Source organism: Acinetobacter tianfuensis (assembly GCF_003611465.1).
Taxonomy (GTDB): domain Bacteria; phylum Pseudomonadota; class Gammaproteobacteria; order Pseudomonadales; family Moraxellaceae; genus Acinetobacter; species Acinetobacter tianfuensis.
The window spans coordinates 1-57,671 of sequence record NZ_RAXV01000022.1 but is presented as its reverse complement, the minus strand read 5'-3'; the positions used below and the strand labels follow the sequence as shown (position 1 = coordinate 57,671).

40 protein-coding genes, 1 pseudogene and 1 CRISPR repeat array (1 of these 42 running past the window's edge) are annotated in these 57,671 nt (G+C 41.6%); of the genes and pseudogenes, 30 read left to right on the top strand and 11 right to left on the bottom strand.

Features of this window, described 5'->3' with window-relative positions:
* The 4 genes in view from D7V32_RS10760 to D7V32_RS10745 are tightly spaced (each overlapping or abutting the next) and all read left to right on the top strand, a layout consistent with a single transcriptional unit that may run on beyond the window.
* On the top strand, positions 1-1,160 hold the 3' portion of the coding sequence (locus tag D7V32_RS10760) for an MFS transporter (protein WP_120402874.1). The gene continues 187 nt to the left of window position 1, outside the view; the window shows 1,160 of its 1,347 coding nt (coding positions 188-1,347); the start codon falls outside the window, past its left edge; its stop codon occupies positions 1,158-1,160.
* Positions 1,157-1,810 carry a DsbA family oxidoreductase gene (locus D7V32_RS10755; protein ID WP_120402873.1) on the top strand — a complete coding sequence of 218 codons (654 nt, stop codon included), beginning with the start codon at positions 1,157-1,159 and terminating at the stop codon, positions 1,808-1,810. The genes D7V32_RS10760 and D7V32_RS10755 overlap by 4 nt, the downstream gene beginning before the upstream one ends.
* A complete protein-coding gene (locus tag D7V32_RS10750) occupies positions 1,807-2,127 on the top strand; it encodes a Rieske (2Fe-2S) protein (protein WP_120402872.1) in 321 nt (106 codons plus the stop codon). Before D7V32_RS10755 ends, D7V32_RS10750 begins: the two co-directional genes overlap by 4 nt.
* Positions 2,127-3,155, top strand: a complete 1,029-nt coding sequence (locus D7V32_RS10745; protein WP_120402885.1) for a YeiH family protein — start codon at positions 2,127-2,129, stop codon at positions 3,153-3,155. Before D7V32_RS10750 ends, D7V32_RS10745 begins: the two co-directional genes overlap by 1 nt.
* Positions 3,156-3,499: 344 nt before the next feature.
* Here D7V32_RS10745 and D7V32_RS10740 read toward each other — a convergent pair whose 3' ends face one another.
* Positions 3,500-4,510: an AraC family transcriptional regulator gene (locus D7V32_RS10740; protein WP_120402871.1), complete on the bottom strand. Its 1,011-nt coding sequence runs from the start codon at positions 4,508-4,510 to the stop codon at positions 3,500-3,502.
* Positions 4,511-4,804: 294 nt separating this feature from the next.
* Positions 4,805-5,905, bottom strand: coding sequence for an OmpW/AlkL family protein (locus tag D7V32_RS10735; RefSeq protein ID WP_120402870.1), 1,101 nt, complete (start codon positions 5,903-5,905; stop codon positions 4,805-4,807).
* A gap of 347 nt (positions 5,906-6,252) precedes the next feature.
* Here D7V32_RS10735 and D7V32_RS10730 point away from each other — a divergent pair, with 347 nt between their 5' ends.
* From D7V32_RS10730 to prpC, 5 genes are all read left to right on the top strand, one after another.
* Positions 6,253-6,849, top strand: coding sequence for an RBBP9/YdeN family alpha/beta hydrolase (locus tag D7V32_RS10730; RefSeq protein ID WP_120402869.1), 597 nt, complete (start codon positions 6,253-6,255; stop codon positions 6,847-6,849).
* 143 nt (positions 6,850-6,992) lie between these two features.
* Positions 6,993-8,825: a DUF1302 domain-containing protein gene (locus tag D7V32_RS10725; protein WP_120402868.1), complete on the top strand. Its 1,833-nt coding sequence runs from the start codon at positions 6,993-6,995 to the stop codon at positions 8,823-8,825.
* 231 nt (positions 8,826-9,056) lie between these two features.
* Positions 9,057-10,694 (top strand): long-chain-fatty-acid--CoA ligase, encoded by a 1,638-nt coding sequence (locus tag D7V32_RS10720; protein WP_120402867.1) that lies wholly within the window; start codon positions 9,057-9,059, stop codon positions 10,692-10,694.
* 39 nt (positions 10,695-10,733) lie between these two features.
* On the top strand, positions 10,734-11,609 hold the full coding sequence (prpB, locus tag D7V32_RS10715) for a methylisocitrate lyase (protein WP_120402866.1): 876 nt from the start codon (positions 10,734-10,736) through the stop codon (positions 11,607-11,609).
* Positions 11,610-11,634: 25 nt separating this feature from the next.
* Positions 11,635-12,771, top strand: a complete 1,137-nt coding sequence (prpC, locus tag D7V32_RS10710; protein ID WP_120402865.1) for a bifunctional 2-methylcitrate synthase/citrate synthase — start codon at positions 11,635-11,637, stop codon at positions 12,769-12,771.
* Positions 12,772-12,903: 132 nt separating this feature from the next.
* A CRISPR array of direct repeats spans positions 12,904-16,891; the repeat unit is 28 nt; unit sequence CTTCTAAACCATCTATGAGATGGCAAAC.
* Positions 16,892-16,987: 96 nt separating this feature from the next.
* Here the strand turns inward: prpC and cas1f are convergent.
* Genes cas1f through D7V32_RS10685 form a run of 5 tightly spaced genes read right to left on the bottom strand, consistent with a single transcriptional unit; the run spans position 16,988 to position 21,818 of the window.
* Entirely contained in the window at positions 16,988-17,941 is a 954-nt protein-coding gene (gene cas1f, locus D7V32_RS10705; protein ID WP_120402864.1) for a type I-F CRISPR-associated endonuclease Cas1f, read from the bottom strand.
* Between the two features lie 11 nt (positions 17,942-17,952).
* Positions 17,953-18,630 (bottom strand): type I-F CRISPR-associated endoribonuclease Cas6/Csy4, encoded by a 678-nt coding sequence (locus D7V32_RS10700; protein WP_120402863.1) that lies wholly within the window; start codon positions 18,628-18,630, stop codon positions 17,953-17,955.
* A gap of 2 nt (positions 18,631-18,632) precedes the next feature.
* Positions 18,633-19,721 carry a type I-F CRISPR-associated protein Csy3 gene (gene csy3, locus D7V32_RS10695; RefSeq protein ID WP_120402884.1) on the bottom strand — a complete coding sequence of 363 codons (1,089 nt, stop codon included), beginning with the start codon at positions 19,719-19,721 and terminating at the stop codon, positions 18,633-18,635.
* Positions 19,722-19,755: 34 nt separating this feature from the next.
* Positions 19,756-20,658: a type I-F CRISPR-associated protein Csy2 gene (gene csy2, locus D7V32_RS10690; RefSeq protein WP_120402862.1), complete on the bottom strand. Its 903-nt coding sequence runs from the start codon at positions 20,656-20,658 to the stop codon at positions 19,756-19,758.
* Positions 20,655-21,818, bottom strand: coding sequence for a type I-F CRISPR-associated protein Csy1 (locus D7V32_RS10685; RefSeq protein ID WP_120402861.1), 1,164 nt, complete (start codon positions 21,816-21,818; stop codon positions 20,655-20,657). The genes csy2 and D7V32_RS10685 overlap by 4 nt, the downstream gene beginning before the upstream one ends.
* Positions 21,819-22,041: 223 nt before the next feature.
* Between D7V32_RS10685 and cas3f the strand changes: the two genes are divergently transcribed.
* The 6 genes from cas3f to D7V32_RS10655 all read left to right on the top strand — a co-directional run bounded on the left by cas3f (position 22,042) and on the right by D7V32_RS10655 (position 31,281).
* On the top strand, positions 22,042-25,227 hold the full coding sequence (gene cas3f, locus D7V32_RS10680; protein WP_120402860.1) for a type I-F CRISPR-associated helicase Cas3f: 3,186 nt from the start codon (positions 22,042-22,044) through the stop codon (positions 25,225-25,227).
* Between the two features lie 172 nt (positions 25,228-25,399).
* Positions 25,400-26,146 carry a helix-turn-helix transcriptional regulator gene (locus D7V32_RS10675; protein ID WP_120402859.1) on the top strand — a complete coding sequence of 249 codons (747 nt, stop codon included), beginning with the start codon at positions 25,400-25,402 and terminating at the stop codon, positions 26,144-26,146.
* A gap of 107 nt (positions 26,147-26,253) precedes the next feature.
* Positions 26,254-27,228 (top strand): PDR/VanB family oxidoreductase, encoded by a 975-nt coding sequence (locus D7V32_RS17795; RefSeq protein ID WP_120402858.1) that lies wholly within the window; start codon positions 26,254-26,256, stop codon positions 27,226-27,228.
* A 46-nt stretch (positions 27,229-27,274) separates the two neighbouring features.
* The gene (locus tag D7V32_RS10665) at positions 27,275-28,363 is read left to right on the top strand and encodes an aromatic ring-hydroxylating dioxygenase subunit alpha (RefSeq protein WP_120402857.1); all 1,089 of its coding nucleotides are present in this window, start codon (positions 27,275-27,277) and stop codon (positions 28,361-28,363) included.
* A gap of 212 nt (positions 28,364-28,575) precedes the next feature.
* Entirely contained in the window at positions 28,576-29,796 is a 1,221-nt protein-coding gene (locus D7V32_RS10660) for an OprD family outer membrane porin (protein ID WP_120402856.1), read from the top strand.
* Between the two features lie 114 nt (positions 29,797-29,910).
* Positions 29,911-31,281, top strand: a complete 1,371-nt coding sequence (locus D7V32_RS10655) for an MFS transporter (RefSeq protein ID WP_120402855.1) — start codon at positions 29,911-29,913, stop codon at positions 31,279-31,281.
* A gap of 488 nt (positions 31,282-31,769) precedes the next feature.
* On the opposite strand, the gene D7V32_RS10650 is transcribed toward D7V32_RS10655, so the two are convergent.
* The gene (locus D7V32_RS10650; RefSeq protein WP_120402854.1) at positions 31,770-32,198 is read right to left on the bottom strand and encodes an OsmC family protein; all 429 of its coding nucleotides are present in this window, start codon (positions 32,196-32,198) and stop codon (positions 31,770-31,772) included.
* 147 nt (positions 32,199-32,345) lie between these two features.
* Between D7V32_RS10650 and crp the strand changes: the two genes are divergently transcribed.
* The 6 genes from crp (at position 32,346) to D7V32_RS10620 (ending at position 41,085) form a co-directional block, all read left to right on the top strand.
* Positions 32,346-33,056, top strand: coding sequence for a cAMP-activated global transcriptional regulator CRP (gene crp / locus D7V32_RS10645; protein WP_120402853.1), 711 nt, complete (start codon positions 32,346-32,348; stop codon positions 33,054-33,056).
* 214 nt (positions 33,057-33,270) lie between these two features.
* The gene (locus D7V32_RS10640; RefSeq protein ID WP_120402883.1) at positions 33,271-34,320 is read left to right on the top strand and encodes an NADP(H)-dependent aldo-keto reductase; all 1,050 of its coding nucleotides are present in this window, start codon (positions 33,271-33,273) and stop codon (positions 34,318-34,320) included.
* Positions 34,321-34,723: 403 nt separating this feature from the next.
* The gene (gene clpB / locus D7V32_RS10635; protein ID WP_120402852.1) at positions 34,724-37,303 is read left to right on the top strand and encodes an ATP-dependent chaperone ClpB; all 2,580 of its coding nucleotides are present in this window, start codon (positions 34,724-34,726) and stop codon (positions 37,301-37,303) included.
* 224 nt (positions 37,304-37,527) lie between these two features.
* A complete protein-coding gene (locus D7V32_RS10630; RefSeq protein WP_120402851.1) occupies positions 37,528-38,358 on the top strand; it encodes a hypothetical protein in 831 nt (276 codons plus the stop codon).
* A 2-nt stretch (positions 38,359-38,360) separates the two neighbouring features.
* Positions 38,361-39,905, top strand: a complete 1,545-nt coding sequence (locus D7V32_RS10625; protein ID WP_120402850.1) for a GH3 family domain-containing protein — start codon at positions 38,361-38,363, stop codon at positions 39,903-39,905.
* Positions 39,906-39,915: 10 nt separating this feature from the next.
* A complete protein-coding gene (locus tag D7V32_RS10620) occupies positions 39,916-41,085 on the top strand; it encodes a GNAT family N-acetyltransferase (RefSeq protein ID WP_120402849.1) in 1,170 nt (389 codons plus the stop codon).
* Between the two features lie 108 nt (positions 41,086-41,193).
* On the opposite strand, the gene rlmKL is transcribed toward D7V32_RS10620, so the two are convergent.
* Entirely contained in the window at positions 41,194-43,398 is a 2,205-nt protein-coding gene (gene rlmKL, locus D7V32_RS10615; RefSeq protein ID WP_120402848.1) for a bifunctional 23S rRNA (guanine(2069)-N(7))-methyltransferase RlmK/23S rRNA (guanine(2445)-N(2))-methyltransferase RlmL, read from the bottom strand.
* A 247-nt stretch (positions 43,399-43,645) separates the two neighbouring features.
* On the opposite strand from rlmKL, the gene D7V32_RS10610 reads away from it, so the two are divergent.
* The 9 genes and pseudogenes from D7V32_RS10610 (at position 43,646) to D7V32_RS10570 (ending at position 54,424) form a co-directional block, all read left to right on the top strand.
* On the top strand, positions 43,646-43,999 hold the full coding sequence (locus D7V32_RS10610) for a hypothetical protein (protein WP_228200206.1): 354 nt from the start codon (positions 43,646-43,648) through the stop codon (positions 43,997-43,999).
* Positions 44,000-44,381: 382 nt separating this feature from the next.
* Positions 44,382-45,398 (top strand): aspartate carbamoyltransferase catalytic subunit, encoded by a 1,017-nt coding sequence (locus D7V32_RS10605; protein WP_120402847.1) that lies wholly within the window; start codon positions 44,382-44,384, stop codon positions 45,396-45,398.
* 10 nt (positions 45,399-45,408) lie between these two features.
* Positions 45,409-46,644, top strand: a complete 1,236-nt coding sequence (locus D7V32_RS10600) for a dihydroorotase (protein WP_120402846.1) — start codon at positions 45,409-45,411, stop codon at positions 46,642-46,644.
* 193 nt (positions 46,645-46,837) lie between these two features.
* The gene (locus D7V32_RS10595) at positions 46,838-48,307 is read left to right on the top strand and encodes an OmpA family protein (RefSeq protein ID WP_120402845.1); all 1,470 of its coding nucleotides are present in this window, start codon (positions 46,838-46,840) and stop codon (positions 48,305-48,307) included.
* A 112-nt stretch (positions 48,308-48,419) separates the two neighbouring features.
* Positions 48,420-49,463: a DUF1311 domain-containing protein gene (locus D7V32_RS10590; protein ID WP_120402844.1), complete on the top strand. Its 1,044-nt coding sequence runs from the start codon at positions 48,420-48,422 to the stop codon at positions 49,461-49,463.
* 117 nt (positions 49,464-49,580) lie between these two features.
* Positions 49,581-50,369, top strand: a pseudogene (locus tag D7V32_RS10585) (Rossmann-like and DUF2520 domain-containing protein); the annotation flags it as partial.
* A gap of 38 nt (positions 50,370-50,407) precedes the next feature.
* The gene (locus D7V32_RS10580; RefSeq protein ID WP_120402842.1) at positions 50,408-51,103 is read left to right on the top strand and encodes a class I SAM-dependent methyltransferase; all 696 of its coding nucleotides are present in this window, start codon (positions 50,408-50,410) and stop codon (positions 51,101-51,103) included.
* 164 nt (positions 51,104-51,267) lie between these two features.
* A complete protein-coding gene (locus tag D7V32_RS10575; RefSeq protein WP_171407638.1) occupies positions 51,268-52,884 on the top strand; it encodes a GMC family oxidoreductase in 1,617 nt (538 codons plus the stop codon).
* 82 nt (positions 52,885-52,966) lie between these two features.
* Positions 52,967-54,424, top strand: coding sequence for a coniferyl aldehyde dehydrogenase (locus D7V32_RS10570; protein WP_120402840.1), 1,458 nt, complete (start codon positions 52,967-52,969; stop codon positions 54,422-54,424).
* Positions 54,425-54,622: 198 nt separating this feature from the next.
* On the opposite strand, the gene trmB is transcribed toward D7V32_RS10570, so the two are convergent.
* Both trmB and D7V32_RS10560 read right to left on the bottom strand, forming a co-directional pair.
* The gene (gene trmB / locus D7V32_RS10565) at positions 54,623-55,339 is read right to left on the bottom strand and encodes a tRNA (guanosine(46)-N7)-methyltransferase TrmB (RefSeq protein ID WP_120402881.1); all 717 of its coding nucleotides are present in this window, start codon (positions 55,337-55,339) and stop codon (positions 54,623-54,625) included.
* A gap of 286 nt (positions 55,340-55,625) precedes the next feature.
* A complete protein-coding gene (locus D7V32_RS10560) occupies positions 55,626-57,515 on the bottom strand; it encodes a sensor histidine kinase (protein ID WP_120402839.1) in 1,890 nt (629 codons plus the stop codon).
* Positions 57,516-57,671: the final 156 nt, after the last annotated feature.

Sequence of the window (57,671 nt, the reverse complement as noted above, 5' to 3'; positions counted from 1 at the left end):
TTGGCTTACTGAGCGGTATTGTGGCCTTAATGGTGGGCTTGCTGACTTTGCCTTTATCTATATTGGCAGACAAATTTGGTAAGGTAAAAAGCTTAACCTTGATGGCCGTGCTGTGGAGTTTGGCAACTTTAGGCTGTGCGGTTGCAGAAAGCTATGAACATATGCTGTTTGCCCGCTTTTTAGTGGGCGTTGGTGAAGCGGCTTATGGCAGTGTTGGTATTGCTGTGGTCGTGGCGGTATTCCCGCGTGATATGCGGGCAACTTTGGCCAGCTCATTTATGGCAGGCGGTGTCTTTGGCTCATTTTTAGGTATGGCTTTAGGCGGTGTGCTGGCTGAGCATTTTGGCTGGCGCTGGGCATTTGGCGGGATGGCTATTTTTGGTCTGGTATTGGCAAGTATTTATCCTGTTTTAGTCAAAGAGAAGAAAATTGGCACGATTCCAAAAGAAGAGTTAGCCAAGCAGAAAAAAGAAACGCAAAAAAATCAGCTGAGAACGATCTATTCCAGCCGTTCAGTGATTGCGACGTATATTGCCAGCGGTTTACAGCTTTTTGTTGGCGGCTCAGTCATTGTTTGGTTTCCAAGTTATCTCAACCGTTATTATGGCATGTCGACCGACAAGGCTGGTGTGCTGGCAGCGGTGATCGTATTAAGCAGCGCGGTGGGTACAATTTTATGTGGCATATTATGTGACCGTTTAGGCAAAGACCGTCCTGACCGCAAAGTGACGCTGGCTATTGCTTATTGTTTATTGGGCTGTGTATTGCTCAGCATTGCTTTTGCATTGCCTGCCGGTACTGCTCAATTGGTGATGGTTGCTTTAGGGATGTTCATGGCTTTAGGAACGAATGGACCTTCGAGCGCAATGGTTGCCAACTTAACTCACAATGCCGTCCACAGTACTGCTTTTGCGACCTTAACTTTAGCCAATAATTTCCTTGGTTTAGCATTAGGGCCTTTAGTGATTGGTAAGCTATCTGATGTGATTGGCCTGCATAACGCATTTCAGGTGATGCCTGTAATCAGTATTTTATCTGCAGCAGTATTTTTCTATGCAAAGCGGCATTATCTGAAAGATGTGACACGTTTTAATATGCAAGCAGCATTAGAGCAAAACGCAATTCGTCAGCAGTTATCAAAAACAGGTAAACCTGAATGAAATCAATGATTGATATTGAAGTTTATTTTGATTTTATTTGCCCTTGGTGTTTGATTGGAAAACGTCAACTCCAAGTTGCAATTCAACAATTGAAACAGACTCATCCCAATGTAGAAGTGAATATCAAATGGCGGGGTGTGCAGTTACTGCCATCCATGCCAATTGAGGGCATTCCTTTTAAAGCTTTTTATTTACAGCGTTTAGGAACGTCGATGGCTGTGCGGCTGCGTCAAGAACAAGTTCGGCAAGCAGCAAAAGCTGTCGGTGTGGAAATTGATTTTGAACGCATACCGCGTATGCCGAATACGGCTAAAGCACACAGCTTATTGAGTCATGCTGCGGAGTTGGCAGATGCCGCGCAGCATGACTTGCTGCTTGAAGGAATATTTTCGGCCTATTTTCATCATTCTGAAAATATTTCGGACACTGCGACATTAGAAAGAATTGCAACGTATTGCGGTTATAACGAGGCGCAGATTAAAGCCATTTTAAATGCGCCTAATGTTTCTTTTGTTTCTGCAAATACAGGCGGGAAAGGTGTTCCGTATTTTGTTTTTGATCGAACATTTGCCCTTGCCGGTGCACAGCCTGCAGCGATGCTGTATCAAGCCATGCTTGAATCACTTGAGGTGCAGGAGGCTAAAGTATGAATAACCGTTTTGAAGTGCCTTCAGAAAAAATTCCAAGCTTAGGCCAGCGAGTTTTTCTGAAGGCTGGTGAACAGTCAATTATCCTTTTTAATATTGACAATCAACTCTATGCCATAGAGGATAGCTGCCCGCATCAAGGCGCATCTTTATATGGCGGGAAATTAGATGGCTGCACGATCAAATGTCCAGCTCACGGCCTGCGTTTTAATTTAGCCGATGGTTTTATGGTGAATTCAGAACTGCTGAAACTCAATGCTTATTGTTTAGAAGAGATCAATGGTCGTATTTATATTGTGCTGAAGCAAGAGGTGCAATGATGAATCAAACAGAACAGGCTGAAGTTAATTCATCAATAGCGCTGGGTCAACGTATTCGAGAGCTTGCGCCTGGATTTGCGGTTAGCTTTGTAGTTGCAGCTGCAGCAACGTTTCTTTCTGAGCATTATACTGCGCCTGTAATGCTGTTTGCGTTGCTGCTTGGGATGGGCTTAAGTTTTTTAGCCACAGAAGGGAGCTGTAAAGCGGGAATCGAATTTACAGCCCGAACAGTCATGCGTATTGGTATTGCTTTGCTGGGCATGCGCATTACTTTAGATCAAATCACGGCTTTAGGCTGGCAGCCGATCGTTTTAGTGATTACGCTGATTGCAGTGACGATATCCGTCTCTGTGGTCGCTGCTAAGATGATGGGTTTTCAGCGCTTATTTGGAATGCTAACTGGCGGTGCAACCGCAATTTGCGGCGCTTCGGCTGCCTTGGCTTTATCTGCTGCCTTGCCTAAGCATCCGCAGAAAGAAAAAGCCACGCTGTTTACAGTGATTGGCGTCTCTGCTTTATCAACGCTGGCGATGATTGTTTATCCGATGATTGCAAACTGGCTGGAGCTTTCTCCGCAAGAGGCGGGTATTTTTCTTGGAGCAACCATTCATGATGTCGCTCAAGTTGTCGGTGCTGGATATAGCATGTCAACGGAAACAGGAGATACCGCAACAGTCGTGAAGCTGATGCGTGTTGCAATGCTGTTGCCTGTGATTATATGCGCCGCCATGATCACGCGGATGCAAGGTGTAGAAAGTACAGGTAAACGCCCGCCGCTTTTACCTTGGTTTGCAGTTGGGTTTTTATTGCTTGCATGTATTAACAGCACTGGTTGGGTGCCGGTTATGGTGCAAGGCGGCATGAATGAATTGTCACGCTGGTGTTTGGTCATTTCAATCAGTGCGCTGGGGATGAAAACACAGCTGCGTGAGTTGGCGACGGTAGGCATAAAGCCGATTATTTTGATGGTATGTGAAAGTATTTTCTTAGTGCTGCTGGTTTTGACTGTAATGCATTTCTTATTTTAACTGCAGCGGTGCATGATAACGACTTAATGTGATGTTGATAAGTTATAGTCATTCATTCAATAAAAGAAGGTTCATTGTGATGGCGTTATATCAGTGTTGTTCATAACTTAGGATGAACCTTCTATTGGAGCTGCTCTTACGAAGCGTTGTTTCTCATTTGCAGCACTCGTCAAATACTAAAACTTATCAAAGTAATTGCACATATTGCACAGGACGTTTCCGCATATCCAATATTTAGAAAAAGTCTTATTTAGAACTCAGCTTACTTAAATCTATATTTCAAAAAAAAGCCTTTTTGAAGGCTTTTTGTTTTGAATTAGGAAGGCTAGACAGAGCAGGAGGGCTTAAGCATTGCTATGATTATGGCGCCATGCGGTTGGAGAAATGCCAAATTGGCTGATAAACCAGCGGGTAAATGAACTTGGCATGGAGTAGCCTAAAATGTCAGAGACTTGCCCTAGTGAGTAATTGGCATTTTTTAAATATCTAATCACTAAGGTTTTACGTACATCATTAATTAATATACTGAAACTTGTTTGGGCGGCTTCTAGACGGCGCTGCAAAGTTCTGACATTCACGCCATGGGTTATGGCCACTTGATCGATTGTTGCACGGCCCATAGGCAGCAACAGATAAATGCTTTTACGGATATCAAAAATGATGGATGATTCATTTTCATTTTGCAGGATATCAATTGCTAAATAACGCTGCGCATGGTTCGCCATTGCTTTATCTGCATGCGGATTTGCTTTATCCAGTTCAGCAGTAGTGCATACAATGCCATTGAACTCGCTGCCAAACTCGAAAGCACAGCCGAAAATTCGCTGATGCACACTCAGATCAAGCGGTGCTTCATGGGTAAAGTGAACAGCTAAAGGGCGCCATTTTTGTGACAGCAATGCAGCGCAAAAGCGGTGTGTAATGCCGACAGCAAGTTCAATTGCCTGACGGCTGTAATGCGTTGAACCTGCAATGACTTCTACCCGAATAATCACCGTGCCGTCAATTTCTTCGATGTGCATTTCTAATGCGCTGTTAATGACATTGCGGTATCGAACAATCGTTTGCAAAGCCTCACGCAGTGTATGCTGATAACTCAGCAATAAACTCAGTTCGCCAAAATCTGCGAGCTGGCGCTGTTCGGCCATGAGTAAGCCAAAAGTATCGCAATGGCTATTTAAAGCCGACAGTTCCAATAGGTATATTGCTTTATCAACAGAGATCCTTTGCTTACAGTCCTGCAATTGGGCAGGGTATATGCCCGCATCAGACAGCAAATGATAAGGATTAAGATTTAATTGCTGGCTGATATCCATATAATTTTTGAGGACAGCAGTATGAGCTAGTGGGACCATCGTTGTCTCCCTGTTTTTCATCAATCCATCCTGATTGACGTTTTATCCATAACCGATATTTAATACTAAAAATATAATTATTTTGTAGGTAATTTATACCACTTTTCTTTTACTTTGTTCAGCTTTCATCTAAAACAAAGATAAAGAACCAGTTTTTATTATTATAAAAACTGGCTTGAAAACCTTGAATGCCTTAGGTGTCAAGGAAATAACATTTTAAATTATTTATCTTGTTGACAGTTACTTCTTGCAGTCTTGTCTTTAGCAACTCTGCAAGAAATATTGTCTAACAAATTAGAAGCGATAACCAACCCCTACATAAGTCACTAATGGGTCTAGATCAATTTTCGTAGTAGAACGAATGAGTTCTCGACCTGTAGAAGTATCTGTTACGGTGACTGTTGCAGTGTTGTTAAAATTTGGCATATAGCTGAGTGAGCCTGTGGTAAACCAGCTGTCCGTTAGATCATAAGTAAAGCCTGCAGTGAGCACAGGTGCAAAGGCATCGCTGGTTTTTACTTTGACATGCGGTGTAGCTGTAGAACTGCCTTTGCCTCCATGTAATGCTTCTCCTGCACGGTCATTTAAAATGTTGTCAATCATGTAACCTGCTTCGATTAAGTCTGCTTCAACACCACCATTAAGTTTCAGCTTATTGAAATGGCCATATACAACACCGGCACCGACAAATGGACGAAACTTATTTTTATCGGAAGAGCCAAAGTGGTATTTTGCAGTCATTGTAGGAGTCCATGCAGTTACTTCGGCAACTGTGCCATGTGCGCCTAAATCGGTAATTAAAGTGTCTTTGAGTAATTCTAAACCGTCAAAATACGTGGGTGGGGTATGTTGCGGCAGGTGAGATGAATTTGAAGTTGAGAGTGCAGCAGCACGGATCTCTCCAACTCCTTTGACATCAACTTTAGGTGGAATACCGCCAACAACTTCAATAGAAACTTTGTCATTAACAAAATAGCTGAGCGTCACACCTAGGGTATCGGCATCATCAACCTCCATCCCTCCGCCTGCGGTATAATCAGAAATACCCGTGATATCAGCTCTTGAACCTTTTACGAAACCGTCTGGAACTTTGTATTCAGGATCTTTTTGGCTGTTTCTGACAAAGGCATCAAACATCAATTTTCCCATACCCGTTAGGCTATCGCCATTTAAGGCATATTTAGCCATGTCAGCTCCCCAAAGAGATCCGACGCCATAACTGCCGCCTTCTTCAACAGCAGTTGTGACATGGGTAGAGTTGGCTTTGCCTTGCGGCATCACGTGCATCCAGCCTGCACTAACTGCCCAGCGTTTGTGATTGACAGAATCCGCATAAGCTAAATTTGCAGCGAATAAGCATGCAAGAGATCCGGCTATTTTAACAAGTTGACTCATTATTTGTTCCTTAAAAATTCATCATTATTTTTATGGTTTCAGCGGATCCTTTCTGAAACTCAAGGGTATTATTAGAGCAGTATGTGTTTTAAGCAATTAGCAAAAAAATGAAAAAAGAGTGAGTTATTTGTAGATTTATCACCAAAAAAATAAGTTTTATTTTTTAAAACAATTATTTATCAACAGTTGTCTTATTTGTTTAAAATCAATTAATTACTAGAATTGTCATGAAAAGATAAGCATTTGTCATGCTATGTATATCGTTAGGTGTGTCATCAATTTATGTTGAATAACCATAAGCCTTGCCTAAGGATCGGCAAAGCATAAAAGCTTCATTGGGTGTACAAATGGAAAAGTTATTTACACATGCAACGATTTTGATTATTCCAGGTCTGCGTGATCATGTTGAGGAACACTGGCAGACACATTTAGCCGCTAAATTGAAAAAAGTCCGAACAGTTAAACCCGCTGAGAGCAATAAGCTGAACTGCGCTCATCGTGTGGCGCGCATACAGGCTGAATTAAAGAAAATTAAAGGGCCTGTTATTTTAGCTGCGCATAGCGCAGGTGTGCTCATGACGGCGCATTGGGCTGTCAAACATCAGGCTAATATTCAAGGCGCATTATTGGCTGCTCCGCCTGATTTGTCACAAAAGTGGCCTGAAAACTACCCAAGCCCAGAGCTGCTGCGCGAAGAAGGCTGGGACCCTTTACCGCAAGAAAAGCTGCCTTTTCCAAGCATCATTGTTGCCAGTACCAATGATCACCTTGCCAGTTTTGAATCTGCGGCTTATTTAGCTGCTTTATGGGGCAGTGATCTTGTTAATGCAGGTGATGTTGGACATTTAAATCCTGCATCGGGCTTTGGTGAGTGGCCATTGGCAGAAGAACTCATTTTAAAGCTGGATCAAAAATGCGGCACTGCAGAAATTAAAACGGCCTAAATGCGGCTTTGGTAACGGCAAAGTATTTTCCATCCATCTTTGCATTCAAATTTTTAAAAATAAATTTAAAACAAGGCCACGTCAGCCATGACGCCGCCGAGAACAATACAAAGTAAATTTCAGCATATCGATAAGGAAATGATATGAACAGTTATAAAAATATTTTAAATCAAAAAAAATTAGCAGTATGTTTACAGCAGGCAGGCATGCTGGTGTGTACTGTTGCCGCTGTGTCGGCAGCCACCGCGAAAAGTTATGATTTGAATGAACAATGGAAGTTTGAAACCAAAACGAACCTCAGTTTTGGACAGAGCTGGAGTACTCAAGATCCAGACACTGCTTTGCTCTATCGGCCAGATGCATTAAGTATCGGGAAAGAAGGAACGAGCATTGATATTAATGGTGATAATGGACGCGCCAATTTTGAAAAAGGCGATGCAATTTCACAAATTGTCAAAGGATTAACAGAATTTCGTTTGAATGGCCAGCAGCAAGGCGCTGTGCTGAGCGCCAAATATTGGTATGACCATGCTTATGAAACTGGACGCGGCGATTTTATCTCATTTGATGATTCAACTTGGCCGCGTTTGGCAAAATTCAAAGGGATTGATTTGTGGGATGCCTATATCTGGAAAAATTTTAGCTTTGACCATAATAAAAATTTAGAACTTAAATTAGGTAAACATGCGTTGAACTGGGGGAAATCTCAATTTTTCCAAAACGGGATCAACTCTGTCAATGCCGTAGATTATGCAGCAATGAATCGGCCCGGCGGTGACGCAAAAGAGCGTATCATACCTGTAGAAATGTTTTCTTTTTCATCTGCTTTAAATGACAAACTGAAAGTCGAGGGCTTTTATCAATTTAAATTCCGACCTTCTGTTTTGGATGGCTGCGGCACGTTCTTTGAAGTGTCCGATGTCTTTGCTGAAAACTGTGGGCCTTTATTGATTGGCGGGCCAGGTTTTACAACGGATGAGGCGATAAATGGACCATTAGACTTCACAGTATCGCGGCTGCCAAGTGAATATGCCAAAGATAGCGGTCAGTATGGCGTAGCCATCAAGCAAATTATCCTGCAGCTGAATAATGCTGAACTTGGCGCATATTTTTCCAATTATCATAGCCGCATGATGCATTTTGACGGCATTGCTGTCACTGCGCCGGGCGCTCAAAATTATCATACTGCGCGCATTCTTTCTGTATATCCAGAAGACATCAAAATGTATGGGCTGAGTCTGACTGGCAAAGTCGGCAAAACGGCTTATTTCAGTGAGTTAAATTATAAGCCAAATATGCCTTTGCATTTCAACAGTACAGATACAGTCTATGCTCAGGCTTTATTTAATGACACACCTTTAACTGCACCCGGCGAGACGCTTGAATTAGGTCAGCGGATTAATGGTTATGCACGTGTGCCAGTGACTCAATTTACCTTAGGGGCTGCGACGAATATGCCAAATGTATTGGGTGCAAGCGCATTGTCCTTGGTCGGTGAATTAGGCGTGAACCATATTGGTGATACCGATAAATATCATTTTGGACGCAGCGGCGCCTTTGGGCGCAGCGGACTCACGACTGGGGCTTATGATCCAAATGATGTTAATACCTATTGTATTGCGCCTAAAACTGGAGATCTTTCAGATGAAGAAGTTCGTAATTTGAATGAAAAATATTGTAATGATAAAGGTTTCTTTGAGGAATGGTCAGCAGGTTACCGTTTAAGAGCTGCGCTGAGTTATAACGATGCGCTGCCGCAAACAACGGTGAGCCCAAGCTTGCTGTTTAGACATGATGTCAAAGGCTATGGGCCAAACTTTCAAGAAGATCAAATGGCAATCAGTGCAGGTGTTTCTGCAACTTATCAACAGAAATACACTGCTGAATTGTCTTATACCAATTTCTTTGGTTCGAATGAATTCAGTGTCTTAGATGACCGTGATTTTGCATCTCTGGCCTTTAAAATGAATTTTTAATGCATAAGTTTATGGTGTTATTTAAAAAACCGAGATCATTGATTTGATCTCGGTTTTTTATTGCAGGAATTGTACGATTTATCTGCGGCATGTGTCCAAATGATAAGTGTTTGTCGCGAAATGATAAATGCAAGAACACAAAAGTGAGTAATTTAAGGATTAAAGACAGCTAAAAAGCCGTCTCAGAATATTAATAAATTTGTCTAAATAATGTGAATAGGGATGTTTTAGATGATCGGAAATATGATGTTTCAGCCACTGCTGATCAGCAGCCTTATTGAGCATGCCGCACAGTATCATGCAGATACAGCGATTATCTCTAAAAATACAGATGGCTCCATGACAGAAACAACGTGGGGGCAAATTTCAAAAAACTCAAAACGTTTTGCAAATGTACTGCAATCTTTGGGTTTAGCGGTCAGTGACCGTGTTGCCACGATTGCATGGAATAACCATCGCCATTTAGAAACGTGGTACGGCATTTCAGGAAGCGGTTTAGTTTGCCACACCATTAATCCAAGACTTTTTCCAGAGCAGCACAAATATATTGTCAATGATGCGAATGATAAGGTTCTGATTTTTGATAAAACATTTTTAAATCTCGTGCTGTCGATTAAAGACTCCATTCCATATGTAGAAGAATATATTTGCCTAGATGCTTATGATGAAGATATTCAGCGCGCTTTTCCTGAAGTTTTATTTTATGACGATCTGATTGCCCTGCAGAGCGATGTATTTGAATGGCCCGATTTAGATGAAAGCAAGGCCAGTTCGCTATGCTATACCTCTGGAACGACAGGCAACCCTAAAGGGGTTTTATATAGTCACCGTTCAACAGTTTTACATAGTTATGCAGCCAGCCTGCCAGATTCGTTCCATTTTTCGGCGCAAGATCGGATTATGCCCGTTGTGCCAATGTTCCATGTCAATGCATGGGGAACGCCGTACTCAGCTGCAATGGTCGGCTGCAGCATGGTTTTACCGGGGCCAATGCTGGATGGCGCGAGCTTAGTCGAGTTAATAGACCGATATAAAGTTACCAATGCATTGGGTGTGCCGACCATTTGGCAAGGGCTATTAAATGCCGCTTATCAGTCGGGCAGTAAACTTCAAAGTTTAGTGCGGAATATTGTGGGCGGCGCGGCTTGCCCGCCATCGATGCTGCAAGCATTTAAGGATGATTTTCAATGTGAAACGGTTCATGCATGGGGCATGACTGAAACCAGCCCATTAGGTGTGGTGAATCAGCTGAAAGCCAAGCATAGTGAGCTGGATGAGTCACAGCAGTTGCGGCTGCGGTATGCTCAAGGCCGTCCGCCATATGGTGTCAGCTTACGTATTTGCCATGATGAAAAATGTACGGTTGAGTCTGTCCGAGACGGTCAAATACCGGGGCATTTACAAATTAAAGGTCATTGGATTGTAGAATCTTATTTTGACCAATTTGAACATAGTCTGACAGAAGATGGCTGGTTTGATACAGGGGATATTGCCACTTTAGATGAAGACGGTTTTATGCAGATTTGTGACCGCTCTAAAGATTTAATTAAATCTGGCGGTGAGTGGATTTCCTCAGTTGAGCTGGAAAATATTGCAATTGCCCATCCAGAGCTGGAGCTGGTGGCAGTGATTGCTGCATCGCATGCCAAATGGGATGAAAGACCAATTTTGATTGCTAAAAAAGCAGCAGCGAGCAGTGTCTCGGAAGCAGACGTCTTAGCTTTTTATCATAACAAAATCGCCAAATGGCAAATCCCTGACAGAGTCATTTTTGTCGATGCTATTCCAGTTGGCGGCACAGGGAAAATACTGAAAAAAGATTTACGCGAAATGTATGGTTCAGTTTTGCTGGAAGAGCTTCCAGCATAACTTTAATTTTGATCAGTTCAGATATTCATGGAAAGGAATATGACACAACAAACGTCTGCAGGTTTAAGATTTAGACAAGCATTAGAAGTGGAACAGCCATTACAAATTATCGGTACAGTCAATGCTTATGCAGCGATGATGGCGAAACAAGTCGGTTATAAAGCGATTTATCTTTCAGGTGCAGGTGTCGCAAACTATTCATATGGCTTACCTGATTTAGGCATGACCAGCTTAGACAACGTATTAGAAGACGTCCGCCGTATTACCGAACGGGTAGATACCCCGCTGCTTGTAGACATTGATACAGGCTGGGGCGGCGCATTTAACATTGCGCGCAGCGTAAAGCAAATGATTGCTGCAGGCGCTGCAGCTGTACACATTGAAGACCAAGTTGCACAGAAACGCTGCGGCCACCGTCCAAACAAAGAAATTGTGACGCAGCAAGAAATGGTAGACCGTATCAAAGCGGCGGTAGATGCAAAAACCGATTCAAACTTTGTGGTGATGGCGCGTACCGATGCATTACAAAAAGAAGGCTTGCAGGCGGTGATTGACCGTGCATGTGCATGCGTAGAAGCGGGTGCTGATGCAATCTTTGCCGAAGCCATGACTGACATCACCATGTATAAAACGGTTTGCGATGCAGTAGGTGTCCCTGTTTTGGCTAACATTACCGAATTTGGCGATACACCATATTACACGGTCGATGAGTTGGGGGAACAAGGCATTTCAATGGTGCTTTATCCACTCTCTGCTACACGTGCCATGCAGAAAGCAGCGTTGGGAGTGATGCGCTCTATTCGTGAAAATGGTACGCAAGTCAACGTATTGGATCAGATGCAACAACGTAAAGAACTTTACGAGTTCCTTGATTATCATACGTTTGAAAATACTTTGGATAAATTGTTTAAATAAATAGTTCAAAATGGAGCATTGAAAAATGGCTGAAGGAAAAGTACTTACTGGCGCTGGTTTGCGCGGACAAGTGGCAGGTAAAACCGCACTTTCTACAGTTGGTAAAAGCGGTGCAGGCCTTACTTATCGTGGTTATGACGTGCAAGACTTGGCAGAAAACTGCCAGTTCGAAGAAGTGGCTTATTTAATTTTCTTTGGTGAATTACCAACAGCAGAACAGCTGGCTGCCTATAAAGCGAAACTCAAATCCCTTCGCCAGTTGCCACAAGCATTGAAAGAAGTATTGGAACGCATTCCTGCAGATTCACACCCGATGGATGTCATGCGTACCGGTGTGTCGATGCTCGGTAACTTAGAAACTGAAAAATCGTTTGAAGAACAACAAGATGTAGCTGACCGTATTTTGGCAACATTGCCTGCTATCATTTGCTACTGGTACCGTTTCAGCCATGACGGTGTACGTGTAGAAGAAAATACAGATGACGATTCAATTGGTGCGCAATTCCTGCATTTACTGCGTGGCGAAAAACCAAACGAATTGCATGAACAAGTGATGAATGTATCGTTAATTCTGTATGCGGAACATGAATTTAATGCATCGACATTCACAGCACGTGTATGTGCATCAACACTTTCAGATATGCATTCATGCATCACAGGCGCAATTGGTTCACTTCGTGGTCCATTACATGGCGGTGCCAACGAAGCTGCGATGGAAATGATTGAAAACTGGACGTCTCCAGAAGAAGCTGAACGTGAAATGTTGGGCAAACTGGAACGCAAAGAAAAGATCATGGGCTTTGGCCATGCGATCTATAAAGACAATGATCCACGTAATGGCATCATCAAAATCTGGTCTGAAAAACTCGCAAAAGACGTAGGCGATACAGTACTTTACCCAGTTTCTGTACGTTGTGAAGAAGTGATGTGGCGTGAGAAGAAATTATTCTGTAATGCTGACTTCTTCCACGCTTCTGCATATCACTTCATGGACATCGCGACTAAACTGTTCACCCCAATTTTCGTGATGTCACGTGTAACAGGCTGGGCTGCACACGTGATGGAGCAACGTGCAGACAACCGTATTATTCGTCCAAGTGCGGATTATACAGGCCCTGAACTGCGTAAAGTTGTGCCAATTGCTGAGCGTTTAGCTGCGTAAATGTTTGGCTGACGATACTGTCACGATGTTTTTTGGGTTTATAAAGTTTGTTTTGCATTAAAAGTTTGATAGTAAAATAAACGTAATCTGTCAAAAAATATCGTGACATTCTATGCTATGAAGCAGCAAATTTTTCTAAACTATCTATGAGATGGCAAACCAACTGGAACACCTTTGTTTTTACCTTTTTCACTTCTAAACCATCTATGAGATGGCAAACTATCTTCATCTACAGCATTCGGATCGTAAGCTCTTCTAAACCATCTATGAGATGGCAAACATTATTTATGAGATTTGGCGCAGGACTGGATTCTTCTAAACCATCTATGAGATGGCAAACTCCTCCGGTTGGGTTTGTGGTTTACTTGAGAACTTCTAAACCATCTATGAGATGGCAAACGTAATTCACCATCAATTTCATGCTCGATAACTCTTCTAAACCATCTATGAGATGGCAAACATGCTGTATTTCAGGCAGTGGGCTATCAATTGCTTCTAAACCATCTATGAGATGGCAAACAATCAGCAAAATACAAGCTGGATGCGGTCTACCTTCTAAACCATCTATGAGATGGCAAACCCATCCAAGAATTTTGTCGCGGTGGTGGCGGACTTCTAAACCATCTATGAGATGGCAAACATTCTCCTGAAAATAAAAAAAGGTTGTTCTGCCTTCTAAACCATCTATGAGATGGCAAACACTGAAGCAAACCGCGCGGAAATTATGTCGCACTTCTAAACCATCTATGAGATGGCAAACAAAACAGCAAACCAATACTTAGCTAAGTTATGCTTCTAAACCATCTATGAGATGGCAAACGGTTGAAATCAATCTCAATGAGCTTGACGAAACTTCTAAACCATCTATGAGATGGCAAACCCGTTGCTACGCCTTTGTTTTTGCCGTTTTCACTTCTAAACCATCTATGAGATGGCAAACGTCACTGACCCTGTAAATACTTATATTTATTCCTTCTAAACCATCTATGAGATGGCAAACCAAATGACCATTTTTCAGCGAATTGACAAATTCTTCTAAACCATCTATGAGATGGCAAACTACAGGTAAAAAGGGTCATGGTAAAACGCTTTCTTCTAAACCATCTATGAGATGGCAAACACAGTGAAATATTGCATCAGCTAATTGAAGTACTTCTAAACCATCTATGAGATGGCAAACAGCAGATGCTGCCAATGAAAGTCTTAAGTCGTCTTCTAAACCATCTATGAGATGGCAAACGGCTTTATGTGTTGCCAGAGTATCGCGCATCACTTCTAAACCATCTATGAGATGGCAAACACTATGTTGCTGCAGGCTTGGCAAAAATGAATCTTCTAAACCATCTATGAGATGGCAAACACGTGCAGAACGTGCCAAATATGAACCACATTCTTCTAAACCATCTATGAGATGGCAAACACGCTCATTTGAAAGCTTGGCTTCAATCGCTTCTTCTAAACCATCTATGAGATGGCAAACCCACAAGTTCATCAATGATTTTTTCCAAGTGACTTCTAAACCATCTATGAGATGGCAAACGCGGCAAGTTCTCTCTTGCCCCAATTGTTGAACTTCTAAACCATCTATGAGATGGCAAACAGCTGGCTGACTTACCTGACTCACACTACGCTCTTCTAAACCATCTATGAGATGGCAAACTTTTACCAGACAGAATGTACGCTAAGTTGTCACTTCTAAACCATCTATGAGATGGCAAACCCAAAGAATGGCGAACCTCATACTTTACCGATCTTCTAAACCATCTATGAGATGGCAAACTTTACTAAGATGGCTTGGAAATTTCATCATGACTTCTAAACCATCTATGAGATGGCAAACCGTATACATTGTGTCCCTGCAATATCTTTGCACTTCTAAACCATCTATGAGATGGCAAACTTCGGTGCAATTCTTACTCGCGGAAGCATTGACTTCTAAACCATCTATGAGATGGCAAACGGTTGACCCAATTTGCCAACGATCTGGCCGTACTTCTAAACCATCTATGAGATGGCAAACCAGATAATGCTTGGGTAAAATGATCTCAGATTCTTCTAAACCATCTATGAGATGGCAAACACGAAGTGCAGAGATTGATGTACTTGGGTTTTCTTCTAAACCATCTATGAGATGGCAAACACAGATGAAATATCTGATTTCAGTTTGCCACTCTTCTAAACCATCTATGAGATGGCAAACAAAACGTCTCAAATCAATTGGGATCGTTCAATCTTCTAAACCATCTATGAGATGGCAAACGTGGTGGCCGTGCTCCTACAATCCAGCATTTACTTCTAAACCATCTATGAGATGGCAAACTGAACTTGCTGAATATGAAGAATTTCGTAAATCTTCTAAACCATCTATGAGATGGCAAACGAATGTCTTTAAGCTGACTTGAGCTAAATTCACTTCTAAACCATCTATGAGATGGCAAACACACAAAGTATTGAAGAGTTAAATGCTGTTATCTTCTAAACCATCTATGAGATGGCAAACTAAAAAATGTCACAACAAATGAAAGTTAACTTCTTCTAAACCATCTATGAGATGGCAAACTTGCTGCCGCAATGCAGTTTGATTCAACCAAGCTTCTAAACCATCTATGAGATGGCAAACACGCCAACGGCTGCGGGTCGTCAAATTAAAGTCTTCTAAACCATCTATGAGATGGCAAACTGAAAATATCGCTGAATGGGTCGGCATGTTGGCTTCTAAACCATCTATGAGATGGCAAACTTGAGATTGAATGCGCTGTGCAACCTGAAAGTCTTCTAAACCATCTATGAGATGGCAAACAATTTAAAGAAAAGTTTATTGCGCCGTATGCACTTCTAAACCATCTATGAGATGGCAAACATTAGCCAAAGTCTTATTCAGCGATTTAACTACTTCTAAACCATCTATGAGATGGCAAACTTTCCCATTCAGTTGCACCTACTAGAGAGACACTTCTAAACCATCTATGAGATGGCAAACGACCATTAAGATCATCAAAAAATTGAGTGGCTCTTCTAAACCATCTATGAGATGGCAAACCCTTTTCAGGAAGAAATTAAAGATTTAAACATCTTCTAAACCATCTATGAGATGGCAAACGTAATATGATTACGAATATAACAAGTTTTAACCTTCTAAACCATCTATGAGATGGCAAACCATCTTCCGATATGCGTCGATCTCGATGTGCTCTTCTAAACCATCTATGAGATGGCAAACGATATTTTTGCTCGCATTGGTTATGAGTTGAACTTCTAAACCATCTATGAGATGGCAAACATAAAAAAAGAAAAGAAGAGATTATGGACATTCTTCTAAACCATCTATGAGATGGCAAACTATCTGTGTAATCACTTGGGAGGGCTTCATAACTTCTAAACCATCTATGAGATGGCAAACCAGGACGTTCTGCAGTTCCGCCTGTTGTTGTTCTTCTAAACCATCTATGAGATGGCAAACTCTAGCAAAAATAGACTTGCCTGAACCCGGATCTTCTAAACCATCTATGAGATGGCAAACGACTCTGAAAAAGCGCTTTTCCATATTGAAATCTTCTAAACCATCTATGAGATGGCAAACTTATCTGATTGAATTGCAGGAATTTGATAAAGCTTCTAAACCATCTATGAGATGGCAAACTAAAAGAAGAAAACGACATCATGCGCGAAATGCTTCTAAACCATCTATGAGATGGCAAACTGTTCGTCATCAAAGTGCCTTGCTGACTGTACCTTCTAAACCATCTATGAGATGGCAAACTCTTCATGTCCATTTGATCAATATTTTTGGCTCTTCTAAACCATCTATGAGATGGCAAACACTACACACCATCAACACCGTGGAATGATAATCTTCTAAACCATCTATGAGATGGCAAACCGTAATTGATCCGCCGGATGGTACGGCTGAAACTTCTAAACCATCTATGAGATGGCAAACAAAGCCAATTCAGAGATATTTAAAGCCCTTGACTTCTAAACCATCTATGAGATGGCAAACACAGTGATGGGTTTATCTTCATCAACAGCATTCTTCTAAACCATCTATGAGATGGCAAACATGTTTATTGTGTTGCAACAATTTCCCATTCACTTCTAAACCATCTATGAGATGGCAAACTAGAGATTTTAATGAAAAAATCTCTAGATAATAATGATATAAGCTTTTAAAGAATAAAAATAGATTAAAAAATAATTAAGATTTAACCGATTGAAATTATTTGATTTTTTGACATGCTTCAGAAATGAAGTTAAACATGTAATCCAAGACATCATTATCTTGGCAAGTTTCAATCAACTGCATACGAAATTCTTTTTGATTATGCCCAAATTTTGCCGATGCAAAAGCTTGAGGCATGACAAAAGCGTCCTTCACTAAATCAGCAATATCAAAAACTAAACCGCCACGGCGAGTTTTGCCATGTAAAATAGGTAGAGCAAAACTAATCCCCATACCGTTTAACGTGACCGCAGCATAACCATAAGCAATATAATTGCCATGATCTAAATAATTATTGGCAATATCCCGCATAGAATCATGCGAGGCTTTGCCTTCTTCACGATTAAACTCAAAATTAAATCCCGCCGCTAAATTTTTATATAACGATTTTGCCCATCGGCCTTCTGCTGCCAATAATTCAGTTTGATTATTGGCATTTTCAATTTCTTGCTGAAAACGCTGCTTAGCAACGGAATCAAGGGTAATCCCGTGCTGAATCAAGGTAATATTTTTTTTCCAACTCGTTTCTACAATAGAAATACGCTCTAACAGTAAAACTTTGGCCATTAAAAGCCGAACATCATCTTGCAGCCATGCTTTCATCCAAATTTGCATATATTCCGTTGGACGATATTCACTTTGCGGTGCCAGAAACGTTAAATCTAAGGCGGAAAATAGGGGAGAACCTCCTGAACCGCAAAATCCAACCATCACATTAGATTCTGCTAAGCGGCGAGCTGCAGCATCGGTAATCGAACTGCCTTTGCCCAAAAGTAAAAAAGCGGTGTTTTTTTCGGGAATATTATAAAAATGTTCAACAGGCTGTAAGCTGTCCGTCAGATACACAATCCGATCATCCTTCAAAACCACTTTAACCCGTTCTAAATAAAATACACAGGCACGTTTTGAAAGCATTAACGCACGACTGCGTTGCTGACGGAGATCACTCATTTTATATCCTTTTAAATGACTTCAAATACAGGAAGGGAAAATGCCTGTTGCTTACGTGCTAAACCATAACTATCAGGTAAACCGTTTAAATCCTTCACATGAGGGTTGTCAGGATTTGTATAATTTTCAGGTAAACCATAGTGAGGATGATTTAAATCAACATCTAAAATTTCGATATTCACCGTAAAACCTTGCCCTGTACTTTGACTAGACACCTTAAAATATGGCATTTTTTTCGCTTCTTTAAGGCGTCTTGCATTACGGCTTTCAGTCTTTTCGGCGGCATTGCGCTCGGTTTTTAAGGTTGGAATACGAAAACGGAAATAAGATTTATAGCCTGTCACTTTTGCAGTGGGTACCGCAGTCGGATGATTTAAAATTGCATAATCTCGTACTTTCCAATGTCCTTTAATTCTCTCAATTAATTGCTCAAGTGAGTTTTGTTCTGCTGCAAAAATACGCAATACATCATATTGTGGCAAAACAGGGGCATGATACTTCAGCTCTTTTTTACGCATTTTTGCTTTTTGCTTAGCAGATATTTCGAGTGCTAAAGCAAAGGTATTGGGAATCTCCCGAAATACGCCATGCAAAATGCTGTAAATTTGGTTACGAAGATGGGCGAGGGTAAGCTCGCCATCATCTGCGCTATCCATAATATGAATATCCAGATAGTAATTTGCTTGCATGCTTACTCTCCCTCGGAGTAAACGCCGCCACGGATTAAACAAGCGATGAGGAACATGCCTTTTTCGCTGTTTGGATCTAAAGTGCGGATTTCTTTTAAAATATCAAAACCTGAAACCTTTTCTTTACCTACACGGAAAAATTGCTGTGCATCTAAACTGGCACCATTTGGCTCAATAGGAATTGGTTTTTCATCATTTTCAACAAATTCGGGATACCACGTATCAATGGTACGCAGCGCATTGCCAATTTTCTGATCACGAATCGCGGCTTGCCCTAAAAATTGATTATCACTCGCTTGCTTATTCGGTTTTTTAGGATTGAGTTGATACAATGAACGAGAGAAACCTTTCGGTTTATCTTCTAAATAGTTTTGTGATGGAAATACTTCAACTGCACCCATACCAAAATCTAAAATCGCTTCAATATGTAAACCTGAACTCACATCGCCTTGCATACCTTTGACAATAATATCAGCAATTTTTTGTTCGTCCGCCGACACATCTGCAAACGATTTTAAACCGTAATCAAGTGCATTAAATTGGGCAATTTCTTCGTAGCCTTTTACCGTTTGGCTATTGTCATGCACCTTAGTTTTACTCACTTTAATGACAATATTTTCTGCAATCACACGGTTACGCCACAACCAGCGTCCATTGACAATATTACGCACATAACGGCGAGCAACTTCCTGAATACCTTCACTTTCTTTGGCTTTTTCGACAAAATTTTTAAAACCTTGGCGGAAATCCTTTTCATCTTGTTTGTCTGCACCTGCTTTGGTAGCGGCAGCAAATAAAATATGCTGTAAATCAATAAAACGTAAATCCCATTTCACCAATAATTGGGTATTTGGAAATAGTTTCGCCGATTCAGTCATTTGAATATTGGATACTTCGCGTGCAGTAGAATTACCTGCAGCAGCGCCTTTGGCTTTATTGCCTGCCACGTTTTGTGTACCGCGAATACCGTGATACATCACCTGCAAAACCTCTTCAGTACCATCTGCGTGTAAATGATAAAAAGCTGCATCACTAATTAAGGTGCCGCGTTGTAATGAAAGACTGCCCGGCAGTTTTTTAAAGTTTTCAATTTTAGACATGAAGATTATTCCTATAAAGTATCAATTAATTGTCTGAGTTTTGATTTTGCTGCAATAAAAAAACATCATCTTGAAGCCAGCCATGTGACCATTGCAGTTCTGCTAAATAGTCATCAGGGTAGTCAGAATCTTCTTTTTCAATTTCAGATAAAACATGGTTTAAAGATAAATAGTCGATTAAGCCTGTTAAGGGTTCGGCATAAGCATGCGCTGTTTCTTCTTGATCATCTGCATGGCGAATGCCTGAGCGTTCAGCAGTAGGTTGCTCTAATAGGGCATAACCTAAAGTGGTGGCAGATAACCATTCCAAGCGTTCTGTAGGTAATAAAGCCAAACGGGGAACATCGCTCTGTTTATCTTGGGCTTTATAGGCAAGCAGCTGTGTGAATGCCTGCAAACGATTGACTTGATAAGCTTTTTGATAATTTTCGAGTAAATCATGACGATCACGAATAAGGAAACCCGAACTAATTTGCCGCAATGCCTTTTTTAAATTTTTAAGTACTTGGATTTGCCCAAACTCTAAAATAGAACCGCCTGCAAATTTACTGCGTTTGAGTACATCAATTAATGTATCTATATCAGGTGATGATTCATCGACTTGTAACACCAAACTAAAGAGTAAATGGCAGCTTGCTGTTGGCTGTAAGGACAGCGCATATTTATTTTTAGATGAATAGTCAGTTTTCCCAATAAAAGTTGCCCCGCGACGCTGTGCAGGGGTAAAACGTCCGTAAGCTTCACCGCCTAAACCTTGCATATCGTGATGAATATAATGAAAACCTTCATCTTCACATTCAAGTTGGCGCGCTAAATGATGACTAAACATTGCAGCAGCCATTAAAGGCGCACCGCCCATCAGCAAACCATTACTGACAAAATTCGCCGCTTGTACTTTAATATAGGGAATGACAATAAAACGGCTCATTTGAGTAACTCCTGAATACGACGTGATAAGAAAGTTTTAGCATCTGCTTCCGACAGTGAAATTTCACTTTTCTCGCCGTTTTTATCCCAATAAGGATGCTGGGTAATTTTCTTAGCCAAATGATCAGCAAATACAATTTGCCAATCTTCATATTGTTGTAATTCGGGATTAATTAAACCTTGTGTCAGAACTGAAACACTCGGATGACTCCACAAAGAATCACGTTCTAAATCTTCACGTGAGGGCAATTGTTTTTCGATAGTCTTTAAAATTTCAAGAATATCTTGACCTTGAGCTAAAACATTTTCAACAATCATCTTTAATGTATCGATTTCTTCGGCACGGGTATCCATATTGCTCAATGGCGCATGGATGCCAATGTCATTGAAACCAAGATCATGACTGAGTTGCTTTTGTTCAATGAGTTTTTGGGCATATTGTGTCAGTTCAATATAAAGCGCACGGTTGATATAAGCACTTGAAATCTCATACTCAAAACCTTTATAGAAATATTGAAAAGCTAATTTTTCTTGAGGATTGATCGTAGGTGCAGAAACGACAATTGGGCGCTGCATTGCACGCACTAAACTGCCGACATTTTGCGGATTTGATCCGCCAATCCCCAAAACGGCTGTTTTAATATTTCGTAGCTGAGATTGTTGTCCTTCGGTTTTACGCTGTTCTTTTAAGCGGTCTACTTCGGCATTTAACAGCAAATTTACGCCAGCGGCTGATAATGGGCTCAGTGAAATATAACAGTCATCTTTTTGAGGAATCAGCAATTGACGCATCCGAATATCAATATGGTCTAAACCTGTAGAAAATGATTTTTGTAATGCAGTTTTAAAGTGAGGTTTAAGCTGATTTACATGATTTTTAAATTCATCATCCATTTCGGATAAATCTTCATCAAGCTGAGCAGCTTTGACCACTTTAAATAATGTCGCAGTTTTTCCTGCATTGGCTTGGTAGTCAGTAGGGACAAGTAATTGATCTGCGAGTAGGGTACGGGTAGAAATATAAGGCAAATCTAAAGTTTGATCCTTTGAGACACGGATACCGCCTTTTTCAATATTAGAATTGATGGTTTTAACGCTAAAATGGACAGACTCAGCAAGGGTTTGCTGATAAATATCCTGATCTGTTGTTTCGGAAGTCATCTTTAATCTCTAGTTAAATCTATGTATTTGTTATGAAATATCTTTAATGGTTCTGTTTTAGCATAAACAATATACTAAGAATAGAGTGATAATTAATCGAGACGACATAAGTTGTCGCAAATTTTTAAATATGATTTCCTGTGTCAACTTGTGTCGCTAAATATTTTTAATTACAAGTATTTATGTGCTAAACAATAGCTTGTCTAAATTTATAATTTTAATTATGTACACGATATTGATCTCTGCCTGTGAAAAAAAAGCCTTAAAAAAGACGCGTGCGATATTAGACAGCTATGCCATCCGTACAGGGCAAAGTTCTTGGCAAGTGCCTATGACCATGGAGGGTTTAAAAGAAATCCGTATGGCATTAAAACGTACTGCAACTCGGCAAACAGCTGTAGCGGCTTATGTCAATTACGGCATGCGCAGAATGAAATTGGTGTGGGTGGTTGGTTCAAAACATAAATTTAATTTAACAGGGGCATATCCTGTCGCATCAACCCAAAAACAGCAAAAACAATTGCAAATTCCTGAATGGATAAAAGCAGCGAGCTTATTGGCAGGGGCAGCGGGCGATGTGCATGATATTGGTAAAGCGTCTAAACATTTCCAGCGCAAACTGAGCCCAAAAATGGCAGGGCAAAAAGTTAAAGACCAAATTCGGCATGAGTGGCTATCATTAAAACTCTTACAAGCCATGCGTGCCAATGATTGGCAGTGGCAGCAAGCGTGGGAAAAAATTGATCGTAAAATAGATCATTTAAGTTTAGGGCATCGGGAAGATGTTAAAAAAACCTTCTTACAAAATGAATTAGAAGCGGTTGATTATTTGGTTGTCACACATCATGGTTTATTGGGGGATAAACATTATGCTTCTTCTTTGCATGTGCGAGATCCTTTACCGTCAGCGGAGCAAATCACTTGTGCAGGCGATTTGCCGGAAAGTATTTTTAAAAGCCATCGCCATCGGATGGATCGCTTGGCCAAACAGACGGAATTTGCCAAAGACAATACACTCTATTGGAAAGCATTGTCTCTACATGCGCGTGCAGCACTGATTCATGCAGATCATATTGTTTCAGCAGAACAATTTTCTGAGTCTTTGCCTGAAAATATCCATTTATTTGCCAATACAAAATATAAGAAAAATCTGCAAGGTAAAATAGAAAAAACACAAGATCAGCCTTTAGATTGGCACTTACAGCAAGTGGGAGATCGATCTGCCTATATCGCCGCAAAAATGCTGACAGATTTAAATTTATCGGGATTGAGTGAGCAAACCGTTGAATATATTTGTCAGGCATCTACCGAAAATCGATTTTTATGGCAAAACCATGTCGCCAATGCACTGCAAAAACAAATCAATAAAACCCCAGATGTACCCTGTTTAATGCTGAATATTGCAGGGACAGGCAGCGGTAAAACCCGTATGAATTTGCGCGCAGCTTGTACTTTAAGACCCCATGATCCGCGTATTGCGATTGCTCTCAATTTACGTTCTTTAACCTTGCAAACAGGTGAAGCCTTACAGCAATCGATGAATTTATCTGAAGATGAAATTGCCGTGATTATTGGAGATAAAACCACACAAAGCTTATTTAATCAGCGCAATGCTCAAGATGCAGGTGTGGATGATGATGAAAATCTCGCAGAACCAATCTTCGATGCTTATGGTGAAACACAAGATTTACCTTCGTGGCTGATTCCTTTATTTACTCAAAATTTTAAGGGTAAAAAAAGCATCGATAAAACTGCACAAACCGTTTTAACATCTCCAATTTTAGTATCTACGATTGATTATTTAATTGCAGCAGGCGAGCCGCACCGTCAAGGTCACCACGTAAAAGCTTTACTTAGACTTATGAGCAGTGATTTGGTTCTAGATGAAATTGATGGTTATGAGCCGAAATCTTTGATGGCTGTGTTACGCCTAGTACAACTTTCTGCCATGTATGGACGCCATGTGATTTGTTCTTCTGCGACTTTATCGAGTACAGTAGCAGACAGTGTTTACCGTGCTTTTGAGTCAGGCATAGAAATGCGCGCAGCGTTATATCAAACACCGCAAAAATTTATGCTTGCTATAGCAGATAATGAGTTAAAACCTAAGATACAAATTGTGAATACGGAGGAAAAATTTAATTTTATCCAACATTATCAGCAGCATTTAAATGCCTTGCAGCAAGTTCTAGCAGAAAAATCAGCACAGCCTTATCGTTTGGCTGCACTCGCTCAAATTGACAATCCATCCGTAAAAAATTGGCAAGCTGTAATTTTAGAACAGGTTAAAAATTTACATCAACAGCACCGTTGGGCGGTAAAGAAAAGCGATAAGCATATTTCTTTTGGACTGATTCGTGTCGCAAATATTAAACATGCAATTCATTTAGCAAAGTATTTAACCGAAGAATTAGCGCATGCCAAAGTCGCTTGTTACCATGCCAATGATTGGTTAATTTCACGCTTTTATAAAGAACAGCGTTTAGATGCTTTACTGACACGGCATAAAAAAGGCACAAAACGCCCTACAGGCAATGAACACATTTATACAGATGATGAAATTGTCACCATTTTAAAAGAAAGCCAAAGTCCAGATATTCCTTTTATTGTGATTGCAACACCTGTGGAGGAAGTTGGGCGAGATCATGATTTTGATTGGGCTGTGATTGATGCGTCGAGTGTTCAATCGATTGTACAAACCGCAGGACGGGTCAATCGTCATCGTTTAAATGCTGTTAAACAGCCCAATATTGTGATTCCGCAATTTAATTATCGTTATTGTCAAAATAAAGAAAATAATCGTAAAGCCTTTGCTTTTACACGTCCTGGTTATGAGGGCTATGCAGATGCCGAAGAACGCTATAAAACACAAGATTTAGCCAAACTTTTGCCTTGGTCAGAAGAAAATACTTTGGTGATTGATGCACGATTGCGTTTTGATATGCAATATTGTGCTTTTGCCAAGTTTGATGATGAGCAAATCCAAGAATTTAATGAGGAATATTTTGCATCTTCAGGAGATCAAAAGTTTTCCAATGTTCAAGTGCATTCGGATTTAATGCAAGAGCAGATTTATAAAGATACCTGTTTACGTGCTTATCAAAAGAAAGAAGTGTATAGCTTTGATTATCAAGATGATGAGCTGATGATTTTTCATTATCCTGAAAACCAAAAAGAACTCAATTTTCAAACAGGTCAATATGAACAGCAATGTAAAACTGTTTATTTTGATAGGGAGCTTGCGCCTGATAATGCATGGTTAAATTTAGCTCCTGAGCAATTGACGGTGCTGTGTTCAGAGCAAGGCATTGCAGTGCAAGACGGCTGTAAAATATCTTTAGCGATTTATGACGATGAAATCCCTCAGTGGGTTTATCATCTAGGTTTTGGAATTTTAGCGAAAAGCTGAGAAGAACTTTTATTTAGACTGCATCATTTAATGCATGGAGTTTAAGCAATAGTTTTTTGGCCATTGCCGATAGCTAAAGGCTGGATAAAGCTAGCATATAAATATATTGTGTGATTCGGGCTGTAAATTTTGAGCTGCAGGGCTTATGGATATCACTTAAAGGATTAAAGTGATGAATGAAAATATAAACTTTTCTAATTTTATTGGTTTGGTTGCCTTAATGGGGCGGCCAGAGTTCGAATCCACTTTTTTAGCATATTTAGCCGAATGGATAGATGCAAAGCATTTTTCTATTTTACGCGTAAAAAACAGCAAACCCAGCCTGCTGCTGTGCGGAACACATAATGATCATCACAATGTGCCTTTTCATTGCGGACAATCTTATGTGCAGCGATTTCATGTATATGATGATTTATATCAAAACTTAGCGACTCAAGAACTGAAGCAAAATCAGACACTCACGGGGCAGGTCTGTGCAGATGACATTATATTTTCACCTTATCGGCGTGAAATTTATGAACAGAATGATTTGATTCAGCGCTTATGCGGTTTTTATCGGGATGAAAATAACCATCCTATTTTATTCAATCTTTATCGGCATAAAGAGCAGGGGTTTTATTCTGACTTAGAGCTAGCCAACTTTGAGCAAATGATTCCTGCACTGTCTAAGCTCATACAGGGGCACTTGGCTTTACAGATACAGCCCGATTTTAAAATACAATTATTAAAAAGACAGCCTTTATTGACTCCGCAAGAAGTTGAAGTTTGCGCTCTCATTTTAAAAGGGCTGAGTTATGCAGGGATTGCAGCCGCTATGGCATTAAAAGAATCGACAATTAAAACCTACCGCAACCGTGCTTTTGATAAGCTTGGAATCAATTTTAAAAATCAGTTATTTGCTATGTTTATGCAGGCCTAGTGTGTCAGCCAATCTGGCATTTTCTATGAAAGATGTCCTCTTTTTGGGGGACATGATCGATTGGGCGGGTTGTATATATTTCATGACATATATAGGACATATATGGAATGGAAGCATCCGCTATGGAAAGTTCAGCACTCGAACTGTGTATTACTGATTTTAAGTCAGAAGCCAAAGATATTGTTGTTTTGGAGCTGCAGCATCCGCAGAAAAGGCCTTTGAGTCCATTTACTGCAGGCTCACATTTAGAGGTTTATTTACCTAATGGCTGCATTCGTCATTATTCATTATTGAACTGCCCGAGTGAAACACACCGTTATGTGATTGCTGTTGGACTCGTTGCTGATGGCCGCGGCGGTTCATTGAATATTCATCAGACTTTAAGGGTTGGCAGCGTTTTAAAAGTAAGTGCGCCGCGAAATAATTTTCTGCTGGTTGATGCCCCTGCATACTGCTTTATTGCCGGCGGCATCGGAATCACGCCTATTTTATCCATGATTCGCTGGTGTATTGCACACGGTAAAAAGTGGCGCTTGTTTTATAGTGTCCGCAATAAACAGCGCACAGGTTTTTATGAAGAACTGCAGCAATTGGCAGATGCCAATGTGCATTTTCATTTTAATGATGAGCAGGACGGCCGCCATTTAGATATTCATCAAGTTATTGCTTCTTTGTCTTTAGATGAGCATCTGTATTGCTGCGGTCCCGAGGCCTTAATGCAAAGTGTGAAAAATGCTGCCGGCCATCTCCCTGCGCAGCATGTCCACTTTGAATGGTTCAGTGCGCCAGCCTCAGTATCGACAGCAGCCCAAAGCGGCAGTTTTACCGTGAAATTAAAACGCGCTAATCAAGAAATTCAAGTTATGGCAGATCAGTCAATTCTAGATGCTTTGGAAGAAGCCGGTATGGATTTGCCATTTTCATGCCGGGCAGGAATTTGCAGGACTTGCGAAGTTACAGTGTGTTCAGGAACACCAGAACATTTAGATATGATTTTAAGCGATGAAGAAAAAGCGGCCGATAACACGATGCTGATTTGTGTTTCGCGTGCCCAAAGCTCAGTGATTGAGCTTGATCTTTGAATGTGAAAAATGCTTTTAAATAGACATAATTTTAGGGAAATAAAATATGACAATTCCAGTTTTAAATATTATTGAAGCCTGCCGTAAGGCCAGCAGTAAAATGGCCAATAAAGATACGCCGCTCATTTTAAATGAATGGTATGTCGCTGCTTTCAAAGATGAAATTGGCCGTGAGTTATTGGCGCGAAAAATTTTAAATAAACGTGTCGTGATGTACCGCACTGTAGAGGGAGCGCCTATCGCTTTGGAAGACCGCTGTGCACACCGTTCATTTCCTTTGTCTAAAAGCCATTTGGATGGCGACCATATTGTCTGCGGCTATCATGGCTTTAAGTACAATTACACAGGCGATCTTGTTGAAATTCCATCACAGAGCAAATGTCCGCACGGCATTGGAATTAAAAACTATAAATTAGCTGAAACAGGGCCGCTGGTGTGGATTTGGCTTGGTGATCAAAACTTGGCGGATGAGTCGAAAATTCCACAATTACCGTGGTTAGAAAACCCTGATTGGGCATGTACATCCGGTTATTTTTTCCATCCCGGCAACTATGTCAGTATGCATGAGAACTTAATGGATCTGACACACTTAACCTTTTTACATGCAGATACAATTGGAACACCAGATTATGCCAGTGCACCTTATAAAACAGAGCTGAAAGAGGGTCATTACAAACTGATTCGTGAGGTGGTGCCTACGACTTTATCTCCTGTGTGGGGCGAAACAACAGGTTTAGCAGGAAAAAATACTGCTGCGCGTATTGCCGCATCAGAATTTTTGTCTCCAGGGCTGCATCAGGTAAGTGTGAAATTTTACGACTCTGCTTTAGATGAACAAACACGTGAAACATATAAAATTCATACGGCACATATTTTGACACCTGAAACAAACAATACCATGCATTATTTTATTGTTCATGGCCGTGATTTTGCTTTAGATGATGAGCATATCGAAAGCTTTATGCATGAACAGCTTTTTGCAGCATTCCAAGAGGATGTTGTGGGTTTAGGTGCATTGGAAGAGGTTCTAGATGATCGGGATGAACAGCATTTTGAAATTTCAGTTGCCAGCGACTCTCCAGCTGTTGCAACACGAATTTATTTAAAAAAACGGGCTGAACAAGAACAGATGTGATTTGAAATAAAAGGAGTAATTTATGGAATTGAAATACGCTTTTAGTCGGGGTATAATTCTACAACAATAATTAATATATTAATTAAATTGAAAGATAGGGTGGCTGATTTTCTTGAAAAAATCATAAATTTTTCTTTATATGAGAAATGATTTGGTTTTTATTCAGGGTAAATAAGTCTGCTAAATGGATTTAACTGTAGGAATGTAAAACGATGAAAGCATCGCATAAAACTAAGCTGCTTAGTTTGGCAATATTGAGTTTTGGCCTGTCACAAACAGCAATGGCAGAAGATCATTGGAAGCTTTTTCTTAAAAATGCATATATTGATCGTGATTTTGATAATGATGCTGTCAAAGATACAGGGAGCTGGTCTCAATCAGTTTCTTTATTTTATGATTCAAAATTTCAAGATACACCTATAGATCAGTTGCAAATTGGTTTAGATGCAAATGTGCAATATGCTGTCCGTTTGAGTAATGATAAGCATGTTGCGGATTCTGTCTTGCCTTTTGACAGCGCGACTCAAGAACAGGCATCGGACTATGCGAAGTTTGGCGGTGCAGTCAAACTTAAATACAAAGATAATGTGCTGAAAGTCGGGGAAATTTGGGCTGATTCACCAGTTGCGAATATTGATGCAAGCCGTCAGCTGGTGGGTACTTATTTGGGCGGAACTCTAAGCAGTGTCATTAATGATCAGCTAAGTTTAGAGCTGGGTGTGCTGACGAAATATTCAGCACGTAATGATGATCAGTTCAAAAAGCTTTCATACACACAAAATGGCAATAAAATTCAGTCGGATGGCATGAACTACATTGACCTTAAATACCGTGTGAATGATCAGTTAAAAGCAGCTTATTCGTTTGTGCACTTAGACAATATTTTTAATAAACATTATGTTTCGCTAGAACATAATTATGCGTTTAATGCAGATACAAGCCTGAACTCGAAAGTTCGTTATTACAATGTACAGGACACTGGTTCGCAAGCAGATATTGACAGTCAGAATATTGGTGTGCTCGAAACTGTAAAATATAAAAACCATACCGTCTCTGCCGGAGTTCAGAAAATAGTTGGTGACGCATTTCCAGCGCTTGATGGCTATATTCCAGAACTTTACTTTGTAAACTGGAATGTTACAGGTTTCTTTAAAAAGAATGAACAAACGTATCATCTTATTTATGGTTACAATTTTAAAGATTACGTTCCTGGCCTAAATGCCTTAGTGAAATATTCTTATGGTGAAAAAATTAAGATGGCTGGCGGTATTGAAAATACAGAATCAGAGCTGGATGTAATTGGATCATATAGTTTTCAAAATGAATATTTAAAAGGCGTAGGCTTACAATATTTATTTGCAAAGTATGACACAAAGTATGGAAATGACTTTGATGAAAATCGGTTCTTTGTGACCTATACCAAAAAATTCTAATCCAATGATTAGGTTTAATTAAGCGTAGAATTAATGGTATAAAATTTTTTAATCAATTAGTTAATATATTAACAGAATGCAATTAAAAAATAATTCTATTATATGGAGATAGAGATGGAATTAACTTCTGCAGAAGTGTCAGGCAAGGACCGCATGACCAAGGATGAACGTAAAGTTGCCTATGCCACGATTGTGGGAACCACAGTAGAATGGTATGACTTCTTTATTTATGCGGCAGCGGCAGGTTTAATCTTTAAGGATTTATTCTTTGCGCCTGCCGGAAATACTTTAGGTACATTGCTGGCTTTTGCTACCGTGGGCATCAGCTTTTTATTTCGCCCATTTGGCGCTTTTTTAGCAGGCTATTTGGGTGATAAATATGGCCGCCGAATTGTTCTGGTCATGACACTTGTACTGATGGGCTTAGCGACAACCTGTATTGGCTTATTGCCAACTTATGCCAGTATTGGTGTGATGGCGCCGATTTTGCTGTTGGTGCTGCGAATTTTCCAAGGTATTGCTGCTGGCGGCGAGTGGGGCGGTGCGGTTTTGATGGCGGTAGAGCATGCGCCTAAACATAAACGCGGACGTTTTGGCGCCTTTCCGCAAATTGGCGTACCTCTGGGATTGATTCTTGCTTCAGGAATGTTTGCCCTCATGACGGGTGTTATTGCACCAGGTGATGCTTTTGTCGAATGGGGCTGGCGTATTCCGTTTTTATTCAGTGTGGTTCTGCTGTTTATTGGTCATTGGATTCGCCGTACAGTTGAAGAAAGTCCTGTTTTTGAAGAAATTAAAGAACGTAAAAGTGCATCTCAAACGCCAATCCGTGATTTATTTAAAAATCATAGTTTAGTGGTTTTATTGGCTGCTTTGGTTTTTGCCGGAAATAGCGCCAGCGGTTATATGACCACAGGCGGCTTTATTCAGAGCTATGCAACAAATGCGGAAGGGCCATTAGCCATGGCGCGGACTCCAGTTCTGATAGCAGTAACAATGGCATCTTTTTGCTGGCTGATTACGACTTATATTTCAGGCGCTTTATCAGACAAAATTGGCCGTAAGAAGACGTATATCTTTGGCTGGATTGTCCAATTGGCTGGTATTTTTGCCTTGTTTCCACTCGTAAATACAGGAAACTTTCAGCTTTTTGCTTTAGGTTTATGCTTCTTGGCAAGCGGTATTTGTCTAACGTACGGTGTTCAATCATCTTACTATGCTGAACTGTTCCCTGCATCTATCCGTTTTTCCGGTATTTCTATTTCATATGCTCTAGGTGCAATATTAGGCGGCGCTTTTGCGCCGATGATTGGAACTTGGTTAGTGAGCACCACTGGATCTACGGAAGCGGTTGCATACTATTTAGCATTTATGGCAACAGTGGCATTGCTGTCAACCTTGGCTATCCGTGACCGTACAGGTATACCATTGGGACCTGATCATGAGGCAGAGCAAAGTAAGTCACCTTTAGTCTGGAAACAATAAGTTCATTTTTTTAAAAGAAAACGGTCATTGATGGCCGTTTTCTTTTATTTATAGGCAATTTTTCAATTTGGCTTGATTTTCAGATCTAAGGCTGTGTTTAGCCATAAGGCAAGTATGGATGAACCCTGATTTATTTTGAAATCGTGATTTAATGCTGTTTGATGACTCAATTGCGGTTTCGTCTTTGTTTAAATTTTTAGCTGAAAGAGAAAGGCATTTTTGAATGTGAGCTTAATGTGATTCATGTGCGTATGACTGAGTTTGTTAAAAATAGAAGTGAGCGAATATTGCAGTATTAGGAGTATCTTGCTGTTGTCTTGGTCGATGCGATAGGCCGCCTTGCTGATGATTTTTACTTAAAAGTCTTGGAGTGAAACTTAGCATGATGAATGCGTATAAAAGATGATTTTAGTAAACTTAGCATTGTGAAGATTTTAACCATAAAAAAAGCCCCATTTATGCAGGGGCTTTTGATGCAGTGTTAAAATTTAGGCAGTTTCAGCTTCTAAAATTTCAAAATCATGGGTGATTTCTACACCGCCGTCCATCAGCATTTTGCTGGCAGAACAGTATTTTTCAGCAGAAAGCTCAACAGCTTTGGCCACCTGTTTTTCTTTTACGGCTTTACCTGTTACTACAAAATGCAGGTGAATTTTGGTGAAAACAGCTGGAATGGTATCGGCGCGTTCAGCTGAAATATCACAGCGTACAGCAGTAATCTCTTGGCGGGCTTTCTTTAAAATCGTCACAATGTCAAAAGAAGCGCAGCCGCCAAGCCCATTCAAAATCAATTCCATTGGACGCGGACCGCGGTTTTCACCGCCGTATTCTGCCGATCCATCCATGATTATGCTATGGCCGCTTTGAGTTTTTGCCTCAAATGCAACATTCTCTAGCCAATGAACACTTGTTTGCATTGCAAGTCCCTAAAAAAAGCTATAAATTTACGAAGTACCTGTACACTAACATAAATTGAGTTGATAAGGAATTTCATCTCTTGCGTGTGACAAGTTCATTTTAGGTCTTGTGCGATCTATAAATTATCCATTTTCGGAACTGTTAGCATGACTTCAAATTTTTCACAATTAAGCACAGATGCTTTGTCACCAGGTCAATTGCCAGACTCAGTGAAAGCATTATTAAAACGTGCATATATTAATCGTTACCCAAAACGTACAACGATCGTTGATGCAGGGTCAGAATCAAAATCTTTATATTTGATTCTGAAGGGGTCTGTATCAATCATTCTTCGTGAAGATGATGAGCGTGAAATTGTCGTAGCATATTTAAATGCGGGTGACTTCTTTGGGGAAATGGGTTTATTCGAAACGAATGCACAGCGTACTGCGGAAGTCCGTACTCGCGATGTGTGTGAAATTGCCGAAGTAACCTATGAAAACTTCCATGAATTAAGCAAGCAATATCCAGATTTGAGCTATGCAGTATTCGCTCAGCTGGTTCGCCGCTTAAAAAATACGACTCGTAAAGTAACAGACTTAGCGTTTATTGACGTTTCAGGCCGTATTGCACGCTGCCTGATTGATTTATCTTCGCAGCCAGAAGCGATGATTCTTCCTAACGGACGTCAAATCCGCATTACGCGTCAAGAAATTGGCCGTATTGTAGGCTGTTCACGTGAAATGGTTGGCCGTGTTCTGAAAACACTTGAAGAGCAAGGCATGATCGAAACTGACGGTAAAGCAATTTTAATCTTTGATGCATCTTTAGAAGAGAACACGGACTTCTCTGGCGAAGATTTTGAAGATGAAGAATAAGTTTCGGCTGTTCAAAAAAAGCAAACCTTAGGGTTTGCTTTTTTTGCATTTAAATTTGCCAATGTGTTTGCAGTCTGACCGCATTGATATTTTTTTAAGCATAAGATGATTGAAATTATGATTTAAAACTGGCGCTTATTTAGGGTAGTCTAAGTCTGCTGCATGTCAGCAGCTGATATAAATTTCATATTTTAAGAGAAGGATGCCTGCAGCTATGCAATTTAAACCTTTAGGCCAGTCAGGTATTTTAGTCCCAGAAATTTGTTTAGGTACCATGACCTTTGGTGAGCAAAATAGCCAAGCGGAAGGTTTTGAACAGCTGGACTATGCATTAGAGCGCGGTATTAACTTTTGGGATACTGCAGAAATGTATCCTGTGCCGCCGAAGCCTGAAACACAGGGCTCTACAGAGCAGATTATTGGTAACTGGCTGGCAGCGCGGGGCGGCCGTGACAACATTATTCTTGCAACGAAGATTGCAGGCCCATCGCAGGGCGGCAGCCACATCCGTGACGGTCAGACGCGTTATATTGCCAGTGAAATCGAATCTGCACTGGATGCTTCTTTAAAGCGCCTGCAAACGGATTATATTGATTTATACCAGCTGCATTGGCCGCAGCGCCCCGTGAACTTTTTTGGCCAGCTCGGCTATGGCAATGCAGATGCTGCCAATGCGCGAGAAGTGACCGATTTAGCGGAAACGTTGACCGCTTTGAGTCATGAAGTGAAAAAGGGCCGTATTCGCCACATAGGCCTATCTAATGAAACACCATGGGGAACTTTAAAATTCCTTCATCTGGCGCAGCAGCTGGGCTTAGAAAAAGTCGTCAGCGTGCAGAATCCATACAGCTTGCTTAACCGTACCTATGAAATTGGCATGTCTGAAATTGCAAAATATGAAGGTGTAGGACTTTTGGCCTATTCACCTTTAGCTTTTGGTTATTTAACGGGTAAATTCCGCAATGGCGCCCAACCGCCCAATGCGCGTGTAACATTGTATTCGCGCTTTAGCCGCTACAGTAACCCGCAAAGTATTTGGGCGACAGAGCAATACGCTCAGCTGGCAGAGCAGCATGGTTTGACCTTAACGCAATTGGCCTTGGCTTTTATTAAACAGCAGTTCTTTGTCAGCAGTACCATTATTGGCGCGACGAATTTGAGTCAGCTGAAAGAAAACATTGATGCTTTTGATGTGAATTTGTCTGAAGAACTGCTCAAAGGCATTGAAGAGATTCACCGCCAGCAGCCGAATCCAGCACCTTAATTTATATTCCTTGCATAAAACCGAAAGCCCTCATGATCGAGGGCTTTTTTTAGGTTTTTGTTGGAGCAATATGGTTGCGCTAAAAATGAACGGATTTGCCACTGCTGTTCAGCGGCTAGGGGCGCAAAATGAACAAAGTAGCAAAGCGGTTTTGGGCGGCAGAGAGCCGTTTTATGCGGATGAAAAGCGGCTGTGCTGAGGAAGTCATATTATTTGCTTAAATTAGATCATTTTTTTCAAGAGATGCCTTGAAATTGGGTTTAAAAATACCAATATTAATACTGAGTTCTGTTGATTTTTTTAAAGTTAAGATTTTGAAAAATATATAAAAATAATATTGAAATTGTGAAAGGTGTTCCCATATATCTATCAAGTTAAAAATTTGTTGTGAGGAATAACAAGAATGCGTTTTGAAAAATTCACAAACCGCCTGCAGCAAGGATTATCAGATGCGCAATCATTGGCTATGGGTAAAGACCATACCGCCATTGAAGGCATTCATATCTTGTCAACGCTTTTGGAAGAACCTTCCAATTTGAGCTTATTGCAGCAAGCGGGAGTTAGCCTGCCAGATCTGAAAAATAAACTGCAGCAGGCGCTGAACGATGCCCCAACGATTGCGAATCCAACAGGTGATATCAATTTAAACCCAGAAGCAGTCAAAGCTTTGAACTTAGCAGATAGCTATGCGCAAAAAGCGGGAGATGAGTTCCTGTCGACAGACTGGGTGATTTTAGGATTGGCGGAAACGGGCGCAACTAAAACCTTATTAAATAGCGCAGGCTTAAAAGCAGACAGCTTGCGTGCTGTCATTAATAAAATCCGAGGTGATGAAAAAGTCATGAGCAATAATCATGAAGATCAGCGCGATTCATTGAATAAATATACCATCGATTTAACGGAACGCGCTTTGACAGGCAAGCTGGATCCCGTTATTGGCCGTGATGATGAAATCCGCCGTACAGTGCAGGTGCTGTCACGCCGTACCAAAAATAACCCAGTGCTCATTGGTGAGCCGGGTGTAGGTAAGACTGCTATTGTTGAAGGTTTGGCGCAGCGTATTGTGAATGGTGAGGTGCCTGAAAGTCTGAAAGGCAAACGGGTACTGTCTTTAGATTTAGGCTCTTTATTAGCTGGCGCAAAATACCGCGGTGAGTTTGAAGAGCGCCTAAAAGCAGTACTCAATGATTTGGCAAAGCAAGATGGCGCAGTCATTCTATTTATTGATGAATTGCACACTCTTGTAGGCGCTGGTAAAGGCGATGGCGCAATGGACGCCGGCAACATGCTGAAACCTGCCTTAGCGCGCGGTGAGCTGCGCTGTGTGGGTGCAACAACACTGGACGAATACCGTCAGTACATTGAAAAAGATGCTGCTTTAGAACGCCGTTTCCAAAAAGTCTTGGTTGATGAGCCGAGTGTAGAAGACACGATTGCAATCCTGCGCGGGCTGAAAGAGCGTTATGCAACGCATCATGGTGTACAGATTTTAGATTCTGCCATTATTGCGGCTGCCAAAATGTCGCACCGCTATATTACCGACCGTCAGCTGCCGGACAAAGCGATCGACTTGATTGATGAAGCGGCATCGCGCATTAAAATGGAATTGGACTCTAAGCCTGAAGTTTTGGACAAACTTGAGCGCCGTTTAATTCAGCTGAAAATGCAATTGGCTGCGGTGCAAAAAGATGAAGATGCTGGCGCAAAAGCTGAAATTGATCATTTGAAAAAACAGATTGATGAAGTTCAAATTGAATACAACGACTTAGAAGAAGTGTGGCGTGCAGATAAAGCTTTAGTTGAAGGCAACAAAACAATTCAGTTAAAGCTGGATCAGGCGCGTATTGGTTTAGAAAAGGCGCAGCGTGAGGGTGACTTGGCAGAGGCTGGACGTTTGCAGTATGGCGTAATTCCAGACCTGCAGAAAGAGCTGGAGCGCATAGAAGCAGCTGAAGATAATGAATCGCCTAAACTGCTGCGCAACAAAGTAACAGACAATGAAATTGCTGAAGTTGTCAGTGCTGCAACAGGTATTCCAGTGTCTAAAATGATGCAGGGTGAACGAGAAAAGCTCCTTCATATGGAAGATTATCTGCATCACCGTGTAGTTGGCCAAGATGATGCTGTGGTTGCTGTATCAAATGCAGTACGCCGTTCACGTGCAGGTTTGTCAGATCCGAACCGTCCAAGCGGCTCATTCTTATTCCTAGGCCCTACTGGGGTAGGTAAAACTGAATTGACCAAAGCGCTCGGCAGTTTCTTGTTTGACAGCGATGATGCCATTATCCGTATTGATATGTCTGAGTTTATGGAAAAACACTCAGTCAGCCGTTTGGTTGGCGCGCCTCCGGGCTATGTCGGCTATGAAGAAGGCGGTATTTTGACTGAGGCTGTTCGCCGTAAGCCATATAGTATTGTGCTGTTTGATGAGGTCGAAAAAGCACATCCAGATGTGTTTAATATTTTGCTGCAAGTGCTGGATGACGGCCGATTGACTGATTCGCAAGGCCGTGTAGTGGACTTCAAAAATACGGTGATTGTCATGACATCGAACTTAGGTTCGAGTGATGTCCGAGAGCTTGGGGATGGGGCAACAGATGAAGAGATTCGAGCAGTTGTCATGGGCGCAGTGAGCGAACATTTCCGTCCTGAATTTATCAACCGTATTGATGAGCTGGTTGTATTCCACTCACTGAAGAAAGCGCAAATACGCGGTATTGCAGATATTCAGTTAGACCGTTTACGTGCGCGTTTAAGTGAAAAAGACATGATTTTGTCTGTGGATGACAGTGCATTTGATCAATTGGTTGAAGCTGGTTTTGACCCTGTTTATGGTGCTCGTCCATTAAAACGCGCAATCCAGCAGCAAGTCGAAAATAGCTTGGCTCAGAAAATACTGTCTGGTGAATTCCAGCCTGGAGATACAATCCAGATACAAAGTGATCAAGGGCATCTGACGTTCAGTAAGCTTAAATTAAGTTAATCTGATCACAAAATAGCTCTCTAATGCAAACCAATCTGGCCTAGGCTGGATTGGTTTTTTTGCGCTTGTCGCATTTTTAGTGGAAATACGTAAAGCCGATTGCATTTGAATATTTGAAGGTTCTAATATGTCACCCGAATTGCAGGCAATGAGCTCTGGCAATGATTTAGAAAAACAAAAACAAAAAAGCTTGTGTGATTAAAGCAAGTAAAAGGAACAATGAAATGTTGGAATTTAAATTGTTAAGGCAGCTGAAAAAAGAGCCTTATAGTGAATACAAACTTACGTCACAAATTTCGGTTCAAGATTTGAAAAGAATGTATGGCATTTACCAGAAATATTATGCAAATACGTCTTATGAAATTTTTGAAAGTGATTTTCTAAAAAAAACGGGTGTATTTCTAATTCGTGAGCCTAAAAATAAGCATATTGTCGGTTTCTCTACTATTTTAGAGCGTGATTTTTTAGTTGATGGCAAAGCGCAGCATGCATTTTTCAGCGGTGATACCATTATTGAGCAAGAATTTTGGGGCAGCCGCGCTTTGCAGCGGGCAATGTACCGTTACATTCTTGCGTATAAATTCCGTCATCCTTTTAGTCCAGTGTATTGGATACTTATTTCGAAAGGTTTTAAAACTTACTTGCTGCTGGCGAATAATTATTATAGCTATTTCCCTCACTATGCAGATAAAAACAAACATTTAGCTGATTATGTCACCTCTTATTGTGAGCAATATTTCAGTGAGTATTATGACCCTCAAACAGGTTTAATTAATTTTGGAGCAGATTATCAGCCGCTGAAAGGTGATGTTGCGCCAATTACCAAAGAAATGCGTCAAAAAAATCAGAAAATTGAATTTTTTGAAGATAAAAATCCAACATGGGAAGACGGTACAGAACTGCCTTGTATCGGTGAAATTACATGGTTTGATATGTACCGTTATGTAGAGCGTTTCCTGAGCAAATTGGACAGTCAAGGCAAAGGTGACAGTAAGAAAAAGGCAAAACCTGCGCTGCATATAGCAGATGAAAATGCCAGTTCTAAGGTGGCTTAACGATGGGTGTGCTGTTAACTGCCTCTCATCAAGTGCTTGAATTTGCCTGCCGTAAAGCGTATCAGCGTTATCAGCGGCAAGCTGTTCGGCTTGAGCTGATACAGCGCCGAAAACTCAAGCAGCTGATTCAGCAGCATACAGGGCAGCGCTTGAGCTATGAGCAATTTGCGAATAAATTTCCGCTCACCCGCTATGCGGACTGGAAGCAAGATATTGAGCAATCCAGACGCAGCGGGAAAAATTACCTTAGCGCTGAAAAAGTCATTCGTTTTCAGCCAACCAGCGGATCAAGTGAAGCGCTGAAGTTTATTCCATATACTCAAACCTTTTTAAATGAGCTGGATGAGGCCATAGGTCTTTGGCTTTGCAGTCTGTATAGCCAGTATCCGCAGCTGAAAAGTGCGACTCATTATTGGTCGGTGTCATGGCTGCCAGAAAGCCAGCGCAAACTGATGGAAAATGACAATTTGAATGATGACAGTGCATTATTGAATATATCCAAACGTGTGCTGAGTAAAATTACCCAAGCTGTACCTGCTGAAATTGCACTGGCTGAATCTGCTGAGGATGCCATGTTCGCGACAGCCGTGTATTTGGCAGCGGATAAAAAACTTGGCATGATTTCAGTCTGGAGTCCAACTTTTGCATTGCAGTTATTTGATATTATTGAACAAAATTTAGATGAAATTTCAGCGACCTTGCGCAGCGGAAAGTGGCAGCGTACTGGACTGGCATTTTTAGCAGTGCCAAAATCTTGCGAGCAAAGTTATAAACTGCGCAAGTTAAATTTCCAGTCTCCTGAGTCTTGGACAATTTTGTGGCCAAAACTGACTTTGATTTCAAGCTGGGATACAGCAAGCGCAGCGCAGTGGGCGCAGCAGCTGCAAAAACGGGTATCTGGCGTAAACTTTGAAGGCAAAGGGCTGTGGGCAACGGAAGGCGTGGTGACAATTCCTTTGGCAGGAAAATATCCGCTTAGCTATCAATCGCATTTTTATGAGTTTTTACTGCAAGATGCAGAACAGCCGATTCCTAGCTGGGAGTTGAATGAAGGGGATATTGTCAGTCCTGTCATTACAACTGGATCTGGCCTGATTCGTTATGTTATTGATGATGAATTGGAAGTAACGGGTTTTTATCAGAAAGTGCCTTGTTTCAGGTTTTTAGGCCGTAAAATGACTGTAGATATGGTGGGTGAAAAGCTGGATCAAGATGCTGCAGTACAAGTGCTGAGCCAATTTAAGCGAGATGATTATATTCCAATCAGCTTATTAGGCATTGAAAATTGCAGTGTGAAAAAACCGCATTATATTTTGCTCAGTGAAGGCAATGCTGACAATCAGCCTACGTCTGCTCAGCTTGATCAGCAGCTGAAGCAAAATTTTCATTATGAATTAGCGCGCAATTTAGGGCAGCTGGATGAGCCTGAAATTAAGCATGTAGCGGATGCTTGGCATTATTATAAAACTTTGGCGATGCATAATGGCATGATTGAAGGTAATATCAAGCCTGAACCGTTGAAAAAAATGAAAACAAAAATAGATTGAGTGGACTGTTATGAATGCAGATGCCTTGACTGAGTTAGAGCTGAATCATAAAAAAATTTATCGTTCTAAACATGTACCGAACTTTCATGTCAGGGCAGCTGTTGCTGCGGATGATCAATTGCTGGGGCAGCTGATTTCTGAATGCATGCCAAGCAATGGCATTCTTTTGTCTTATGAGCGTAAGCCCAGTTACTTAGCTGCGGCCCAGACGCAATATAACCGTCCGGATATTCGTGTGGTGGTACCCGATGATCAGCCTGATCTAGTGGTCGGCATGATGAATCTAGGCTGGAAATATTGCTATATCAACGGCCAGCAGGATGTTATGCGCTATGTTGGAGATTTACGTTTAAATACTGCATACCGGGGAAAAAAGATCCTTCGTTTGCTGATGGACTATTTATATGATGAGCTGCCTAAAGCAGGTATGCTGCAGAGTATTATTTTAAATGACAATAAAGTTGCCCGTTCTATTTTACATGAGCGCCGTAAAGGTTTTCCTGAACCTTATCACTTTGATGATATCCGTACATTTATTATATCCCGTACAGCTAAACCGAAATGTGCAAATGACTACCGCTTTGAAGCGCTGACGCTTGATAAAATTTGTGAGGCGAATGCCTTTGTTCAGCAAATGAAAGTGCATTATAATTTTTTGCCCGACTATGATTTTAACGGCTTGGCATTAGGGCATAATCCATTTTGGCGCGGTATGAACCTGAAAGATTTTTATCTGATGTATGATGTGAAAAACCAGCTTTGCGGATTGTATGGGCTGTGGAATCAAAAATCATTTAAGCAGACACGGGTTGTACATTATTCATTGCCGCTTAGGTTGGCTAAGCCGCTGTATAACCTTTATGCAGGTGTGCGCGGGAGATTGGCGCTTCCTGCAACGCATCAGCCTTTTGATTATATGCTGCTGCATAGTTATTTATGCCGCCCAGAACACAAGCAAGTTTTTGCCAATATGATTCATCATGCACAGCAGCAAACGAAGCTAAGAAAGAAAGAGGCATTCTGTCTGACCTTGGCAAAAAATGATCCCCGCATTCAAATTATGCCAACAGCTTCTGCCATTGTAATGCGGGCTGTACATTCATTTCATAGTTTTGAGGGCAACCCTTATCAGCTTTTTGACCGTTCAAAAATAAGCTACTTTGATGTGGGCAGAATTTAACAGCTGAGACTGGCTGGACATTGAGAGCAGGCATATTGAGTTTGAAAAATAAAAAATCAGTTTAAAAAAAGAGGCCCTAATGGCCTCTTTTTTATAATTTACAGCTGCTTATACTTGAGTGTGAGTGATTTTCCAAGCGCGGTGAATTTTTTGGTTGCGCTTGAAGTCAGGACCAATTGTTTCGCTGCTGATTTCTTCAACTTCATACATGCCTAAGATGACATCATCCATTTCAAAACCGCGGTAGTTGTTAGAGAAATACAAAGTACCATCAGTGGTTAAGCGGTTCATGGCACGTTTAAGCAAGGACATGTGGTCGCGCTGAACGTCAAATGTGCCATAGAATTTCTTCGAGTTTGAGAATGTCGGCGGATCAATAAAGATCAAGTCATATTGTTCATGACCTTCTTTTAACCACTCAAAACAGTCGCTCGAGAAGAATTGGTGCTGTTCATCGACATGATCAACAGTCAAGCCATTCAGTACAAAGTTTTCTTTCGACCAGTTCAAGTAGGTATTTGAAAGGTCGACACTTGTTGTGCTGGCAGCGCCGCCTAAAGCAGCGTGTAAGCTGGCAGTCGATGTATAGCTGTATAGATTAAGGAAATGCTTGCCGCGGGCTTCTTTTGCAATACGTAAACGCATTTGACGGTGGTCTAGGAATAAGCCAGTGTCTAGATAGTCCGTTAAGTTTACTAAAATTTTAGCTTGGCCTTCCTGAACTATAAATCGTTTAGATGCGGTACTTTGTTTAGTGTACTGAGCTTTACCTTCTTGGCGCGCACGGGTCTTAATAAAGATTGCGTCACGGCCTAACCCAGTTACAGAGCGGATGGCTTGTAATGCCAAATTGAAACGTTTTTTCGCTTTTTCAGGATCAATTTGTTTAGGCGGAGCGTACTCTTGTACATGCAGACGGCTGCCATATAAATCAATTGCGACGTTAAAGTCAGGCAAATCTGCATCATATAAACGCAGGCAATGAACTCCTTCTTTTATCGCCCATTTTTTCAGGTTCTGCATATTTTTAGTCAAACGGTTAGCAAACTCCATTGCGCCTTCAATTTCTTCAAATTGCTGAGGCTGCCAGTCGGCTAAAAATGGACGTTCAACGGCTGCAGGTTTTACTGTGCCAAAACGGATGTAAATAGGCAGCTTGCCATTCATCAATCGCAAAATTTGAGGATCGTTAAATGCTAAAACATCGGCTTGTTCAACTTGTGAAGCAATGACTGCCGCATATTGATTTGGGAAGTTTTTTTGCAGCAGTGCAGATAGGCCTAGATAAAGCGCACGGTTAGATGCTTTGTCGCCTAGACGCTCACCATATGGCGGGTTGGTTACGATTAAGCTGGTTTTTCCTTCTGCTTGGAAATCAGGCCAGTCAGCCAGTGTACGCTCTTCAATTTTAATTTGGTCAAGTAAAGACTCAAAACCTGCGGCAATAATATTTTGTTTCGTTGCTTTAACGGCTTCCCAGTCGGCATCAAATGCATAGAATTGAGGCAGCGGTTTTTCCATTGCAGCAGCATGGCGTTCAGCAGCTTCAGCTTTAATGCTCATCCAAAGCTCATGGTCATGTCCATTCCAGCCATTAAAACCGAAACGGCGCACTAAACCAGGCGCACGGTCAGTCAAAATAAGTAAAGATTCAATAATAAATGTACCTGAACCGCACATTGGGTCTAGGAAAATATCAGGATTGCGTTCTTTTAATTTTGCTTTTTGCAGAATTGCGGCCGCCAAGTTTTCTTTAATTGGCGCATCTGTCATGAAACGGCGGTAACCGCGTTTGTGCAATGAATCGCCAGACAAATCTAGACAGTAAGTATGCTCTTTTTTACCTGCCAAAATATACATGGTAATTTCTGGCTGTTTAGTATCGATGCTTGGGCGTTTGCCTACAGCTTCCATAAATGAGTCAACAACACCGTCTTTTGCGCGTAAAGTGGCAAACTGAGTGTTCACTTTAATGTCACGTTCGACATGCAGGCGAATGGCAAAGGTGCTTTGCGGTGCAAAAATAAGCGACCAGTCAAAGCTGATTGCACCTTCATAAAGCTCTTCCGCAACATCACGGGCATCATGTGAAAATTCAATTTCATGCGTATGAATAGGCAGAAGTACACGTGATGCAAGACGAGACCACATGCAAATGCGGTATGCATCTTCTAAGCTGCCTTTGAAAACCAAACGACCCGGTGCTTGTTCAATATTTTGAACACCTAAACCTTCAATTTCCTCGCGGAGCAAGGTTTCTAGTCCATCTGCACAGGTGACCCAGTATGTAGAAAGACGCGGTTTCGAATTCATGTAAATTTCCAAAAGCAAAAAAGCAATCCGACATTTTAACGTATTTTCACCTATTTGGGCGGATCATCTGCATAGGTTCATTAAGAAAAATTCATCAATTAACAGCCTTTATGTATAAAAGTCATGTGATGTAATTATTAGATCTATTACGTAATTGGTACATGTTTTGCTTAAGTCATGTCCGTTGCTGAACAAAAAGTATGTTCAGTGTTTTGATGCTTTACGATTTTTTATTCAGGGGAAAAAGATGCAGTTAGCCGCTCAAGTGACCAGTACAGAGGTATTTTCAGCAGCAGCCTTATTGTATGCACGTATGCGCAGGGTAAACAGCCGTGTTATTGATGTGATGTATCTAGTTGAAAATAAACAGTATGCGCAGCATGTTTTAACTTTGGCGCAAGAGGCTAAAGATGATGAATTAGACCGTTTAAGCGTGCGGTTGCAACGTTTAATGAATTTAGATCTGCATGAAAGCCAAATTGATACGCATGAAACTGTATCTGCTGCAGATGAGCAGGATGATCGTCTTGGTTATGAGGCGACACCAGAAGAGGTGTATAAAGCGCAAGTGCAGCATCATTATATAGGCGCCTTACGTTAGTAAATATGGCGGCCAATTATGCAGATCATAAGCTTTATTTTTTACCATAGTAAGTGAATTGACAGCTTAATCACATCATTAAAATTTGATGCGGATTATGGTTCTTGATCGTTTGATGGCGCTGCCTGAATTTTTTGCTTAAATAGACAGCAATCGGCGCAGCGGCCAGCGGCGGTGTAAATAAAGTCATTAAGCTGAAACTGGGTTGAGCAAGAGCACGATTTTAAAAGATTTGTTTAATTTATCTCTTTGAAATTAGAAGGAGGGAATTTAGATCATTAGATTTATACCTCTTTTAATTTTGTTTGAATGTCGAAAACTTCAACTGCCAAATACACGGATTCTCTGTATAATGCGTTAACTTAACGATAAGGAATCTCTCATGCACTTGGCGGCATTGCATACACCGAGCCAGATTCAACTCAATCAAGATGGTAACTTAAAACATTTCCTCACCATCGAAGGCCTTTCTAAAGAAACCCTCACAAAAATATTGGACACTGCACAGTCCTTTTTTAATGACCAAAATCAGCTCATTACCAATAATCTGCTTGAAGGCCGTACGGTAATGAATCTGTTTTTCGAAAATTCAACCCGTACCCGTACCACTTTTGAAGCAGCAGCAAAGCGTCTTTCTGCTAACGTGCTGAATATTGATATTGCGCGTTCAAGCACATCTAAAGGCGAAACATTGCGTGACACGCTTTGGAATTTAGAAGCGATGGCAACCGATATTTTTGTGGTTCGTCATTCTTCTTCTGGCGCGCCGCATTTTATTGCCAAAGATGTTTGCCCGCATATTGCCATTATTAATGCGGGCGACGGCCGTCATGCGCATCCAACGCAGGCGATGCTGGATATGCTGACCATCCGCCGTGAAACCAAGAAGAATTTTGAAGACATCAGTATTGCGATTATTGGCGATATTAAACACTCGCGTGTGGCGCGTTCAGATGTCGCAGCGCTGCAAACTTTGGGCTGTAAAGATATTCGTGTTATTGCGCCAAATACGCTGCTGCCGTATGGTTTTAATGAATATGGTGAGGGCGTTCGTTTGTTCAATAAAATGGACGAAGGTATTCAAGACTGCGACGTGATTATTACTTTGCGTATTCAAAATGAACGTATCGACTCGCCAGCGCTTTCTTCTCAGGCTGAATTTTACAAAATGTACGGTTTAAACAAAGAGCGTTTGGCTTTGGCAAAACCGGATTGCATCGTGATGCACCCGGGCCCAATGAACCGCGGTGTAGAAATTGATTCAAGCATTGCCGATGGCCCGCAGTCTGTGATTTTAAATCAGGTAACGAACGGTATTGCTGTGCGCATGGCCGTGTTGGCTTTAGCAATGCAAGGTCAATTAGAAGAAAAAGGTCTGTTAGAAGCGGTTGCAGGATAAGGTAGAAGCCATGACTATTGTAAAAATTGAAAATGTACGTGTCTTAGACCCTATTCAAAATACGGACAGCGTACAGACTGTATATATTGAAAATGGCAAACTCACAGCAGCAACTGATACAGTTGCTGAAACGATTGACGGTCAAGGCAAATGGCTGATGCCGACAATGGTGGACTTGTGTGCGCGTTTGCGTGAACCGGGACAGCAGCAGCATGGCACATTGAAATCTGAAGGCAAGGCCGCACTTGCTAACGGTATTTTGCATGTATTTACGCCGCCAGATTCAAAACCAATTGTTCAAGACAATGGCGCTCTAATTCATGGTTTAGTTGAAAAAGCTATGCTGGACGGCGGCATTCATTTACAGGTGATTGGCGCACAGACTCAAGGCCTAAACGGCAATCAGCCTGCTAATATGGCTGGTTTGAAAAAGGGCGGCTGTACAGCAGTTTCAAATGCCAATGCGCCTTTTGCCAATGATGATGTGGTTATTCGTACTTTGGAATATGCAGCTGGTTTAGACATGACAGTCGTATTTTATGCTGAAGAGCCGCAAATTGCCAAAGACGGCTGTGTGCATGAAGGCTTTATTGCATCACGTCAAGGTTTGCCAATGATTCCTGCGCTCGCTGAAACAGTTGCGATTTCGAAATACTTGCTCATGATTGAAGCGACAGGTGTGCGCGCACACTTTGGCCTATTGTCATGCGGCGCTTCAGTTGAGCTGATTAAGCAGGCAAAAGCCAAAGGTTTACCTGTAACTTGCGATGTTGCAATGCACCAATTGCATTTAACAGATCAAGTGATTGACGGCTTTAACTCGCTGGCGCATGTCCGTCCGCCGCTGCGTGCTGAACAGGATAAAAACTTGCTTCGCCAAGGCGTAAAAGATGGCGTGATTGATGCTATCTGTACACACCATGAACCGCTGAGCAGTTCTGCAAAAATGGCGCCGTTCGCGGAAACTCAGCCGGGCTTTACCGCGTTTGATACCTATGTGCCTTTTGCGGTACAGCTGATTCAAGACGGTTTGCTTGAACCTTTAGAGTGGGTGAAAACCGTAACGACACAGCCAGCAGCAGTTGCGCAAATGAGCGCCCGCTGGGAAGCTGAAGCAGGCTGGGTGCTGGTCGATCCAGAACTTGAGTGGACCATTACGAAAGAAACAATTGTTTCCAATGGTAAAAATACACCGTTAATTGGACAGACTGTCAAAGGTAAAGTTGTGAATACATTCATTGCTTAAATGCTTTGCAGTAATGTAAACCTGTAAAATGAAAGTCAGCTGCGGCTGGCTTTTTTATTTTAATTTTTCATCTATATGCAAATGTAAGTAAACAATATTAAAGCAATACAATTGTTCACAAAGTATAAAAAACAACCAAATAAAATAAGTGAGTATATGAAAAAAATCATCAAAATAAGAAAGGTAATGGCATATGAACAATTTATTAGAGTTGTTAAAGCAGCAGGTGTCCGCGATTGTGCTGGATGGTGAGAGTGAACATTTATTTGAAAAAAATAATGCTCTGAATCAGTTTTATCCCTTTTTACTCAGTATCTTAAAAGCAAAACCGCACTTTATTGAGGCCTTTCAAGATCAGTTAAACCCTAAATTAAGTGAGCTGTTCAATTCTAATCCTGCAATTAAGCAAGAATTTTTAAGCATGGTCAGCGGTGAAGCGCCTGCGCATGAAATTGAGCAGACACTCAGTAAAGCAATCGGGCCTGTTTTAGGATTTTTGCAAATAGAAGCGGGTTCAGCCTCTCCAGAAGCAGTGTCACATTTAATAGAAACCCATCAAGCGTCTGTTTTTGAGGCTTTACCTCAGTGGGCGAGCGCAATTTTAGCTGCCTTAGGCATTAACACTGCTGCTGGCCAGACGGTTCATCAAAGTCCTGAATTAGCGCCAGAACCCGCAGCAGTTGAAGAAAAAAAATCGAGCTCTTGGCTGCCGCTGATTGCTTTGCTTATTTTGGCAGCGCTGATTGCATTTTGGTTTAAGTCTTGTTCAGAGGAAAAGGCGGCAGAAAACGCAGCGGCTGTACAGCCGGCAGCAGCACAGCCTGCATTATTGCAATTAAGCACAAATGCCAAAGGTGACTTGAGCAGCTGTCAAATTAATTTGAACAATGCCTCTTATTTAGAGATATTACAAAAAGAAGTGAAGCAGATTTTTAATTATCCAATCGGCTGCGGCGCGCTGACAGATAGTGCATACCATACGCAGTTTATCGATCAGGATGTGATTCCATCTGTATTGCGGCTTGTGAAAGGCAGGTCAAATATCTCTTTGCAATGGATAGGTGATCAGCTCTCGATTCAGTCATCAGATCCAGCAGCTGCAAAACGTTTGGCTGCTGAAATTAAGGGACTGGCGCGCAATATGCATGTGCAGGTCCAGCAGGCAAATCCAGAAGTCAACACAGCTGTAGATAACAGTATTACGGATGCGCAAAAAGCGTTGGCGAGTATTAATCCAGATCAGATCCGCGCATTAGATGTAGCAACAGCTTTAAACATCCAGATAATTAACTTTGGATCAGGCTCTTCTGAAATTCCAGAAGCGAATAAATCAATTTTGGATCAGGCGGCTGCATTGCTGCAAAGAGCCAGCCATGTACAGCTGACCATTAAAGGCCATACGGATAGTTCAGGCAATGCTGATGCAAATAAAGCGCTGTCTTTAAAACGTGCTGAATCCATCATGAATTATTTGGTGCAAAAGGGTGTAGACCCAGCGCAGTTAAAAGCAGAAGGATTTGGGCAGGAACAGCCGAAAGCAGACAATGCGACCCCTGAAGGGCAATTCCAAAACCGCCGTATTGAGTTTGAAGTATTGAATACTGAAACGGGTAAAGTGCGTGAAGTGAATAATCAGGGCGTGGTTGAAACCGCATCTAAATAAAAGCGTACCGTTTTTTGCTGTAAATAATCCCTGCTTAAGCGGGGATTATGCTTGTAATTTGACTGGGCTTTGATTAAATTTTCCGCGGATAATAACAAACTATGGTAAGAAAATGAAAATTGCATTAATCACGAGTTTAGTTTGCAGTGCGGTGGCGCTGTCAGGATGTGATTTTTCAAAGAAAAAAGCTGAAACTGCAGAAACAAAAAAATTGCAGGATTGGAGCTGTTCAGCGCCTGCGAATGTAGAGCAAATACAGGGGCATTTAAAAGATGTTTATCTGAAAGATGTCGAGCAGCGCATTCGTCAATCAGGCTATGAAGCAGATCAGGCTTTATTGGAAACAATCCGTAAAAATATCAAATTTGAAATTAGTCATATTTCGACTAAAACTGAAAATCCTGAACAGGCAAAGACCTTGGAATGCAGCAGCTTAGTGATGGCTAAATTGCCGAAGGGACTGCAAAAGCGTGCTGAAAATGCTTATATGGCAGAGCCATGTGAAGAGTGCGATGGCGAAGATGCACAGGCATCCAGTACCTATACTCTGCAGGATTCAATTCAAAATGAATGGAGTTCACTGACTTTAAGTGATGATAAGATTAAGGGCGCAGATTTTAAATACGGTCTTGAACGCTCTGATAATGATGAGATTAGCCTGACTGTTGAAAGCAGCAGTATTACTGCTTTTGCAGCCAAAGTGACTGAATTGGCTGTAAATTTTGCGGCCTATGAAAAGGTTGCGCAGACCAATAGAGAAGCTGGGCAAAAGTATCAGGAAGAGTCGAGTAAGGAAGAAGCCGCACAGATTGCTTTAGCCCAAAAAGCAATGGATATTCGTCAAAAGGAGCTGGATGGTGAGCAAAACGCAGCTGTTGAGCGTTTAAATATCACATGGGATAAGCTGACAGAAGAACAGAAAGCCAGCCAGCAGCAAGATCAGGCCGATTGGTTTGAAAAGCGTGATGTGGATTGTAAAGTACTGGCCCAAAAGAATGTATATTCTTTAAGTGAAAGCGAAATGGAAACTTACCAAAAGCAGCGCAATTATTGGGATGAGGCAATGCAAAAACAGAACCAAGCCCTTCAATACAGTAAGTGCTTTGTCCAAAAAACAAAGGAACGTACGGTTTACTTAAATAATTTATTTCATTAAAGCACGGTGATGTTTTGACTTGTCTTTAAAAAATCAATAAATATGCAATTTAAAAAAGGGATGGATTGATGCATCCCTTTTTTATTGGCATGCTAGCAGCACAAGACAGCGGAGCAGCTTTATATTATGCGAATCAGTTTTATCGGTGCAGGCCGGGTTGCACATCATTTGGTGCATGCGCTGCAAAACAAGCATCAGATCGTACAAATTTATAGCCGTACACAAATGCATGCGCAGGATTTAGCGCAAAGAGCGGGTGCTGAAGCTGTTTCTGCTCTTCATCAGTTAGACGTTAATATTGATTTGCTGATTATTGCGGTAAGTGACAGCGCAATTTCATCCGTCATTGCCGATGTGCATGAGTATTTGCCGCAAGTACTGGCAGTACATACTTCAGGCAGTACTGATATTGCCAAGCTTACAGCCGTACATGCGCGGGCAGGTGTGCTGTATCCGCTTCAGACTTTTAGCTTGGAGCGTGAGATTGACTGGTCAAATACGCCTATTTTTGTAGAAGCCGTTCTTCAAAATGATGAACAGAACTTACATGCTTTGGCGGCTGAATTAAGTCAGCGCGTATATGTATATGATTCTGTACAGCGTCTCAGTTTGCATTTGGCCGCGGTATTTGCATGCAATTTCAGTAATTACTGTTATGACATGGCGAAGCAAGTGGTTGATGCAAAAGCTGTTGACTTTAGTTTGCTTTACCCATTGATTTTAGAAACAGCAAAAAAGGCCACTGCGGCCGATCCTAAAGTTATGCAGACTGGGCCAGCAATGCGTAAAGATGAAAATATCTTGCAGATGCATCAGCAGATGCTGGAGCAAGGACAGCGTGAAGATTTGGCGCAAGTCTATGGGCTGATGAGCAGTCAGATTATAAAACGTCATGACGGCGCATAATACTGCGCTGCCGCGAAGCCGTACAATAGGGATAAAACATGGCAAAAGACTTTGACAGTGAATACGTAGTTGCAGGCTATGATGAGCATATCCGCAAGCTGATACCTGCTTATGAGCAGGTGCATGCGCAGTTATTGGCGCTTATGCAGGCGCATTTGCCTGTACAGGCTCGGGTGCTGATTATTGGGGCAGGAACGGGTTATGAGCTGGGATGCCTGATGCAGGCATTTCCTCAAGCGCAGTTTACGGTCACTGAGCTGTCTCAAACCATGCTGACTGCAGCAGAGGCGCATGTAAAGCCTTGGAATGGCAGTGCGCGTGTGCAATTCATACTTGGATCACATACTCAGCTGCCGCAGCTGGCAGGCTTGTTTGATGCTGTACTGTCTATTTTGGTCACGCATTTTGTGCCATTTGCAGAAAAGCAGCTGTTTTTTAAAAGCGCTTTAACGTGCTTGAAACAAGACGGACTATTTGTGACTTATGATTTGATGCAGCGGCAATCCATGCTGGAAACAATGGCTTTGCAAAAACGGGTGCAGCAGCAGGGTCTATCTGAACAGCAAAGTCAAAAAATGCTGGAGCGGCTTGAAGATGATTTTTATGCCTTAGATGCTCATACAACAGTGCAAATGCTGAAACAGGCAGGCTTTGATGAGGTTTCAGCATTTATGCAAGTTTTATGCTATCAGGGCTTTTGTGCGAAGCGGCCAGAGGCAGACGAGAAGGGATGAAATCTTTGACGGCTGGATAGTAAAAATATTGAACCATAAAAATATGAGCCGTCAAAATCGTGTAATTTTTATAAAATGAAACAGCAGCGCTAGAATTTTTTGTGTTATTCATTATTGTAGACATAAAGCGATAAAAATAATTTAAGCAATAAAAAAAGGAATGCATGATGCAGCAAGAATACGATTATATTGTGGTCGGCGGAGGCAGTGCCGGCTGCGTTCTAGCGAGCCGCTTAACGGAAGACCCAAATATCTCCGTCTGTTTAATTGAAGCTGGCGGTCAGGGTGACAGCTGGACTGTAAATATTCCAGCGGCCTGTGTGCTTAGCTTGCCGACAAAAATAAATAATTGGGCTTTTGAGACTGTGCCGCAAGCAGGTTTAAATGGCCGTAAGGGGTACCAGCCTCGCGGCAAGTGTTTAGGCGGCTCATCAGCTATTAACGCCATGATTTATATTCGCGGACATCGTGCAGATTATGATGCTTGGGCGGCAATGGGCAATACGGGCTGGTCTTATGATGAAGTGCTGCCGTATTTTATAAAATCTGAAAATAACGAACGGATTCACAATGAGTATCATGGGCAGCATGGGCCGCTGTCTGTAGCTGATATGCGCAGCGACAGCCCAATTCATGAGCGTTATATCGCGGCAGCTCAAGAGCAGGGCTATAAAGTATTGGATGACTTTAATGGCGCTGAGCAGGAAGGTTTGGGGATTTTTCAGGTTACTCATATCAATGGCGAACGCTGCAGTGCAGCGCGGGCATATTTATTTCCGCATTTGCAGCGTCCGAACTTAACAGTATTGACCAATGCAATGACACAGAAAATTATCATTGAGCAGAAAACTGCGGTGGGTGTGGAAGTTCAGCATGCGGGACAACACAAGGCGCTGTATGCCCGAAAAGAGGTTTTACTCAGTGCAGGAGCAATGCAGTCACCGCAAATATTGATGCTGTCAGGTATCGGTCATGAAGATGAATTAAAACAGTACGGTATTGAAATAAAGCATCACTTGCCAGGTGTTGGTAAAAACTTTCATGATCATCCAGATTTTATTTTTGGCTATACCGTAAAAGAAACAGAAGGCACTTTTGGCATATCGTTGTCAGGTTCTTTAGATATGGTTAAGCAAATTAAGCGCTACCGTAAAGAGCGCCGCGGTATGATTACATCTAATTTTGCAGAGTGCGGCGGTTTTATTAAAACTAAGCCAGATTTAGATATGCCTAATTTACAGCTGCATTTTGTTTTGGCTTTGGTCGATGATCATGCGCGTAAATTTCATGCCAGCCATGGACTGTCTTGCCATGTGTGCCTGCTGAACCCGCGCAGCCGCGGCAGTATTCAGCTAAGCGGCAGCAAAGTGTCTGATCCGCTTAAAATTGATCCGAACTTCTTAGGAGATCCGCAAGATTTAGAGGATTTGGTTCAAGGTTTTAAACTGACCCGCCAGCTAATGGCGTCGCCGTCATTGGCAGCGCTTTATAAGCAAGATTTATTTACCGCTGAGGTACAGAGCGATGACGATATTCGAAATCTGCTTAGAGCGCGTGTGGATACGGTTTATCACCCAGTGGGCAGCTGTAAAATGGGCATAGATGATATGGCCGTTGTTGATCCGCAGCTGCGGGTCTATGGGATTCACAATTTAAGAGTGATCGATGCGTCTATTATGCCAGCGGTTGTAAATGGCAATACCAATGCGCCCGTTATTATGATTGCAGAAAAAGCGGCAGATATGATTCGAAATAGCCTAGATGTGCAGCAGGTAGCATAGAGATGAAAGCATTAAGCGGGTCCGAAGCAGACAAACGGCCCGCTTTCGTTTAGGGTGAAAATAATAAAAAAAGGAATACTTTATGAGTGTAGAACAGTCTTTGCCTCCACATGTCAGTGCGCTGCACAATACAGAATACTCAGCTGCTGATGTCTTGAGCATGCAGCAAATTTTTGAGCTGCAAAAACAATCTTTTGCGGCTCAGCCATATCCAAGCTATGAACAGCGCAAAGCCAGTTTACAAAAGTTAAGCCGGATGATTTTAGATCATCAGGATGAAATTGCAGCGGCAATCAGTCAGGACTTTTCGAATAGAAGCAGTGATGAAACACGGCTATTTGAAGTGATGACCAGTTTAAATGGCATTAAGCATAGCTTAAAACATTTGAAAAAATGGATGAAGCCAAGTAAGCGGGAGGTAGGTATTTTATTCCAGCCAGCTTCTGCTTATGTAATGTATCAGCCCGTTGGGGTGGTCGGTGTTATTGCACCGTGGAATTATCCGCTGTTTTTAGCAGTAGGGCCTTTGGCGCAGGCGCTGGCGGCGGGTAATCATGTCATGCTGAAAATGAGCGAGTTCACTCCTGTATTTTCGGCATTATTTCAGCGTTTAATTGCCGAAAATTATGCACAAAGTGATGTCAGTGTCATTACAGGCGGTGTACAAATTGCGCAGGAGTTTACTCGGCTGCCTTTTGATCATTTGCTTTTTACAGGCGCAACTTCGATTGCCAAGCATGTGCTGCATGCCGCGGCCGATCACTTGACGCCTGTAACACTGGAGCTGGGAGGTAAATCGCCATCGATTGTTGCAGTAGATGCTGATTTGCAGGAAAGTGCGCGCCGTATTGCTTTTGGCAAGACCATGAACGCTGGGCAAACTTGTGTAGCGCCTGATTATGCATTGGTGCATAAAAGCCAGCAGGATGCATTTATTAAAGCCTATTTTGATGTGATTCAGCAGTTTTACCCCGATTCAATTCAAAGCAATCCCGATTATACAGCTATTGTAAATGAGGCCCAGTTTGAACGTTTGCAGCGCTATTTAATAGATGCGCAGCAGCAAGGCGCGGCGCTCATTCAAATTGAGGAAGGTGATGGGCGCCGTATGCCGCATGCGGTGGTAACCAATGTAAAAGACAGCATGCAGCTCATGCAGCATGAAATTTTTGGCCCTATTTTGCCAATTGTGACTTATGAGCATATTGATGAAGCAATTGCTTATATTAATGCGCGGGAAAGACCGCTTGCGCTGTACTATTTTGGCTATAACAAAGACGAGCAGCAAAAAGTGCTGCATGCAACGCATAGCGGCGGTGTTTGCTTGAATGAAACCCTAATGACTGCAGGGATGGAAGACATGCCTTTTGGCGGTATTGGATCATCAGGGATGGGGCATTATCATGGTCATGAAGGCTTTAAGACTTTCAGCCATGCTAAATCCGTTTTTGTGCGTCCGAAATTCAGCTTAATGAAATTGATTTATCCGCCCTATGGCACAAGTATTCAGCAGTTATTATACCGCTTGTTTATCCGTTAAAAACTGAAGTGAATGGTATGAGGAAACGAAAACCAAAGGATTATCACTGGTATAAAGATGAAAGCTTATTTTTCTTTTTAAGCGGCTTAAGCGGTTTTGTACTTGTTATTATTTTATGGTTAAAGGATAAATTTTTAGCATAAAAAAAGCGCTGAATGAATCAGCGCTTTTTTCTATCTATTCAGAGTAATTTCAGAATTAAGAAATCTTCTTGAAGATGAAGTCGTTAATTTTATGACCTGCTTCTAAACCGCGGCGCTCAAATTTAGTTTGAGGGCGCCATTCAGGGCGCGGGTAGCTGTTGCCTTTACCTGCAAGGTTTTCTAGGCGCGGACGTTCTTCTAGAACTTCAAGCATCCACTCTGCATACGGTTCCCAGTCTGTTGCCGCATGGAAAGTACCGCCAAGTTCCAGTTTTTGTTCAACCAGCGGCATACGGTCATGTGACACAAAACGGCGTTTGAAGTGCCGCTTTTTCTGCCACGGATCTGGGAAGTAAAGCTGTACGGTATTAATGCTGTTATCTGGCATTTCACGCAGTACTTGAATGGCGTCTGCATCTAGAACGCGCAGGTTTTTTAGTTCAGACATGCCTGCTTCAAACACACATTGAGCAATGCCCGGTACATGAACCTCAATACCGACAAAGTTGCGTTCAGGGTTGGCTTTTGCCATAAGTACCAATGAACGGCCCATGCCAAAGCCGATTTCTACAGTCAGCGGACGTTCAGGGTGCTCAAAGTGCTGGCGTAAGTCGCCAACAGGATATTCCAAAATCAGGTGACCATATTGTTCAAGCGCAGTACGTTGAGAAGTGTTCAGCGGTGCTGAGCGGCGCATGAATGTCACGATTTCACGCTGTTCGCTTAAGTTGTCCAGCTCCACGACTTGCTGGTCTAATTGATCATTCGACATAACTTTGGCAAAAACTAAAAAATTTTGAATGCAGTATTTTAAGTGCTGAGCGTGACAAGTCAAACTTTTTAGAGAAAAACGCGGGCGATTCGCTTTAAAAAATAGGGCATCAGCTCTTAGCTTGGTATGAGCCTTTGAGCTGTGCTGGGATGAAGGCATTTTGTAGATGGTTTATTTGAGTTTAGATTTTAGGCTGTATTTATTTAAAGCCTGATGATCCCTATGTAGGCTTAAACTGTATTTGTATAAAAATCAGTCTTTTGATTTATTTAAAAATACAAATCATTTAACGCAGCGGCAGCCTTACCGTCAGCTGGGTTTGTCCTGATTGTGAGCGAATCTCAAAAATACCGCCAATTTTTTCTATGCGGGTTTGCATGCTGTATAACCCGACGTGTAATCCAGTATTTACAGCTGCGGGGTCAAAGCCTATGCCATTATCTTGAATTTGCAATATTAAGAGCTGGTTCTGCTCAAATAAAGTGACGCTTACTTCAGTAGCTTGGCTATGTTTAAGAATATTGGTTAAGGCTTCTTCAGAAACGCGGGTGAGTGTCATGCATTGCAGCGCAGTTGGTGCTGTTGTCCATTCGGGCTCAAAATGCCATACAGAGCGTATATCTATTTCTTCAAACAGCTGGACAAAGCGCCTGCGTATTGCAGCGCCCCATTCTATAGGGGTAGCAGGTATTTCAATATTCAAGCTGGAGCCTGAGTCAATAACCTGTCTTAAATCATTGCGCAGCAGTTTTAAAATAGACAAAATTTGCATTTTTTCGATTTTATCATTTTGCTCTATTAATATCAGTGAGCGGACAATTGAGCCGCCTAAACCGTCATGTAAATCATGCGATAAATTCACCCGTTCTTGTAAGCGCGCATTTTCCAGCGCCAGCTGATGCTGCTGGCCTAAAGATGCGGTTAGCTTTTGCTCCGCATGATGAATGTTTTCGGTCAGGGTTTTATTGAAGCGTTGAATTTCACGTGTATGACGGGCAAGCCGCAGTGCTAATATTCCCCCTAGAGCTAAGGTCGTGAGCGGGCCCGTGTATGGTGACCATGCATGGCCCTCCATTGTGATCATGAAATGCGCATCATGTATAGCAATAGGTAAGTAAACACAGTACATCACTGCCAGCATGTATGTTTCTGGCAGCTTCACTTTATATGCTAAATAAGGGTATGTCAGACACTTGAGTGCAAAAACCAGAACAAAAAAGCTAAAAAAGATTTGACTGATTTGATTTAAATAGACTTCGGGGGAGAACCCAATACACAGCGCTGCTATTGTGGCGATGCCAAGCAGCGATTTTTGAATGCGCGGGAATGGGTGATGTGCAAAATACCAAGCGCCGATACAGCCAAATACGGTATAAAAGTAAAAAATAATCTGCTGTAAGCGGTCCAGCTGTATATTGCTGAGCCATGGAATAGGGTCTGTATATATAATGCTGATGCTGTAAAGTACCCACGACATTCCTGTAATGAAGAGCCATAAAAAGGCTTTTTCATTGCGCACAGCGATCCAAGCAAGAAAAAAGAAAATGGAGAGCACAAAATTAATCATGGTGTTGAGCTCAATCAAACTTCTTTTTTCTAGATTCCATGATTTATATTGGCTCATCACGTTTTCATATGTGCCGGCTTCTAATTTGCCAATACCTGATTTTTGAGTGGGAGAGCCATAAACTTGAATCCAGACTATATTTTGGCCTTGCTTTAGACTTGACGCTGGAATGCTCCATATCCGCGGTGAATGTTGACTGCGTGAAGAGTACGCTGCATCTCTAGGAATGACATCTTGCCAGAGCAAATCATGGTTGATAAATACACGCCCGCTTTGCGTGATGCCTTCAATTGCCAGCGCCAGCGGCTGTTTCACTGCTTGTTCGGGACATTGGTAGTTTAGGCCGATTTTATACCAAGCGATGCCATTATAATTTGGCCAGCGTTTGTACCATTGATCAGGCAGTTTAGAAATGGTTACCCATTCATTTACAGGAGGGGGTGAATCTTGTGCGGTACTTTTGGCCGCTTCTATATGCTGTATAGAAAGCGTACAGGCGGTTTGCGCATAGGCGTTATTGAAAAGGCTTGCAATAGTGATGATGCACAGACAGAGCAAGCTTGTAAGCATATGCTGAAAAGCATAAGTGTGAATAATTCCCCGAAACATAATACATTCCTGTGCACCATTTTTTAATTATTCTGCTGGGTACTTTTCTGCTGGTTAAAATATCGTTGAATTATACTATAACTTAAGGCATATGGTTTGATATTAGGCTTGTATAAATCATTAATCTTATAACGGTTTTTACTTTTGTATTTTCAA

What these genes read in the sequence shown, in the direction of transcription:
- D7V32_RS10660 (WP_120402856.1), top strand. Translation starts at nt 28,576, where the DNA reads ATGAAAGCATCGCATAAAACTAAGCTGCTTAGTTTGGCAATATTGAGT.
- D7V32_RS10605 (WP_120402847.1), top strand. Translation starts at nt 44,382, where the DNA reads ATGCACTTGGCGGCATTGCATACACCGAGCCAGATTCAACTCAATCAA.
- D7V32_RS10720 (WP_120402867.1), top strand. Translation starts at nt 9,057, where the DNA reads ATGATCGGAAATATGATGTTTCAGCCACTGCTGATCAGCAGCCTTATT.
- D7V32_RS10610 (WP_228200206.1), top strand. Translation starts at nt 43,646, where the DNA reads ATGCAGTTAGCCGCTCAAGTGACCAGTACAGAGGTATTTTCAGCAGCA.
- D7V32_RS10590 (WP_120402844.1), top strand. Translation starts at nt 48,420, where the DNA reads ATGAAAATTGCATTAATCACGAGTTTAGTTTGCAGTGCGGTGGCGCTG.
- D7V32_RS10735 (WP_120402870.1), bottom strand. Translation starts at nt 5,905, where the DNA reads ATGAGTCAACTTGTTAAAATAGCCGGATCTCTTGCATGCTTATTCGCT.
- D7V32_RS10560 (WP_120402839.1), bottom strand. Translation starts at nt 57,515, where the DNA reads ATGTTTCGGGGAATTATTCACACTTATGCTTTTCAGCATATGCTTACA.
- D7V32_RS10730 (WP_120402869.1), top strand. Translation starts at nt 6,253, where the DNA reads ATGGAAAAGTTATTTACACATGCAACGATTTTGATTATTCCAGGTCTG.
- D7V32_RS10750 (WP_120402872.1), top strand. Translation starts at nt 1,807, where the DNA reads ATGAATAACCGTTTTGAAGTGCCTTCAGAAAAAATTCCAAGCTTAGGC.
- D7V32_RS10640 (WP_120402883.1), top strand. Translation starts at nt 33,271, where the DNA reads ATGCAATTTAAACCTTTAGGCCAGTCAGGTATTTTAGTCCCAGAAATT.
- D7V32_RS10595 (WP_120402845.1), top strand. Translation starts at nt 46,838, where the DNA reads ATGAACAATTTATTAGAGTTGTTAAAGCAGCAGGTGTCCGCGATTGTG.
- cas3f (WP_120402860.1), top strand. Translation starts at nt 22,042, where the DNA reads ATGTACACGATATTGATCTCTGCCTGTGAAAAAAAAGCCTTAAAAAAG.
- D7V32_RS10725 (WP_120402868.1), top strand. Translation starts at nt 6,993, where the DNA reads ATGAACAGTTATAAAAATATTTTAAATCAAAAAAAATTAGCAGTATGT.
- trmB (WP_120402881.1), bottom strand. Translation starts at nt 55,339, where the DNA reads ATGTCGAATGATCAATTAGACCAGCAAGTCGTGGAGCTGGACAACTTA.
- D7V32_RS10700 (WP_120402863.1), bottom strand. Translation starts at nt 18,630, where the DNA reads ATGCAAGCAAATTACTATCTGGATATTCATATTATGGATAGCGCAGAT.
- csy2 (WP_120402862.1), bottom strand. Translation starts at nt 20,658, where the DNA reads ATGAGCCGTTTTATTGTCATTCCCTATATTAAAGTACAAGCGGCGAAT.
- D7V32_RS10685 (WP_120402861.1), bottom strand. Translation starts at nt 21,818, where the DNA reads ATGACTTCCGAAACAACAGATCAGGATATTTATCAGCAAACCCTTGCT.
- crp (WP_120402853.1), top strand. Translation starts at nt 32,346, where the DNA reads ATGACTTCAAATTTTTCACAATTAAGCACAGATGCTTTGTCACCAGGT.
- D7V32_RS10630 (WP_120402851.1), top strand. Translation starts at nt 37,528, where the DNA reads ATGTTGGAATTTAAATTGTTAAGGCAGCTGAAAAAAGAGCCTTATAGT.
- D7V32_RS10625 (WP_120402850.1), top strand. Translation starts at nt 38,361, where the DNA reads ATGGGTGTGCTGTTAACTGCCTCTCATCAAGTGCTTGAATTTGCCTGC.
- D7V32_RS10620 (WP_120402849.1), top strand. Translation starts at nt 39,916, where the DNA reads ATGAATGCAGATGCCTTGACTGAGTTAGAGCTGAATCATAAAAAAATT.
- D7V32_RS10650 (WP_120402854.1), bottom strand. Translation starts at nt 32,198, where the DNA reads ATGCAAACAAGTGTTCATTGGCTAGAGAATGTTGCATTTGAGGCAAAA.
- prpC (WP_120402865.1), top strand. Translation starts at nt 11,635, where the DNA reads ATGGCTGAAGGAAAAGTACTTACTGGCGCTGGTTTGCGCGGACAAGTG.
- D7V32_RS10675 (WP_120402859.1), top strand. Translation starts at nt 25,400, where the DNA reads ATGAATGAAAATATAAACTTTTCTAATTTTATTGGTTTGGTTGCCTTA.
- D7V32_RS10570 (WP_120402840.1), top strand. Translation starts at nt 52,967, where the DNA reads ATGAGTGTAGAACAGTCTTTGCCTCCACATGTCAGTGCGCTGCACAAT.
- prpB (WP_120402866.1), top strand. Translation starts at nt 10,734, where the DNA reads ATGACACAACAAACGTCTGCAGGTTTAAGATTTAGACAAGCATTAGAA.
- D7V32_RS10745 (WP_120402885.1), top strand. Translation starts at nt 2,127, where the DNA reads ATGAATCAAACAGAACAGGCTGAAGTTAATTCATCAATAGCGCTGGGT.
- D7V32_RS10600 (WP_120402846.1), top strand. Translation starts at nt 45,409, where the DNA reads ATGACTATTGTAAAAATTGAAAATGTACGTGTCTTAGACCCTATTCAA.
- D7V32_RS10740 (WP_120402871.1), bottom strand. Translation starts at nt 4,510, where the DNA reads ATGGTCCCACTAGCTCATACTGCTGTCCTCAAAAATTATATGGATATC.
- D7V32_RS10580 (WP_120402842.1), top strand. Translation starts at nt 50,408, where the DNA reads ATGGCAAAAGACTTTGACAGTGAATACGTAGTTGCAGGCTATGATGAG.
- D7V32_RS10575 (WP_171407638.1), top strand. Translation starts at nt 51,268, where the DNA reads ATGATGCAGCAAGAATACGATTATATTGTGGTCGGCGGAGGCAGTGCC.
- D7V32_RS17795 (WP_120402858.1), top strand. Translation starts at nt 26,254, where the DNA reads ATGGAAGCATCCGCTATGGAAAGTTCAGCACTCGAACTGTGTATTACT.
- cas1f (WP_120402864.1), bottom strand. Translation starts at nt 17,941, where the DNA reads ATGAGTGATCTCCGTCAGCAACGCAGTCGTGCGTTAATGCTTTCAAAA.
- rlmKL (WP_120402848.1), bottom strand. Translation starts at nt 43,398, where the DNA reads ATGAATTCGAAACCGCGTCTTTCTACATACTGGGTCACCTGTGCAGAT.
- D7V32_RS10665 (WP_120402857.1), top strand. Translation starts at nt 27,275, where the DNA reads ATGACAATTCCAGTTTTAAATATTATTGAAGCCTGCCGTAAGGCCAGC.
- D7V32_RS10655 (WP_120402855.1), top strand. Translation starts at nt 29,911, where the DNA reads ATGGAATTAACTTCTGCAGAAGTGTCAGGCAAGGACCGCATGACCAAG.
- D7V32_RS10755 (WP_120402873.1), top strand. Translation starts at nt 1,157, where the DNA reads ATGAAATCAATGATTGATATTGAAGTTTATTTTGATTTTATTTGCCCT.
- clpB (WP_120402852.1), top strand. Translation starts at nt 34,724, where the DNA reads ATGCGTTTTGAAAAATTCACAAACCGCCTGCAGCAAGGATTATCAGAT.